The sequence below is a fragment of the Streptomyces sp. NPDC107454 genome, from assembly GCF_055582885.1.
Map to the genome: position 1 here is coordinate 68498 of NZ_JBVJPA010000023.1, position 57671 is coordinate 126168.

Sequence of the window (57671 nt, forward strand, 5' to 3'; positions counted from 1 at the left end):
GGCGGCCATGCCCTGCTCGGCCGCGTTGGTGCGGTGCTCGATCCGCATCGAGGTGCCGAACAGCGGGTTGTACCAACGGGCCACGTCCCCGGCCGCGTAGACGCCCGCGGCAGCCTCACAGTAGGCGTCGCACATCACGCCGTCGCCCACGGGCAGCCCGCTGCCCTCCAGCCACTCGGTGTTGGGCCGCGATCCGGCCGCGACCAGGATCTCCTCGCCCTCGACCACCTCGCCGTCGGCGAGGACCACCCCGTCCTCGGTCACCTCCGACACCGTCACCCCGGTACGCAGCCGCACGCCGTGTTCCCGATGGGCCCGGGAGAGGACCCGGCCGACCTCGGTGCCCACCACGTGCGCCAAAGGGACCGCCGCGGGTTCGAGGAGGGTGACGGCGGTACCGAGCGCGGAGGCCGTGGCCGCCACCTCCGCACCGAGGAACCCGGCGCCGACGACGATCAGACGGCGGCCCGGCCCGAGCCGCTCTCTCAAGGCCAGGGCGTCGTCCAGCGTGCGCAGCACATGAGCGCTCTCACCCGGCAGCCGACGCGGACGGACGCCCGTGGCGATGACCAGTCCGTCGTACGGCACCGTCGAGCCGTCCGCCAGGTACACCGTCCGCGTCACGGTGTTCAGCCCGGTCGCGGAGATGCCGAGGCGCGGATCGAGGCGCAGCGCGTCCAGATCGGCGGTGCCGCGCAGGGCCAGCCGCCCGGATTCCCACTCTCCGGTCAGGAACTGTTTGGACAGGGGAGGCCGGTCGTACGGCAGATGCGGTTCGTGCCCGATGAGGGTCAGCGTCCCGTCGTAGCCCTCCCGTCGTAAGGTCTCGGCTGCCGCCAGGCCTGCGGCCGAGGCGCCGACGACCACGATCCGCTTCACCGCTCGACCAGACGGATCGCGGCCGCGGGGCACAGGGCCGCGGCTTCCCGCACACCGTCGAGGAGTTCCGGAGCCGGCTGACCGTCGAGCACTACGGCGACGCCGTCCTCGTCGCGCTGGTCGAACACCTCGGGTGCGGCCAGCACGCACTGACCGGCGGCGACGCACTTGGGTTCGTCGAATTCCACGTCCACACGCATGATGTCGCCCCTTGTCGTTGCTAGGTTACAGTGACTTAAGTTACCGTAACCGCTATGTGGATCGACATCCTCCTTTTGGCCGAGCTGGCCCGCGGGCCCCGCCATGGATACGAGCTGCGCAGGGAGGTGGAGGCGGCGACGGGGCACACCTTGTCGAACAACTCCCTCTATCCCCGGCTGCGCCAGTTCGTCGACAGCGGGGCCGTGCTGCGCAGCTCGGAGGACCAGGAGGCCAAGCCGCCTCGGCACGTCTACTCGATGACCGATGTCGGCCGGGAGCTGCTGCACGACATGCTGGCCGACCTTCCGGAAGGAGGAACCGACCAGTCCCGTGAGTTCCACGCGCGCCTGGTGAACTTCGCCTGGCTGAGTCCGGAGGAGCAACTCCGTGTACTCGACGCCCGGGACCGGCTGCTCGCGCGCAACCGGGACCGTGTCGCGGCGCTGGCGTCCGCGCGGATCGAGCGGTGGAGCCGGATGGCGTTCGACTTCGGGATCACCAGGATCGAGGCGGAACGCGACTGGCTGGCCGGACTGCGGGCGGAGGTCCAGCGGAAGGCGGGCCCTTCGACGACGACCCAGGAGTAACGACCCAGGAGGATCGATGAGCACCGCGACCGAGACCGACCAGGCATCCGGGCTGCCCGAGTTTCCAGGCGAGCGTTCGCCTCGCTGTCCTTTCGACCCGCCCGCCGACTACGCGAAGTGGCGTCAGGCGGACGGCCTGCGCCAGGCCGTGTGGCAGGGGCACACCGTCTGGGTGGTGAGCCGGTTCGAGGACATCAAGGCCGCCATGACCGATCCGCGGATCAGCGCGGACATCATCGGCCGGCTGCAGGGAGAGCCGCAGCGGGAGGGCGCGCCCCCGGTCTTCCCGCGCATGGACGACCCGGAGCACGCCCGGCTGCGCCGCATGCTGACCAAGGACTTCACCGTCAAGCGGGTCCAGGCGATGCGCCCGCGGATCCAGGAAACGGTGGACGACTTCCTCGACCGGATGATCGCCAAGGGCCGGCCCGCGGACCTCGTCAGCGACTTCGCGCTGCCCGTACCGTCGCTCGTGGTCTCGCTGCTGCTCGGAGTGCCGTACGCCGACCACGAGTTCTTCCAGCGGCACACCTCGACCATGATGAGTCTGCACCGCCCCCAGGCGGAGCGGACCGCGGCGACCAGGGAACTCCTCGGCTACTTGGGCGAACTGGTGGCCCGCAAGGAACGGGAGCCGGGCGACGACCTGATCAGCCGCCTCCTGCGCGAGCACGTCACCACCGGGGACATCGACCGCGGCACGGTCGCCATGAACGGCTACCTCCTGCTGAACGCCGGTCATGAGACGACGGCCAACATGATCGCCCTGAGCACCGCCTTCCTGCTGCGGAACCCCGCTGACCTGGCGAGGATCCGCGACGCCGAGAACCCTGCGCTGATCGCGGGCGCGGTGGAGGAACTACTGCGCCACCTCACCATCGTGCACAGCCTCGTCGCCCGCATAGCGGTCGAGGACGTCGAGATCGGCGGGCAGCTGATCAAGGCAGGCGAAGGCATCGTCATGAATCTGCCCGCGGGCAACCGGGATCCCGGATTCCTCCCCGACCCCGACGACTTCGACATCGGCCGCAACGCGCGTGGACACCTCGCGTTCGGCCACGGCACCCACCAGTGCATCGGCCAGACCCTCGCCCGCGCCGAGCTGGAGATCGCCCTGCCCACCCTGCTGCGCAGGCTCCCGGGGCTGCAACTCGCCGCTCCTTTCGAGGAGTTGAGGTTCCGCAACGACATGAGCATCTACGGCATCCACAACCTCCCCGTCACGTGGTGAACCCGATCCCGACCGAGAGGCGGCCATGACCGTCACGCACCCCAGGTCCTATCCGTTCCTGTCCGAGAAGCTCGACGTCGATCCGCTGTACGCGGCCCTGCGTCGGGAAGAGCCCCTGTGCCGGGTCCGGTTACCGTACGGAGAACCGGCCTGGCTGGCCACCCGTTACGAGGACGTGAGGATCGTCCTCGGCGACCCGCGTTTCAGCCGCGCGGCTGCCGTCGGCCGGGATCAGCCCCGCTCACGTCCCTACGCCGCCGGTGCCGAAGCGATGATCAGCCTCGACCCGCCGGAACACAGCCGGCTGCGCAGACTGGTGGCGAAGGCGTTCACCATGCGGCGGATCGAGCGACTGCGCCCACGTGTCCAGCAGATCGCGGACGAACTCGTCGACACGATGACGGTCGAAGGAGCACCGGCCGATCTCATCCAGGGCTTCGGGCTGCCGCTGCCCATCGCGGTGATGTGCGAGCTGCTCGGCGTGCCGTACGAGGACCGGACCGACTTCCGGCAGTGGGCGGACGCCTACCTGTCCACCACCAAGTTCACCCCGGAACAGGTGGCCGACGCCCGCGCCCGGCTCCGGGACTATGTGTCCGCGCTCACCGCCCGGCGCCGCGAGGAACCACGGGACGACCTGCTCTCCGCCCTCGTCGCCGCCCGCGACGACGAGGACCGCCTGTCCGAGGAGGAGCTGCTGACGATGGCCGAGACGATCCTCGTCGCCGGCCACGAGACCACCGCCACGCAGATCCCCAACTTCGTCTACCTCCTGCTCACCAACCCCGGCCAGCTCGCGGCCCTGCGCGCCGACCTCTCCCTCGTACCGCAGGCGGTGGAGGAACTGCTGCGCTACATCCCCGCCGGAGCGGGCAGCTCACAACCCCGCTACGCGCTGGAGGACGTCGAACTCGGCGGAGTGACGGTGCGCGCCGGTGAACCCGTGGTGGTCGACCGGTCCTCCGCGAACCGGGACGAGGCGGTCTACACCGACCCCGACGAACTCGACCTGACCCGCCGCGAGGCCCCGCACATCGGTTTCGGCCACGGGGCCCATCACTGCCTGGGCGCCCCGCTCGCCCGCATGGAACTCCAGGTCACCCTGCACACCCTGCTGACCAGGTTGCCCGGACTGCGTTTCGCGGGTTCCGCGGACGACGTCGTGTGGAAGTCCGGTGTGTCCACCAGGGGGCCTGAGCGGATGCCGATCACCTGGGACCTCGTATGACAGACCTGGGCTATGACGGGCGGGCCGCGGTGGTCACCGGCGCCGGCGGGGGGCTGGGCAAGGAGTACGCCCTCCTGCTGGCCTCGCGCGGAGCACGCGTCGTGGTGAACGACACCGGTGGGTCGACGGCGGGGGAGGGGACCGACGACGGCCCGGCCGAGGCCCTCGCCCGTGAGATCCGCGACCAGGGCGGCGAGGCGCTGGCGGACACGCACAGCGTCGCGACACCCGAGGGCGGGCAGGGAGTCGTCCGCACCGCACTCGACGCCTACGGCAGGGTGGACGTCGTCGTCAACAACGCGGGCATCCTGCGGGACGCGCCGTTCCACGACACCGTGCCCGAGGTGCTCGATCCGGTCCTGGACGTGCACTTGAGGGGCGCGTTCTTCGTGACGCGGCCCGCCTGGGCCGCCATGCGGGTGCAGGGATACGGCCGTGTCGTCAACACCATCTCCGCGGCGGGACTCCTGGGCACCGCCGACAAGAGCAACTACGGGGCGGCCAAGACGGGGCTGATCGGTCTCACCCGCGTCCTGGCGGCGGAGGGAGCCGCACACGGCATCAAGGCCAACGCGGTCGCGCCGATCGCGCTCACTCGCATGCTCACCCAGTCCATGGCGAAACCCGGAGTACCCGAGGTGTCCGCCGAGCACCGGACCGAGCCCGCGGCGAGCGCGATGACCGTGGACCGGATGAGAGCCTTCGTGGACCGACTGGACCCGGCGCTGGTCGCCCCGGTCGTGGCCTATCTCGCCCACGAGGACTGTCCTGTCTCGGGTGAGATCTACACGGTGGGGGCCGGCCAGGTCTCACGCTTCTTCATCGGCAGGACGAAGGGCTACTTCAACCCGACGCTGTCGATGGAGGACGTGCGGGACCACTTCGCCGAGATCCGTGACGAGACGGACTACACGGTTCCCAAGGACCCGGGTGAGGAGATCGCCGAGCTGTTCAGGGCCCTCGGCGGCGGGTAGATCAGCGCATCGCCCTGTCCGACGCCGCCGTGCGCAAGCGGTCCAGCAAGCCGTCCAGCGTGGTCAGGTCGGCCTCGTCGAAGCCCGAGAGCACGCCCCGCAGGTTGCGCGCATGGGCTGTGGCCGCCCGGTCGAGGACCTCACGGCCGGTGTCGGTGATGCCCGCGTAGGAGACACGGCGGTCCGTGGGGCACGGTCGGCGCTCGACGTATCCGGCGGCCTGGATCCGGTCGATCAGCCGGGTGATGCCACTGGTCGTGAGCGCGACCTCGTCGGCCAGGGCGCTCATGGTCAGCTGCCCGCCCTCCGAGCGGGCGAGCCGGATCAGCACTTCGAACCAGACATGTGGCAGCCCGGTCTCCTCCTGCATGGCCGCACCGAGGCGCTGTTCGAGCCTGGTGGACGCCTCCAGGAGGCGTCCGAAGGTGGTGATCAGACGATCGTCGATCGGGTGCGAGGAAGAGGCCATGAGGAGATTGTAGACCGAAATAGTTGCACAGTCAGATACTGATTGTTACTTTGTCAATATCTGATTCGTCAACTATTAGAGGAGTGCTGCCGTGACTGTGTCCGCATGGGATGGTGCGCCGTGAACGCGTTCGGCGCTCCCGTGGTGATGACCCGGGGAGACGCCCGGGCGCCCCTGGTCGTGCTGCTGCACGGCCGGGGGTCGCGCGAGAGCGAGATCATGGGGCTGTCCGACGTCCTGCCGTCGGAGTTGTCCTACGCGGCCGTCCGCGCGCCCATCGCCGAGCACGGCGGGTTCGCCTGGTTCGCCAACCGGGGCATCGGCCGGCCGGTCCCCGAGTCGCTGCGCGCCTCGATGGACTGGTTCCGCGCCTGGCTCGACGAGGTGGCGCCGCCCGGCCGTCCGGTGTTCCTCGTCGGCTTCAGCGGCGGTGCGGCCTTCGCGGGCGGTCTGCTGCTCGACGACCCGGGCCGGTACGCGGGCGCGGCGATCCTCTACGGCACGCTGCCGTTCGACGCGGGTGTGCCCACCGACGCCGCGAGGCTGGCCGGTGTGCCCGTCTTCGTCGCGCAGGGCGAATACGACCGGGTCATTCCGCGTGAGCTCCTCGACAGGACCTGGCGGTACCTGACCGTCGAGTCGGGGGCGCCGTCGATCGCCCGGCGCGATCCGGTGGGCCACGGCATCGCCCCGCAGGCGCTGGGGGTCCTCGCGGGGTGGCTCTCCGAACGTGCCGGGTTCCTGGCCCGGCCGGACGCCTTCGCTCCGGAGCCGGTGCGGTGGGAGTCGCTGCCCGACGGTCTCCGCGACCGCACCGGCCCGCGACCCGAGGTCAGCACGACGATTCCGCAGCAACAGCTCAGTGACAACGCGCCGGCGGAGTTGCAGGAGAAGCTGTTCGCTCGGCTCAGCGCGCTTGCGGGAGTGCACAGCAGCCAGTCGGTTCTCTCCGTGCCGGGCGCCCGCGGGTTCATGCTCGCGGGCCCGCGGATCGGACCGGCCGAGGCGTTCCTCGTACCCCGGGCGGGGGAGTTCGCCCACCTGCACCCCGAAAGCGACGGTTCGCTGCACGTGGCGCTGCCGGTGCACCTGGCAGCCGAGGCGATCGGGCACGGCTGGGCCGTGGCCCACCCGCTCGCCGGAATCCGGCTCACCCCGGGCATGGTGCTCGTGTACGGCCCCCGTGACGAGGCCGAACTCGACGTCGTGACCGCCATCGTCACCACGAGCCATGCGTGGGCGACCGGGAACACCGGCCCGGCGACGGGATGAGCTGATCCCCCCCCGGAGGACCGGGGACCGCCCGGCCAGGTGTCGGCTCGGGCGACCCCCACCTCCCCCTCGGGGGTGGCTACTTGGGTTACTTGAGCACGCGGATGGCGTGTTCCTCGACGTACTCCTTCATGCCCGCCTCGCCGAACTCCCGGTCGATGCCGCTCTGCTTGACGCCTCCGACGGGCATGCGCAGGTCGAGCGACTGGAAGGAGCGCGTGTTGACGACGAGCGCCGTGTCCGGCGTGCTCAGCGTTCGGGATCGTCCTGCGTGAAGTCGTGGAGCGCATCGGCGATCGCCTGACGAGCGGACGTCTCGTCGTCCTGTCGGGCGGGTCGATCGGGCCGGACCAGGCCCGTCCGGTAGGCGACGACGACGAGCTGGGCGCGGTCACGCGCCCCCAGTTTCGCCATGGCGCGCTGGATGTGGGTGCGCACGGTGTGGCTGCTGAGGTGCAGCCGGGCGGCGATGTCGCCGTTGGGCCGTCCCTCGGCGGCCAGCGCCATCACCTCCTTCTCCCGCGAGGTGAGTTCCGCGAGTTCGGCGGGCGGCCCGGGCCGGTACTCCGGGTCGGGGGCGGCCAGGAAGCGGGCGATCAGCGCTCGGGTGGCCCGCGGCGACAACAGCGACTCGCCGGCCGCGACCGTGCGGATGCCGGCCAGCAGTTCGTCGGCGTCGGCGCTCTTGCCGAGGAAGCCACTGGCGCCCGCGCGCAGGGCACGGGCCACGTACTCGTCCGTCTCGAACGTGGTGAGGATCAGGATGCGGGTTTCGGCCAGGTCCGGGTCGGCGCAGATGGCCTCGGTGGCGGCCAGGCCGTCGGTGCCGGGCATGCGGATGTCCATCACCACCACGTCGGGGCGGGTGAGCCGGGCCAGTTCGGCGGCCTGGCTGCCGTCCGATGCCTCGCCGACGACCTCCATGCCGGGCGTGACGCCGATGAGGATGGCGAATGTCTGGCGCAGCAGCGCCTGATCATCGGCGAGCAGCACGCGGATGGTCATCGCTCACCCCTGCGGTCCGGGTCCACCGGAAGTTCGGCGACCACTTCGAAACCGCCCTGCGGGCGGGGGCCCGTGCGCAGCCGCCCGCCCGCCGCCAGCGCCCGCTCGCGCATCCCGACGAGCCCGTAGCCGGGGCGGTTGCCATGGCCGTCGACGGTGAGGGCGGGTCGTCGTCCCCCGTCGTCGGTGACCGTGATGTGCAGCAGATCGGCGGTGTGGGCGAGGTGCACCCGGGCCCGCCCGCCGGCAGCGTGCTTGGCCACGTTGGTGAGCGCCTCCTGGACGATGCGGAACGCCGCGAGGTCCGTCCCGCCCGGCAGCCGCAGGGCCTCGCCCTCGGACGTCACCGCGACGGTGATCCCGGCGGGCTCGAACGAGGCGACCAGCGCGGGCAGTCGGTCAAGACCGGGGGCCGGTTCCACCGGGGACTCCGGGTCGTCGGCCTGGCGGAGCAGCCCGACGGTGGTCTTCAGCTCCTCCAGCGCCGCGGCGATGGTCCGGTTGAGGGCGCCGGCCATGGCGCGCGCCTGCTCGGGCCGGCTGTCCATCAGATGGCGTACGGTGCCGGCCTGGGCGTTGGCCAGGGCCAGATGGTGGGCGGTGACATCGTGCAGGTCCCGGGCGATGCGCATCCGCTCGGCGGCGACCCTGCGCTGCGCCTCCTGCTCGCGGGTCCGCTCGGCGTACTCGGCGCGATCCTCGGCGGCGTCGAGGTAGGCCAGCCGGAGCCGGGCTGCGCCGCCCAGCACCGCAGCCAGCAGCAGCCAGGCGAAGGTACCGATCACTTCCATGCCCATCGGCTCCCGGTGGGGGGTGGCGAGCAGCACTGTGCCCGTCAGGACCGCGATGGCGGCGGCGGTGCAGGTATATGCGGTACGAGGGCCGTTGCGCAGCGCCGCGAAGAACAGCGAGATCATGACGGGCGTCAGCAGCAGCGGGCTGAGGATGTAGCCCTGCTCGGCCAGGGCGACCGAGCAGGCCGTGGTGACCGCCACCACACCGCGCGGGCGGGTGCGGACACCCGCCAGCGCGGCACAGGCGATGCAGATGATCACATAGCCGGACCAGCGGGAGGCCGGCATCGGACCGCTGTCCACGCTGATCGTGACACCGGGGACGGCGATGAACACCGGCCCCAGCACCAGGAGCACGTCCGTGGTCAGCGGGTGGGCGCGAAGGCATCGCTGCCAGCGCACGAGCATGCCGGTGTCTCCGTCTCCGGGAGTCGTGGATGCGGTGGCCATGAAGCGACGATAACCGGAGCCCTATCGGCGCGTGTCGACCGTCTCGACCGTCTCGGCCACCTCGGGGATCCCGGCCGGACTGCGGCGCAGGCCCTCGCCCTCGACGTCCAGGTGCGGCAGGGTCCGGTCGAGCCACCGCGGAAGCCACCAGGCGTGTCGGCCGAGCAGCGCCAGCACGGCGGGCACGATCGTCATCCGCACCACGAACGCGTCCAGCAGGACGGCGGCGGCGAGACCGAATCCGATCATCTTCACCATGATCTGGCTGCTGGTCACGAACCCGGCGAAGACCGCCATCATGATCAGCGCGGCGGCGACCACCACCCGGGCGCTGACGTTGAACCCGGAGACCACCGCGGTCCGCGGGTCCTCTCCCCGGTCGTAGGCCTCGCGGATGCGGGAGACCAGGAAGACCTCGTAGTCCATGGACAGCCCGAAGGCGATACCGGTGAGGAAGATCGGCATGAAGGACTGGATGGGTCCGGTCGCCGGGACGCCGAGCACCGAGCCGAGCCAGCCCCACTGGAACACGGCCACCAGCGCGCCGAGACCGGCCAGCAGGGACAGCACGAAGCCGGCGGTCGCCTTGAGCGGCACCAGCAGGGACCGGAAGACGAGCAGCATCAGCAGGATCGCCAGGCCGACCACCGCGGCGACATAGGGCAGCAGCGCGCCGCTGACCTTGGCGGCGATGTCGATGTTGGCGGCGGTGAGGCCGGTGACGAGGTAGGTCGTGCCGGTGCCGGAGACGATGGCGGCGCGCCGGCCGCGCATCTTCTGCACCAGGTCGGTGGTCTTCTGTGCGTCGGGCGCGGTGGTGGGGACGACGCTGAACACAGCGGCGTCGCCGGCCTGGTCGGCCTGGGCGGCGGAGACGGTGGCCACCCCGGGCAGTGCGCCGATCTTCTTGGCGATCTGCACTGCGGCGGTCTTCACGTCGGAGGAGCCCTTGGCGGTGACGACCACCGCCAACTGGCCGTTGTAGCCGGGGCCGAAAGCCTTGCTGACGTCGTCGTAGGCGCGCCGCTGGGTGCTGGAGGTGGGCAGGATGGCGTTACCGGCCTCGCCGAGCCGCAGCTGGGAGGCCGGCACGGCGAGCACACCGAGGGCGACGACGGAGAACACCAGCACCGACAGCGGTCGGCGCAGCACGAACGCGGCCCAGCGGGCACCCAGGTTGGGCCGCACCGTCTTCTCGTTCTTCTCGTTCTTTCCGGTCTTCCCGCGGCGTTCGGCGCGGCCCAGCACGGCGCGCGGGAAGAACCCGAGGAGCGCGGGGATGAGCGTCACCGCCACCAGCACCGCCACGGCGATCGCCGCGGCTCCGGCCAGCCCGGTCTTGGTCAGTGCGGGGATGCCGACCAGCGACAGGCCGCCCAGCGCGATGACGACGGTCGCCCCGGCGAACACCACCGCCGATCCCGCGGTGCCCGCGGCGAGCGCGGCAGCCTCGCTCGGTTCGGCTCCACCGGCCCGTTCCTCGCGGTAGCGGGAGACGATGAACAGCGCGTAGTCGATGCTGACCGCCAGGCCCAGCATCAGCGCCAGCGACTGGCTGGTGCCGGACAGGCCCAGCGGCTTGGCCAGCGTGATGATCCCGGTGAGGCCGATCCCCACGCCGATGCCCGCCGTCAGCAGCGGCAGCCCGGCGGCGGCCAGCGAGCCGAAGGTGAGCAGCAGGACGAACGCCGCGATGGAGATGCCGAAGATGACGCCGGTGTCCGAGGCGGGCGTGTTGAGCGCGTCGCCGCCGACTTCGACGGTGAGGCCGGCGGCCCGTGCGTGGGCGGCCGCGTCCCTCAGAGTGGTGGTGGTGGCCGAGGTGAGGTCGTCCGAGGACACCTTGTACTGGACCTCGGCGATGGCGGTGGAGCCGTCCCGGCTCACCTCGCCGCCCTGGAACGGCGAGGTCGCCGAGCCGACCTGCGGGGAGCGGCTCGCCTGGGCGACGGTCTCGCCGATGGCCGTCCGGAAGTCGGTGGCCGTCATCTTCTGCCCGTCCGGGGCGACGAAGACGATCTGGGCGCTCGCGCCGTTCGGGTTGGCCTGGAAGGCGCGCTCCAACAGCTCGTTGGCCTGCTGGAACTCGGCGCCGGGGATCGAGTTGTCGTCCGCGGGAGCCGCCGGGGCGGCGACCGCGGCGGCGACCAGGCCGCCCAGCACGACAGCCCACAGCAGGGCGACATACCACCGGAACCGAAACGCGAACCGGCCCACCCGGTACAGAACAGCTGCCACGGCAAGATCTCCATCGTCCGATTCAGGGATGCCCGGCCATGGTGTCCGCGCCGGACCGGCCGCGCCGTCACTCAGCCGCAGTCAGCGGCCTACGCAAATCCGCGTACCCGGGCCCGCGGCCTACGTAGATCCGCGTATCAGCGCGCCGGGCGGTCGGCGAATGAGATGGGACGGCCATGCCATGACGCGCACCGCTCGGGACGCGCTCCTCGGCGTGTGGCCGGGCGGGGCCTGCCCGTTCGGCGTGCGGGGGTCCAACCGGGGCGGTGGGACGGTGCTGTCCTGGGCTTCGACCGTCACACCGGACGCGGGAGGCTGGGGGGCCCGAATGCCGAGGTGCCGCTATTCGCGACCGAGTCCAGGTGGACTCGCGCTGAGTGATCGGGACGGCGGCTGCGAAAACTCGCCCGAGGTGGCGGCAGTGCGGAACCGGGCGGAGTTCCTTCGAGTACGGCTCATCGGCGACCGCGAACAGATCAGGGAGGGTCCAGCCCAGCGGCCCGGCCACCGCGCAGAGCTGCTGCCACCGGTGCGGACTCGGCTCCCAGCGCGACACCATTCCGTACAGCGTGCTGAGGGACAGTCCCATGAACGGCAGTTCCCGGATGCCGAAGCCACGATTGCGGATCAACCCGTTGAGCGCGGCGGCGAATCCGGTCTCGGCGGGGCTGTGGGACAGCGAGGTCGGCTGCACGAAGGGTCCTGGGGCGGCGACACGACTGCGCAGGACCCGAGGACGATTGCGCAAGCCCCGTTGCGCATCGCCCGCCCACGGATGCGCAATCGGGCGGTGCACTCATGCACGGGGCGGGATCGTGCGCTGCGTGGTCGGGCCCGGCCATGAGCCCGACCACGGCAGCCAGAGGGTCATACAGCCGGACAGTCACCGTGGGTCGGGGCCCGTGGCCGTCAGCCTGGTCAGGGGCGCCGGGTGAGCTGACGGCATGGAACATGCAGGCCCCCGGCTCCGGCCCCGGTGCTCACCTTGCAGCGGTGGGATTGGTGGCTGCCACGGCTGCTCCGCGCCGTCGGCCGGGGTAATGGGGGGCGTGATGAGTGGCTTCAGGGCTGGCGTCCTGCCGTGGATCAGTGCCCCCAGATCGCCAACGGCTTGTTCCACGACAGCCGGATCTGGCACAAGGCGAAGGGGCTCTTCGACCCCGTCAAAACTCACCGGGACGGCTGGCAGGTGACGGTTGCCGCGCTGGTCGCGCTGATCACCCACAGCATCCGGACGCTGAGCCAGAACTGCTGCTCGCGTACGCGTACGAAGCCCGAGCGGCTACAGGTGCCGGGACCAGCTGACGTGGCTGCCGGGGTCCTGGACGGGGTGCCAGACGGGCGCGGAGGGGCCGTGGTGGATCAGGTCGGCCAGTGGCGCAGTCAGGACGGGGACCTCGCGCAGGAAGCAGGACCGCGCCGGGTCGGCGGCGGCCGTACGTAGGGCCTTGATACGGGTTGCGACACCGGCGGGTCCGGTGCCGTCCAGGACGAACAGCAGCCGCGGGAACAGGGGGTAGCGCTTGCCTTGCGCCATTCCTCCCGGGGAGGTTCCTGGCCGACCAGCCGATGCCGGGCCATGGGCACGGGCACGTACCGGTGGAGGCGGGCGTAGCCGGGGAGCTTGGCGGCCAGGCGCTCCGGGCCCATGGTGGCCCGATCGACCTCCACGAACGCCCGCAGCATCGCACCGCCGTCGCCGCCTTCGCCACCGCGCCGGTAGAACATGAGGGCGTCGGGCATGACGGCCTCGCCGCTCCCGAGCGGGTGGTAGGTCTCCGGCATCCAGTCCAGCGGCCGGCACAGCTCGCCGCGGCGCCGTGCGTCCTCGAGGAAGGCGAGCGCGGTCTCGGTCACCGTCAGCGCGTGACCGACCCGCAGGCGCGCGGCGGTCGGCTCGGACGCCGTCTTCGACCGCCGCACACCCCGCAACTCCGGCCACTCCGACGCGATCCGCACGCCGTACTGGGTGGGGAACCACACCCGCAGCCGTCCCGCGCGGGGCAGTGTGATGCGCTCGACCAGGCCCTCATCGCGCAGCTTGGCCAGCCGGCGCCGGGTCTGCTCGATGCGCACCTGGGGAGCGATGACCCGGTGCATCTGCTCGGTGGTGGCCATCCGATACTGCACCAGCACCGCCAGCGCCGGCCGGTCGCCATTGCCTGCGTCCACGTGTCTCATCGCCATCCGCTCGCTTCCCGTCCGGCACGGCGCCGTCCTGGCCCCGCGCCTACCAGACAGGTCAGCAGCCGGCTCCCACCAGACCACCGACCACGAAGGCCCGACCGCGGTCACGATGCGACAACGCCCTTGCCGACATCCCCTCTACGCCCCCGACCACGCCGCCCACAGCAGGAAGAAGGTGGGTGGGGGTGGGGCAGGTCGGCCGGGTGGCGCGCGAGGGGATCGGGCGCCCGCTGGTCCCTCGCGCGCGACGGCGGGGCCGCGCGCGACGCCGAGCAGACCAAACTGCCCGGGCGGTGAAGCCAGGGATCGCAGCGGGTCTGTGCCGACTGCGTGCGGCACAGACCGCGCCGGGCCCTCCCCGTACCCCCGCTGCTCACGAGCGCATGTGGAGGGCTTTCGAGATCAGCGCAACGTTCCGCACGCTGCTTCGCGTCGGCACCAAAGGCTGTTGTCCACGAACGAAAGGCGTACCTGCTTTCGACTTCGCCATCACACCGGCCGACTAGCCGCTGCTGTCGAAGCTGATCTCGTCGGGTAGCGCGTCACCTTCGACGCATGGCCCGGCTGCCACGACCAGTTGCCGATTGGCAAGCCTGTTCAGGACATCAGCCCTTGATGGGGCCGCCGTTGATGGCGACGCGCTGGCCGTAGCGGGCGTAGGGGTAGTAGTCGTATGTCGCATGGTGCTGGACGCAGCGGTTGTCCCAGAAGACGAGCGTGCCCGGGGTCCAGCGGACGCGGCAGTGCAGGACCGGCCTGCGGGCGATGATGTCGAAGAGCGCGTCGAGCAGGGCCCGGCTCTCGTCGGCGGAGAGCTGCGGGATGCGGCTGGTGTAGGCCTTGTTGACGTACAGCAGTTTGCGGTCGGTCTCGGGGTGCCGGGCGATGAGCGGGTGTTCGCTCTTGGGGATGACGTAGTCCGCGGGCGGTGTGTATCCCGCCAGGGCCTGCGCGCCGTCGTGTATCGCGGTCAGCGGGTCCAGCAGGGCGCGCATGGCCGGTGAGAGCATGTCGTAGGCGAGGTGCATGTTGGCGAAGAGGGTGTCGCCGCCGCATCCCGGCTCGGGTATCTCGGTGATGTAGAGCATCGACCCCAGCGACGGTTCGGCGTCGGCGGTGCCGTCCGCGTGCCAGCCGTTGCCCGCCACGTCCGCCGCGGCCGACGTCGTGCGGATCTCCAGGATGTGGGGATCGCCCTCGGGCGGCGGCGGGTTGACGGGGCGCAGTTCGCCGAAGGCGGCGGCGAAGCGCTTGTGATGCTCGGCGGTGATCGTCTGATCGCGGAAGACGAGGACGTGGTGGTCGCGGAAGGCGGCCCGGATCTCTTCCAGTTGCTCCGCCGGGATCTCCTGCGACAGGTCGACGCCCGAGACTTCCGCTCCCAGAACGGGGGTGATCCGTTCGACGGTGAGCGTGCGGTAGGGGTACGCGGGGCGCGTGGTCACCGCTTCCAGTGCTTCGCGTTCGTATGACTCCATGTCAACCTCCGGAGGGGGATGGGGTTTACAGGTCGGCGGCCCCGCGGGCACCGGCACCCGGGGCCGCCAGCGTCGCCCTGATGGTCTCGGCCACCGTGTTCACATGGGGTGCCGCGACAATGCCGTAGTGGTCCGTGGGCAGATACCTGAGGACGGCGGACGGGGGCAGGCAGGTGTTCCACTGCCGGTCCGGCTCCTGAGGGTCTGCGGGGGTGGGCATGCCCGCCGTGGGGTGTTCGGCCAGCCACAGATACGTAGGGACAGAGACGAGCCGCCGTACGCGATGTTCCCCGAGGCTGCGCAGGTTCGCGCGGCAGCAGCGGGCCAGCCTCTCGGCGTACGCCTGTGCGTGCTCGGTCGGCAACGAGGGGGCTCCGGTGCCGAGTTCGGCGGCGAACACCCTTTCCAGGTGAGCCTCGTCGTAGGCGGTGACCAGCGCTTTTGCCTGGGGCGGTGGCGGATCCAGAAGGTAGAGCGCTTCCAGCGGCTGGCCGGCCGACTCGGCGAGGCCCGCCATCTCCATCGCCACACGGGCGCCGTAGGACCATCCGGCCAGGTGAAGCCGGTGGTCCGGTCCGCCGAAGCGCTCACGTAGTTCGGTGTCGTAGTGATGGGCCCGCTCGGTCAGTGACCATGCGGGCATCTCGGTGTCGCGGAGTGCCGGGTCGGCGATGAGGCACACCGTCGGCGCGGGTCCGAGCGCTGCCACCAGGGAGCGATAGGCCTGGATGTCTCCGCCCACGGGGTGCACCAGGCACAGGACGGCCGAACCGGTTCCCTCCTGCCAGATGTCGAGGACGACCCGGGAGGTGCCTCCGGCCGCCTCGGTGGTGGGCTCGGCGGAGGTGAGGGCCGCCTCGATGTGTTTCAGGATCTCCGTGAGGCTGACGCGGTGACTGAAGGAGGCCAGGTCGAACTCGACGCCGTAGTCGTCCTCGATCTGGGCGATCAGGCTGATCAGGGTCAGCGAGTCGGCGCCCAGGTCGTAGAGGGAGTCCTCGGGGTCCAGTTCGTCCACGCCCAGCAGATCCTGGATCACCCGGGCCATGGCGTCCGCTCGCTCTTCGGTACTGCCGGCGTTGGAGGCTTCCTCCTTTCCGCCTGTCGGGTGCACCGGTCCGGAGCGCGAGGACCGATCCGCGATCCCGGCAGGAGCGTAGAAGGCTCGGGAGACCTCGATGTCGGTGGTGGACACGAGGAGTTGAGGCAGTTGCAGGGCGAGGGCATGGGCGAAGACCGCTTTGCCTTCCTCGACGGTCAGGCCGACCGCGAGGTGGGCCTGATGGCGGCTGTCCGTGTTCAGGACCCGGGTCGCCATTCCGGTCTCGCGCCAGATGTCCCAGTCGATGCCGATCCGGACGGTCGTCTCCGTCTCGGTGGCCCGGTGGTGGGCGAAGCCGTCGAGGAGGCTCGCGCCGGCCGCGTAGTCGCTCTGGCCGACACCGCCGAGCAAGGCGGACATCGAGGAGCAGTAGACCGCGATCTCCGGGCGGAAGGCTCCGATCAGGTGCTCGACGACGAGTGCGCCCCTCTCGCGGACTGCGGCGGCGTCGCGCATCGCGGTGGCGTCACGTCGTACGAGCAGCCCGCCGTGTCCGAGACCGGCCGCGTGGATGACGCCGTCCAGCCGTGACGTGTGGTCGGCGACGGCCGCCGCCACTTCGTGAACGGGCATGGTCGCGAGATCCGCCGGGACGAGGCCGATGCGGTCGGCCCATCCATTCAACTCCTCGGGCAGCCGCGGGCTTCTCGACAGCAACAGGACGCGACCGCGGGTGTGTTCGAGAAGCCAGGCGGTGATGGCGCGGCCTATGCCGCCCGTGCCGCCGAGCACCAGGTGGACGGTGTCCGCTCCGGCCGGTACGAGGGACTGCGTACCCTCCGGCTCCGGTACGGGTATGGTGCCCGGCCGCCACCAGTAACCCTGCCGCAGCGCGAGCTGGCGCGGTAGGGCCGGTCCGTCGGGATGACCGGCCTCACGTGTTCCGGCGACGACCGAGGCCACGTGTCCGGCCCAGCGGGTGAGGTCGCCATCGGGGAGGTCGAGCCAGTGGCCGTTCAGGACGGACTCCTGATGGGCGACCTCGACCGGCCCGGCGAGGAGCGCCAGTTCAGGTCTGTCCACCGTTCCCGCCACGGGCCGGGCGCCGTACGACAGCCACCACACACGTGGGGAGCCGTTTCGCCCGGTCAGCGCCTGGGCCAGGGCCGCCGTGCTGTCCATGCAGGTGTGACGGGCGTGTTCCAGGGTGCCGGGACCGACTGGCCCTGTCACGTCGAGGGGCAGGGCGTGCACCCACTCCGTGTCGATGGAGGCCGGGGCGCCGTCCTCGGACAGCGCATCGAGCAACTGACGCAGCGACGCCGGATCGGCGGGGTCCGCGTCGTAGGCGTCCGGTCCTCTGCGGGCGAAGGCGCCGGCCGGGTGCACCCGTATCACTCGCGACGCCACCGCCTTGAAGGGCGCGAGCGCTGTCCGAGGAGTGCTCTCGGAGGCTACGACGACCACGGCGGACGAGCGGCCGGCCGGCACGGTGGTGTCCGCGACGGCGGCACGGCGCAGCCGGACCCAGTGCGGCTGGTGCAGCCAGTTCTCCCGGGGCAGTCGCCCGGGTGCGGCGGCCGGGGCCTCGCGCGGGTCCTCGGGCAGTCGGTCGAAGTCGTGTTCCGCGAGGGAGAAGGACGGGGGCGGGAAGTCCCAGGGGGCCGGAGCGGGGCCTGCCCCCCAGTCGACGGGGCTTCCGGCGGCCCAGTCCTCAGCGAGGTCATGGGCCGTGCGACCGTCCGCGGAGACCGTCACGGCGTCCGGGTCCGCGGTACCCAGCGGCACCGCTCCTGTGGCCACCGCGCGCAGCCAGCGTCCGGCCGCGGCGGCGTCCGTCACGGGTGCAGCGGTCCGCAGGCGGCGAGCGACCCGCCCGGCCTGGAGATGCCGCAGCACGAACCTGTGGCGCTCCGGGTGCAGTTGGAGGTAGTCGGCGATCCGAGCGGCGTCCGCGGCGAGAGCGTCCGCGCTGGAGGCCGACAGCACGAGGCAGTCGGGTACCTCGCGGGTCGCCACCGGTCCGGGCGGGACGTCCTGCTCCACGATGACGTGGGCGTTGGTGCCACCGATCCCGAAGCTGCTGACCGCGGCCACTCGTTCGCGTCCCTCGGGCCAGGGCGTGGCTTCGGCCGGGATGTAGAAGGGAGTGGGATCGGGGCCGATCTCCGGGTTGAAGGCACGGAAGTTGAGGTTGGGCGGGAGCACGCCGTGGTGCACGGCGAGGACCGCGCGTACGAGGCCCACCACACCGGCGGCCGCGCCCATGTGGCCGAGCTGGCTCTTGGCGGAGCTCAGAGCGCAACGTCCGGACTCACTCACGTCGAACGCCTGTCGTAGCGCCCCCACTTCGACCGGGTCGCCCAGCCGGGTGCCGGTGCCGTGGGCCTCCACATAGCCGAGGTCGGCGCCCGTGCGTCCGGCGCGGGACAGGGCGGTCCGGATCACCTCCCGTTGTCCGGCCAGCGACGGTGCGGTGTAACTCATCTTCGCCGCACCGTCGTTGTTGATCGCGGAGCCTGTGATGAGCGCGTAGACGGTGTCGCCGTCGCGCCGTGCCTGCCGCAGCGTTTTGAGGACCACGACGCCGACGCCGCTCGCGCCGACCGTGCCGGTGGCGTCGTCGCTGAAGGGCCGGCAGTCACCGTCCGCGGAGAAGATGTGCTGCGGGCGGTAGCGGTAGCCGCCGGTCAGCCCGGGGTCGATGAGTACTCCTCCGGCGAGCATCACGTCGGCTTCGCCCTGCCGGAGCAGACCGGCGGCGAGGTGCACGGCGACCAGAGAGCTGGAGCAGGCCGTCTGGGCGCTGAAGGCGGGGCCGGTCAGCCCGAGGTGGTACGCCACCTTGGTGGCCAGGAAGTCCTTCTCATGATGCAGGGCGAGCTGGAAACCGTCAGGCAGCCGGTCCGGATCCGCCTCGCGCAGCAGGGACTGGAAGTAGGTGTTCTCGCCGGCACCGGCCACCAGGCCCACCCGGGTGGCCGAGGTGTCCGCCACTCCGGCGTGCGCCAGGGCCTGCACGCCGGCCATCAGCAGGTGACGCTGCTGGGGGTCCATCAGACGTGCCTCTTGGGGGCTGATGCCGAAGTGGCCCGGGTCGAAGTCGAGCATGCCGTCGAGCGTGCTGTGCGCGCCGACGACTCCTTCCGGCGCGTCGATGCGGCGGATTCCGGTGCCGCCGGAGACCACCAGCTCCCAGAAGGCGGCCAGGTCCGGAGCGCCGGGCACCCGTACCGCCATGCCGACGACCGCGATCGGCTCGCCGGGTTCGGGGGTCCCGTCATTCTTCGCGGCCGACGGGGTGAGCGGCCGCGGGGCGGTGAGGTGGCGGGCCAGGGAGCGGACGGTGATGTGCTCGAACAGATCCGCGACGCTGAAGCGGAAACCGAGTGTCGTGGTGCAGCGCAGGTGGAAGCGCATCAGAGTGAGACTGGAGGCACCCGCCTCGAAAAAGGTCTGGTCCGGTGCGATCACCGACCCGGTGACCTCCTCGAAGGCGGTGCTGAGGCGCTCCTCCTCGGCCGACAGGCCCGTGCGGGCGATCGCGGAACGACGTATCTCTTCCCCCGGTGCCCGGACGACCGCCTGCCGGTCCAGCTTGCCGCTGGGTGTGCGGGGCAGTCTCTCCAGCCTGCGGAAGCGGTTCACACGTACGTAGGAGGGCAGAAGGGCGGACAGATGCGCGGTCAGGTCGTCGGCGGACGGTGCCTCGCCGCGGATCTCCAGGCCGGCCGTCAGCCGGTCGCCGTCACGTGTGACGACGGCGTTGACCACCGCCGGATGGCGCAGCAGGGCCGCCTCGACGGAGCCGAGTTCAAGCCGGTGTCCGCTCAGTTTGACCTGCTGGTCGTCGCGGCCCGCGTAGTGCAGCAGGCCCGCACGGTCGAAGAACGCCCGGTCACCGCTGCGGTAGAACAGTCCCGCGCCGGGGAGTTCGACGAATCGGGTGTCGTCGAGCGCGTGCTCGTCGAGGTAGCAGCGGGTGGTCATGGTCCCGCCGATCAGCAGCTCGCCGGTGCACCCGGTCGGGACCGGGTCGCCCTGGGCGTCCACCACACGCAGATCGGCGCCGGCCACCGGGCGTCCGACGGCGGGCCGCTCGGGCCACTGCCCAGGATCTCCCTCCAGGAACAGGGCGCTGACCACGTGCGTCTCGGTCGGCCCGTAGTGATTGAACAGCCGCGCGCCGGGGAGTCCGGCGAACCAGCGCCGAATGCTGTCGGTGCACACCAACTGCTCGCCCGCGGTGACCACTTCGCGCAGCCGGGAGGGATACCTGTTCAGGCGGACGGCGTACTCGGCGAGCAGTTGCAGGGCGACGTAGGGCATGAAGATCCGCTCGGCGCCCGCGGAGTCCAGCCGGTCCAGGAGCGCGGGCGCGTCCTGACGCCACTCGGGACGTATGAGCTGGAGGCTGCCACCTGTGCACAGTGTCCCGAAGATCTCCTGGAAGGACACGTCGAACGCCAGCATCGAGAACTGCTGGGTGACCGCGGGGGCGGTCAGGCCGCCGGGGCCGGACTGCCACCTGATCAGGTCGCACAGGGTGCGGTCGTGGATCTGCACGCCCTTGGGGACACCGGTGGAGCCGGAGGTGAACAGTGTGTACAGGGGGCGGGCGCCGTCGTGCGTCGGCGTGTCGACCGTGCGTCGGTCATACCTGTGCCCGTCGTACGACGCACTCGTGCCGTCGCCCGTCCGTGACGCCGGGTCCACCGGTGCGACGAGGTGGCGCATCACACCGTCGGGGAGCAGCGTGTCCAGCGTCGGTGAGCTGTCCTGCGTGGCCAGGACGCACAGCGGGTCGATCTGTTCCAGGACGCGGCGCAGCACGTCGGCCGGGTAGGAGGGGTCGAGGGGGACGGCGGTGACGTTCAGCCTTGCCAGTGCCAGCAGCGCCACCACGTGTTCGGCGGAGGGATCCAGGTACAGGGCCGCCCGGCAGGGGCTGCTGTCGGCAGGGATCGGGTAGCGGTCGGCCAGTTCCGTGGCCAGGGCCGCGGCACGGGCGTCGAGGACCGCGTAGTTCAAGGTGCCACCGTCGGCCGTGACGACGGCGGGGGCGTCCGGAGTGCGGGCGACCTGCCGGCCGAAGCCTTCGGCGATCGTGGTGAAGCCGGGTTCCGGGGCGGGTCCGCGCCCGTGCTCCGGAAGGGACCTTCGGTACGGCACGACGAGTTCACGGGCGGTGGAGCGGCCACCGGCCGCGAGCGCGTCCACGCCCCGCCGGAACAGCTCCGCCATCGCCTCGACGTCCTCGCCGGTGAACCGGTCCTCGGCGTACTCCCACAGCACGTCGAGTCCGTCCGCGTGCTCGACCACGGAGACCGTCATCGGGCACTTGGCCTCCGGCGCCGCCCACCACAGGGGGCGCTGGGCGCAGCCGGGCAGCCGCAGCGCCCCGAAGTCGGTGTTCTCCAGGACGAACAGGAAGTCGAACGGTGTGCTGTCGCCGACGTCCTCCCAGCCGGTCAGGACGTCTGCGAGCGCCACGTCCTGGCGTCCCAGTACCTGCCCTGTGTCGGTCCTGGTGCGGGCCAGGTGTGAGCGCAGGTCCGCACCGGGTGCGACGGTCAGGGGCAGCAGCACGGTGTTCGCCATCATGCCCGCGCTGTTCTCGAACTCACGCACCGGGCGGCCCGCGACAGGGGCGGCGATGCGCGGGCGGACCAGACCGGTCACGCCGTACAGGCACCAGGAGAACACGCTCAGCAAGACCTGGAACCGGGTCAGCTCGAACTCGGCGCTCAGCTGGTCCACTTGGGCCTGCCGAACGACGTCGAGCGACGTGTGCAGCAGGTGCGCCCGCGGTGCCGGACCCGTGTCCTGGGCGGGCAGCGGCTCCTGCGGCTCTTCCAAACCCTCGTAGAACGCGAGGAGTTCATCGCGCTGCACCTGGTAGGCCGTGCTCGCGAACCGGTCGCTCTGCCAGACGGCGAAGTCCAGCGGGGTCGGAGCGGGTGCCTCGCGGCGGTCGCTGCCGGCGTAGGCGGCCGACAGGTCGTGCAGCAGGATGCTCAACGACCAGCCGTCCACGGCGATGTGGTGCAGGTGCAGCAGGAACGTGCCGCCGCCGTCACGCGGCAGCCAGCAGGCACGGAGCATGCGGGGGACGGCGAGGTCGAAGGGCTCGGCGAAGAAGGTGTCGGCGAAGGCGTGCGCTTCTTCCTCGTCCCAGGCCTGCTGGGGGCCCGGCTCGTGCCAGGGGTCGTACGGCTCGCCGACGGTCTGCTCCAGGCCGTCCGGCCCGAGGCCGAAGCTCGTCCGCAGCGCCTCGTGGCGTGCCACCAGGCCGCGCAGCGCTTGCCGGAGGGCAGTGGTGTCGACGGGTCCGTCCACGCGGAAGGCCTGGTTGACGGAGTAGGCGCGGGAGTCCGGGGTGTGGCGCTGTACCAGCCACAGCCGCTGCTGTTCGCTGGTGGCGGGCGCCGAGCGGGCACCGGAGACCACCGGTGCCGGCAAGGCGCTCTCCTCGCCGGGACTGGCCGTGGTGAGGGTCCGGGCGACGGCGGCCAGGTCGCCGTGCAGGACGGCCGCCTGAGTCAGCTCGCGGCCCCATTGCTGTCGTACGGCGAAGCAGAACCGGAGCGCCTTCAGCGAGTCACCGCCGCTGGCGATCCACCGGTCGCCGAGCCCGAGGCCGGTGGCGCCGAGTATCTCCTCGGCCAGTTCGACGACCCGGCGCTCCGTCTCCGTCGCGGCCGGTCCGTCGGAGCCGGAGGCGGCGGGCCGCCAAGGCCGGTCGGCCTGCCGCAGCAGGGCGGCCTGGTCGACCTTGCCGTTGGCGTTGAGCGGCAGCTCGGCCACGAGATGGATCTGGTGGGGGCGCATGTAGACGGGCAGGCGGGTCGTCAGGTGGCTGTCGAACTCCTCGTAGGACAGCTCCTGATGCAGAACGACGAACGCCAGCAGTTCGTTGGGCCCCTCCTGGCCCGCGCGGCGCGTGCACACGTAGGCCCGCTGGACCGCCGGGTGGGTGAGAACGCGCCGTTCCACCTCGCCGGGCTCGATCCTGAAGCCACGGACCTTGACCTGGCGGTCGGTTCGTCCGACGTACTCCACCAGGCCCTCGTTGTCGGCCTGTACGAGATCACCGGTGCGGTAGTACCGCTCCTCGCCACCGTCGAGCCACGGCAGCCGCACGAAACGCCGCTCGGTCTCCTCGGGAAGGTTGCGGTATCCGACGGCGAGTCCGGCTCCGCTCAACAGGAGTTCGCCGACCTCACCGGGCGCGGCGACCCGCTCCTGGCCCGGTACGACCAGGACCGCACCGGTCTGCGGCAGGGGCCGGCCGATCGGCACCACGTCCCCGTCGAAATCCCGCGGGATCGGATGACACAGGGCGAAGGTGGTGGACTCCGTCGGCCCGTAAATGTTGAACAGACGGGTGTCGCTGTCGGCGTTGTCCCGGTACCAGCGGCGCATCACCCGGGGGTTGAGCTGCTCACCGCCCACAAGAACCTCGCCGGCCGCGGCGAAGCAGTCCGGCACGGCCGTGACCATCGCGTTGAACAGCGCCGTGGTGATGAAGACGGTGTCCACGCGCTCGTGCCGCAGCGCCGCGGCGAGCCGCTCGGGAGTCTGCACGTCCCCGTCGCGCAGGACCACGCAGCAGCCACCGGTCAGCAGGGGCGCCCAGACTTCGAAACTCAGTGCGTCGAACGCCGGATTGGCCAGGCAGGCGTAGCGCAGACCGGGCTCGGCGCGGATGTATCCGGGCTGTGCCAGTCGCTGGACTCCGGCGTCACGGACCTCGACTCCCTTGGGCTGCCCCGTGGTTCCGGAGGTGTAGAACAGGAAGGACACCTCGCCGGGGGCGGACGGTGCCTCTACGGCGGCAGCGGCGTCCGGAAGTCCGGGCAGAAGGGCGTCCGCGGCGAGCGCCTTCACGTCCTGCGGGCGCTCGGTGACGCTCTCGATCGTCTCGTACACCAGGGCCACCGCGGCGGAGTCCCGGAGGATGAAGTGACGGCGTTCGGCGGGGCTCTGCGTGTCGAGGGGCACGACCTGCGCTCCCAGCCGCAGGATGCCCAGCATCACGCAGACCAGCCGCCACGACCGCGGCAGCGCCACTGCCACGGCTTGCCCCGCGGTGACGCCCCGGCGCCTCAGCTCATGGGCGACGGTGGCGGCTGCCACGTTCAACGTCGCGTAGTCGAGGCTGACTTCGCCGTCGACGACCGCCTCGGCGTGTGGTGTGCGAAGGGCTCGGCGGTGAATCTCCAGGGCTGTCCCGGCCGGGACGCTCACGTCCTCGGCCACGTCGGTGGGGGACGTTTCGACGTGCGGTTTCATCGTGCCTCCGACGTGCCTGAAGGTGTGGTGCGCTCCGTCTCGCCCCGGCCGGGGGCGGATGTCAGCCGGTGCAGTTCGGCAGTGAGGACGGCGGCGACGCGGGGCAGTTCGTCGCTCTCCAACATGTCCCAGTGACCGCAGGCAACCGGCTCGACCACGAACTCACCGCTGACGCGATGCCGCCAGAACGCGCGTAGACGAGCGGCGGCATCCTCGACGTCCGCGTCTTCGTCCTCCACGGCCGTCGCCTGCATCAGCACGACACGGGCGGGCGATTCGGGTACGGCGTAGTCGCGCCCGGTCTCGCGATGGTGGTTGTAGACGTTCAGGTACCGGGCCACCTGGTCGTCGTCGATACCCGGGTACATGCCGTTGAAGCGCACCAGCTTCTCCCGGAACTCCGCCATGCCGACCGGCGCGATCGCGGCGCGCTGTTCGTCGCCCTGGGCACCGTGGGTGTCGAGGAGGACCACGCTCACCTTCTCGTGCCCGGCCGCCACCAGGCGGCGGCCCATCTCGTACGCGATCAGACCGCCGTAGGAGAGCCCGCACAGCACCAGTGCCTCGTCGGCGCGGGGACCGACGAGCCGCAGATACTCCTCGGCCATCGCCTCGACACCGGGCAGGGTGGACTCGCCGGGATTGATGCCGGGCGCCTGGAGCCCCACCACGCCGATGTCGTCGGCCAGTTCGGCGGACAGTGGCAGGTAGCAGAACGCGGTGCCGCCGGCGGGGTGCACACACACCACGCGCTGTCGGCCGCCGCCCGCACGGAATTCGACCAGGCTGCCGGGTTCCGCACGCTGTGCGGCATTGCCGCGTACTCGCTCGGCGAGCGCCTCGATGGTGGGGTGCAGCATGACGTCCCGTACGGGCAGGGCGACGCCGAGTTCCTCCTGGACGGCGGACGCCATCTTGATCGCCGATATCGAAGTGCCGCCCAGTTCGAAGAAGTTGTCACCGATTCCGATGTCCGGGTGCAGCAGCACCCCGCGCCAGACCCGGTACAGGGCCATCTCCACATGGTCGCGGGGTGCGGCCGTGTTGACCTGCCCCGCGCGGGTTCCCGCCGCGGCGCGCAGCACCTCCGCCCGGTCCACCTTGCCGCTGCGGTTCAACGGCAGTCGCGGGAACTCGGCCACCACGGCGGGGATCATGTAGTCCGGCAGACGGTCCTTGAGGGCCGCACGCCACTCGTACGGCATCCGCGTGGCCTCGGCGTCACATCCCACGCCGGCGACCAGCTGGGGGCCACCAGGTGTGTCGCGATCGGCCAGGACGACGGCCTCCCGCACCCCGGGGACCGCCAGCAGCGCCGCCTCGACCTCGCCGGGTTCGATACGGAAGCCGCGCAGCTTGAGCTGGTCGTCGCGGCGGCCCACGTACTCGGCGTTGCCGTCCGGCAGCCAGCGCGCCAGGTCGCCGGTGCGGTAGAGGCGTTCACCGGGGACGAACGGGTCGGGCACGAAGAGTTCGTCGGTGAGGTCGGGGCGGTTCAGATATCCACGGGCCAGACTCGCTCCGCCGAGGTAGACCTCTCCGGGAACTCCCACGGGTACCGGGCGCATCCGGTCGTCGAGCAGGTACAGGCGTGTGCCACGCAGCGGCCGCCCGATCGGACACGACCGCTCGTACGGCTGTGGGTCGGTGTAGGCGGTGGAGTAGAGCGTGGCCTCGGTCGGGCCGTAGCCGAAGCAGATGCGCAGGCCGGGCAGCAGCTCACGCATGCGGTGCAGGGTGCTCTCGGGCAGGGATTCCACTCCGGTGAGGAGCTGACGCAGGCTCGATCCGGCCAGGCGTGCGGCCGGGTCCTCGCCGATCCACAGGACGTAGGACGGGGGCAGAAAGGCCTGGGTGACCTTGCGTTCGCGCATCCAGTCCAGCAATGCCCCAGGATCTCCACGGAGTTCGTCGGGAACCAGGTGGAGCACGGCGCCGGTCGTCAACGGGACGAGGAGTTCGTGCACCGACGCGTCGAAGCCGACGCTCGACCAGGCCGAGGACGCCTCGCCGGGGGCATCCCCCATGAGCTCACGCCAGTGGTCGAGGAGATTGACGACGCTGCCGTGCGTCACCGCCACGCCCTTGGGGCGGCCGGTCGACCCCGAGGTGTAGATGACGTAGGCGAGCCGGGTCCGGTCCGTGTCGATGGCCGGCGGCTCGTCGTGCGTCCCCTCGGCCTCCACCTTCGCCAGGTGCTCCCACAGCTGTCCGTCGTCGTCCGCGGTGTCCCTCTGGTCGGTCAGCACGAGGACCGGTGCGGCGTCGCTCACCATGGCGGTGAGCCGCTCCGGGGGCTGGCCGGGGTCGAGGGGCAGGTAGGCGGCTCCGGACTTGAGGATCCCGAGCACGCCGATGACGAGTTCGGCCGTACGTCCGGCGTGCAGGCCCACCACACGATCGGGACCGGCACCGCGGGCGATCAGCGCATGGGCGAGACGGTTGGCCCGGCGGTCGAGTGTCGCGTAGTCCAGCTCCGCGTCATCGGCCACCACCGCACACTGCCCGGGTCGGTCGCGGACCTGCGCGGCGAAGCGCTCCAGCACGCCCTCCGACGCCGGGTCGGCCACGGTGGGCCCGGTGCTGAAGTCGGCGAGGAGCGCGCGCTGTTCGTCCTCGTCGAGCAGCGTCAGATCGGCGATCTCGGCATCGGGCCGCTCGGTCATCAGACGCAGCACGCGGAGGAATTGACGTATGTACCGTTCCATCGTCGCCCGGTCGAACAGCGCCACCGCGTAGTCGATCTCCCCGGTGAGGTGCCGGCCCTCGTCGGCCAGGGCCAGGACCATGTCGAACTTCGCGGGTACGTGAGCGGCGTCTACCCGCAACTCGACCTCCAGACCTGGAAGTTCGAGTTCCTTCCGCATGGAGGGGACCCAGGCGAACATGGTCTGGAACAGGGCTGTGCAGGCGGGGCTCCGCGGCGGGTTGACCAGTTCGACGACTCGCTCGAAGGGGAGGTCGACGTGCTTGAGGGCGTCACGGATCCGCTGGTTCACCCGCTGCAGGGCGTCCTTGACGGTGGGCGAGCCGGAGAGGTCCGCGCGCAGGGCGAGGGTGTTGACGAAGAAGCCGATCAGACCCTCGACGTCCCCGCGTCGGCGGTTCGACGTGGGGGCGCCGACCACGATGTCGTCCTGCCCGGAGAGCAGGGACAGCAGCACGGACCAGCCGGTGAGGACGGTCGCGTAGAGGGAGACATCGTTGTCGGAGGCCAGCGCGCGCAGGGCCCGCGTCAGGTCCTCGTCGACGGTCACGGGCAACCGGTCGCCGTGGAAGTCCTGTTCGGGCGGGCGGGGCCGGTCGGTGGGCAGGGAGATCACGGCCGGGGTGTCGGCCAGTGCGGTGGTCCAGTAGTCGGCGTGCGAGACCTGCTCGTCTCCCGACATCCACTCCCACTGCCAGCGCGTGTAATCGCTGTACTGCCAGGTCAGTTCGGGCAGCGAGACGTCCTGCCCCTGCTGAAGCGCGGAGTACACCAGGCCCAGCTCTCTCAGCAGCAGGGAGCGGGACCAGCCGTCGAAGACGATGTGATGTGCCATCAGGATCAGTACGTGATGGTCCGGTTGGAGCGCCATCAGGCAGCCGCGTGCCATGGGCTCCTCGCCCAGGCGGAACGGGGTGCCCTCCACCTCCAACCGTATGCGCGTGAATCGTTCGGCCCGGTCCGGCAGTTCCGTCAGATCCTCGAAGGTCACCGGGAACCCCGTGTCCGGCGGATCGACGACTTGAAGAGCCGAACCCTCGGAGGGGACCAGCCGGGTGCGCAGGGCCTCGTGCCGGGCCGCGAGCAGATGCAGCGCCTTGATGAGCAGGTCCCGGTCCAGCGGTCCTCGGATATCGAAGGGCATCGGCTCGTTGTAGGCGGCGCTGGCGTCTCCGTCCATGCGTGCCATGACCCACAGACGTTCCTGCGCCAGTGACAAAGGCGCGGATTTTGTCTCTTCGTCGGAATGATTACTGACTGCGATTCGGGGTAAAGGCACGGATCACCCTTCACGAGAAGAGAACGCGGCGGAAATCAGTTCCGGCGTCCCCGGAGTATCAGACTGACGTCCGGAATGTGTGCGTTGCAATCCAAGTGCGATCTGAAAACAATGCGTACGGGTCTAGGCTCTTCGGCGGGACCCCGGCTGGGGCGATCGGCTATCCGGCCAGGTCAATGCCATCGTCGCACTGTTGTGCGAACAGCATGGAGGGCCGGTCGTTCCAGATTTCGAACCGGACTTTCACGGACTCGGCGGCGCTTCGCGCAAGCTTCCGAAAGTCGCCATGTGCCTACCAAAACTCCATAAAGTTGCGCGAGATGCGTGCGGAGTAGTGATTGTGGACGCTTCTGTTTATTCGGCCGCCCGTGTGGTGGCTCATTTCCGTTGATGCTAAATGTGCTCCGATTAGGTGGTCAACCGTGACCAACGCCACACCCATTCGGCGACGGAACGCTGTTTGCGCTCGGCATGCGACATTAAGGGATTTGCCTGAAGATAGCGGACCACATGAGGTCAATGGTTCACTTCGGTCGTGCTGCGCTCTCCCCGTCGGGGACGGTGTATCCAGAGACGGAAGGCCATCGCAAGGTCATGACCACGGAGTCGTCCTCGGCGGACCAGGAGTGATCCACCCCCTGGCCCCAGACGACGTAGTCGCCCTGCCGCTCCAGCAGCACGCTGCGGCCGGGGAACTCCATACGGAAGCGTCCTGTGATGAGAACCAGCAGAGCTGTCCGCACCTCGCCCTTCACCCACTGCGCTCGTTGCTCACCGCGTGGATGGACACCCCATTTCACCTCGACGGCGTCAGTGTGGCGGGGATCGCCCTGCTCCTTGAAGTGCCCAAGCAGCCATCCCCGGTTCACTGTCGCGTCGATGCCCGCACTGCCTACGTATACGCCGTCATCCATGAACCCGAACGCTAGCAACCGAGGGTGCGGTGTCAGCCGCAGCGCGATCAACCGCGGGGCCATGGTCCCCACATGCCGAAGCCCCGGACGGGTTCACCCCGCCCGGGGCCCCTTCGCCCGGATCGGTCCGAGCACTACGAGCCGGCGTCGTTCACCGCGACTCGTCAACCAACCAGCGCGCGGCCACCTCCGCTCCGTCGGTGCGGAGCCGGCTTCCCAGGGACTTCGCACGCGCCCGGGTCTCGGATGACAGAGCAGTCTTGAGCGCGATGCCCAGAGATTCGACGGTCGTGGTCGCAGCGTCGAGGGCCGCACCGAGGTCCAATGCCGCCACCCGGCCGGCCCAGTAAGGGTTGTCCGACAGTTGGAGAGGTATCACCACTTGCGGCGCGCCCGCCCGGGCCGCCGTCAGCGTCGTACCCGCGCCACCGTGGTGGACCACAGCGGCCACCTTGCCGAACAGGTTCTGATGGCTGACCTCGCCGATGGCGAAGCAGTCGTCCCCGTCGTCGACGAGATCCAGGTCCGCCCAACCGCGGGACACGAGCACGCGGTTCCCCTGTGCGCGGATCGCCTCGACGGCCATGCCGCCGATGCCTTCGGCCGGGGGCATACTGCCGAAGCCCACATAGACCGGCGGGCTGCCCGCGTCCAGGAACCTCGCCAGGTCCGCCGGGAGGGGGCGTTCGTCCGCGAGGGTCCATGCGCCTGTCTGTACGACATCAAGGCCCGGGGCCGCCTGCCACGACCCCAGGACCGGGTCCGCCGCCAACCATGGACGGTCGGTGAGGATGTGATCGCGCACGTTGTTCACCAGCGGCAGACCGAGCGCTGCCCGGTGACTGTTGAGTGCCTCGCCGAACTGCGCGTTGACGTTCTGGGCGTCCGACTCCCACACTGTCCGGTTGTCGGCGACCGCAGGCTCCGGCCAGCCCGGCCGGGGCGGTGGCGCGTGGTGCGGCGATGGCAGGTGGACCGCCGCATAGCTCACGTACACGTAGGAGATACCCGCGGCCTCGGCCACGGATCGCGCGGCGACCTGCGCCAGACCTGCCGCCACCACCACGTCACATCCGTCGAACGCCGCCGGGAAGGTGTCGAATTGTGCCTCGACCAACTCGTTCCTGTAGCGGGCCAGGTCCGTTGCCGAGGGCAGGGTCTTTCCGCGCATCAATTCCTTGACGGGTAACCCGACCGGCACCAACTGCACTCCGATGCCGGCGAGCCGCTTGGCGAACTCCTCGTCCGGCGGGGCGCACATCCTCACCGCCGCGCCGAGCGCCCGCAGCCGCACCGCGAGTGCCACCAGCGGTTCGACGTCGCCACGTGTCCCGTATGTAGACAACAGCACCCGCATTCAGCGTCCTCTTTCGTCGGGTCGTCCATGCGTTTCTGCCGTTTCCGCCCCGGCTCGGGGTGTTGGCCGGCGGCGGCGATACGTCGGTCGTCAGGAATGATGGGCAGCAGTGCAGGTCGCGTGGTGGCCAGGGTAGGCGATGGTCGCCTCGCATCATCGCGCTTGGTTGCGTCGGTCAACTCGGCTATTTCGCACCAGACTTGTGCCTTCGGGAGTTACTGGGAACAGCCATCTCAGTGGCTACGGTGCGCGTGGGGCCGGAGGTTCATCGTCGGCCGGCTCTGGGCAGTCTGTGCTCGGCGAGGTGTGCAAGATCCCCCATCGTCCACACAATCGGAGTGCTACGCGATGCAGAGTTCGTCCACTCCCGTACCTGATGTTTCGGTCATCCTGCCCTGCGCCGGATACGGAACACGTTTCGGGGCGCCCTACCCCAAGGAGTTGCACTGCCTGGCTCCTGGGGTCACCGTGCTGGACCGCAGCCTGGAAGCCGTCGTCGAACTCGCCAAGAGCGGACTCAATGTGCGCCTGGTCGTCGTGTTCGCAACACACAAGCTGGACACGGTGAGTTATCTCGCTCGCTATGCCGACACCTTCCAGATGGTCTTCGTTTACCAGGACGAGTCGTTCGGACCTGGTCTCGACGGGGCGATCCGGTCCGCCCTGCCGATGACACAGGGGCCGGTCGCCCTCGTCCTGCCCGACATCGTTGTCGCAGGGTCGGATACGCCGGGCAAGCTCCTTGACGCCTTACGGCAGGTGGAGGTGGCGGGCTGGAGCGTAGTGGCCGCCGAGGAGCGGGATCACGACACGCTGCGGCAGATGGGCGCGTTGGCCGTGACCGAGGCGGAAGGCGTCCTGACCGTGGGGGCGGCCACCGACAAGCCGGCGGACCCCTCCGGCTTCAACGCGTTCTGGGGCATGGTGGCCGTCACCGAGAGCGAGGCGCACAAGCTGCCCGACGTCGTGGGCACGGGAACGGCCAACCCGTTGGCCGGTGCGGTCGCTCTCATGGTGGAGGGGATTGTCAACTACAACACCCCCGCGGGCTGACTTCTCGCGCGCCGACGAGTTCGTGCACGGTCGGCACTGCGCACGCGCGATGTCCTGAGCGTCTTCTCCATGAAGGGGTCTCCGCCAGAAAGATCGCCTTCATGCCTGTACGGCCGGTCGGCTCCCGCACCGTCCTCCCCGTCGACCCCGTTTGTTGACGGGTAGCCAGACCGGGGTGCCAATCAATAGGGAGGCTGCTGGGCTCTGATGCATCTCGTACGGCGAACCCGCACGACGCGGTGGCAACACCCGCACGGTTGTTCCGTCACTGCTGTCGGCGACGACGGAAGAGTGGATCAGGGGCGGCGCTTGAAGGCTGACCCGCGTGTGGCCAGGGCGGGCGTCAGCGGGCTCTGACAGTGATGGCGGGGAGCCGTCACGGAGGGTCAGTGCGACAAGATCATGTTGAGAGGTGAGCCGCTGGAGCGGCGGGCTCCAGCGTTCGGCGGCGAGGGACAAACCGTCGCTGTCCATGACCTTCAGGTACTTCGGGCAGGTCACGTCCATGCCGTGCTTACGGACGTTCGTAGGGGCGATGCCGCAGAGCTGACGCTGTGGACAGCGCGCGGTTGACGGTTTGCTGGGTCGGGGTGAGGCCGCGGCCCGGCGGGCGTCTGGAGGGGAGTCGTCACCCACGGGCCAGCTCCCATGCAGGCGCGGTCGGCGAGGAAGGGAACGTGCCGGCGTTCGCAGATCCGGATGATCCGGTAGGCGCGGGCCGCAGTGAGATCGTGCCCACGGCCGGGCAGCGTCGGCGAGATCCACAGCAGCCGCCCGACAGGGTCGGTCACCACCTGCACGTTCACCCCGTGTCGGCGGTGCTCGTGGGAGAAGTCGGCCCGGCTGTCGCCGACCCGATCGCACTGAGCCAGGGTGCCGTTGAGCAGGACGTAGTCCGGGTCCGCCTCGCGCAGGCCGCGCAGCAGGCCGGGTGCGCGGTCGGCGAGCAGGTCGATCACTGCTGTCGTGTAGGCGTGGGCGGTGCCGACGAAGATGCCGAACCCTGCAGCGAGTCGGGCGAGGGTGTCGTGCCGGCGCAGGCACACCAGGCCGACCAGGGCACGCTGGTGCGGTGGGAGCTTGCAGCGGCGGTCACCTTCACGGGCGACGATGAGCACTGAGAAGGGTGCCTGACGGGAGATTTCCCAGGTCAGGCACCATTTTGTGTGCCTCTGGGCGAGTTTCGGTGTCGTAGGCGGGCCAGGGTACTTCTTTGCCCTTGGTGAAGTCGGCCCACTTCTGGTGGGGTGTCTCGGCCAGGTCCTGCGGGGGGTTGGGGTCGGTGAACTCCTGACTGTCGGCCAGGTCCAGGGTGGTCCAGGCGAAGGCAGGTCCAGGCTGTGGCAGACGCCGACACCGACCTGCTTGTGGTTGGGCGCGACCTGCGAGCGCCAGCCGGAAGCTCCGCGGTACGGGCAGCTGCCGATACGGTCGAAGCTGCTTGCAGGACCTGCACATCCCATGCTCACCATGAGAGACGGTCTCTCAACAGCCAGTCCACCCGGTGTCCTTGATGCATCTCCCCGAACCGTGGGGTGCGACCTGTCGGAGGGCCCTGCGCCCCGCGGGGCGACGCGCGGGCGCCCCGCCGACGGACCGCCTCCAGAGGAGGACCGGGCCCACACTGCTCGTTCGCGCGTTGGTTCTCTCCACGTGGACCGTGCTCAACTGCTGTGCGCCATCAGGTAATTGACGTGGCGGTCGGGGGGCTGCTTCACTGGGGCAGTGGCTGAGCCACTAGACCAAGAAGTCGCTGAACCAGTGGGCCACTAGACCAGTGAGCCGCTGAACCATTGACCGAAGCCTGGGAGATCCTCCGTGGCCGTCGAAAGCATTCCGCGCCGAACCGTGGTCGACCTGCTTGAAGTACGGCTGCGTGACGACATCCTGCGCGGCACGCACGAACCCGGATCCCTGCTGCCCCCCGAGAGGGAGCTGGCCGCCGGGTACGGGGTCACCCGTACGACCTTGAAGCACGCGCTGACCCGGCTGGAGCAGGCGGGACTGCTGAGCACCCGGCACGGCATCGGCACGCGCATCCTGGATTACCTGCGGGTGGGCGGCGCCGACCTGCTTCCGATGCTGGCCGCACAGGATCCCACGTGGCTGCGGGAGGTCTTCGAGGTACGGCGGCAGATCGGCACCCTGATCGCCGGCCGCGCGGCCGACCGGCGCACGGAACGACAGGCCCGGCGGCTGGAACACCTGCTGCGTCAGGTCGCGGACGGCCCGGACGCCGACGCCGTCCAGCTCGCCGACGTGGAAGTGCATCGCGAACTGGCGCGGGCCACGGGGAACCGGGTCTATCTGCTCCTCACGAACACGCTGTTCAACGCCTACCTTCCGGTACGGGCCTCGCTGCGGGCGCCGTTCGAGGACGCGGCGCGGGCGACGGACCGGCTCGCGCCGGTGGTACGGGCCGTGGTCGACCGGGACGGCGAGGAGGCGCGGCGCGCGGCGGAGACGTATCTGGCCGGCACCGAGAAGATCATGCTCGGTTCGCTGAGCAGTTCTCGCGGGCGGCCGACCGCCGACGGTCCCCGGTAGCCGCGCTTCCCGGCGGAGACTCCGGGCCCGTCGGCTCCCGTCGAGGCGAGGCGAGGTGTGTGCGGCGAAGCGGCCCGGCCTCGGAGTGGCCCCGATCATGCACGGATGCCCGTTCATCTCACGTTTTCTCCATTGTCATGCATAGGTCAATGCAGACGCTCTGGTGAACGCCCGGCGGGGCGGGACCAGGTGCGCGGCTGCGACCCCTCAGGTGCCCGAGAGGTAGTCCGGGCCCATCACCCCCAGGACGGCCGCCCGTTCACCGTGGGCGCGGCGGCGACCAACAACACAAGGAGCATGGTGAGCAGATCAAGCAAGAGACGCGGCGTCCTCATCGGCGTGATGCTGTCCGCGGTCATCGGCGGCACCGTCCAGCCGGCGATCGCCGCGCCGGTGCGGGACGCGGGAGACCAGGCCACGCCGTTCCGGAAGTCTCCGGTGCGGTCGACCGAGCAGGAGATCGCGCGGGCGCTGTCCGCCTCGCTGCGCGACCCGCAGTGGCGCGAGCAGGTCCGTGCGGCCGCGCTCGGCACCGAGGACGTGGACCTTCAGGCGCTGGCGGGCAGGACCGCCGCTCCGGAGGGCAAGAACCTGTTCGCTTCCGTCTCTGCCGCGGACCGTCGCATCGCGGGCCTGAAGGGCCTGCCCGCGTCGACCGGGTCGCTGCTGCGCGTTCGGCTGGGCGCGCCGTCCATGCGGTCGCACCTGAACGCCGAAGTCACTCCCTGGATCGCCGTCGCCGCGGCCGCCGACGACGCCAAGACCCTCACGGCGTACGACAGTCAGGGCCACGCCCACTCCGTCGACACCGCGCGCGTCCCCGACCGTCCGCTGTACGTCCTGGACATCGACGTCACCAAGGCTCATCGGGCCGGCCTGAAGGTGCTGCAGAAGGCCTTCGCCGACAAGGGGCTGACCTCCCTCCCGTCGAAGGTGGCGAACAGCGCCGACGCCGCGAGCGCGGCGGGATGGTGGGCGACCAAGGTCACGGCCGTCGAGGTGAACGACGACCAGGAGCCCTGGTTCAAGGGTGCCGCCGAGATGTTCTCGCTGGTGACCGGCTTCGGCAAGGACGGCACGGCGCGCGTCGACTCGGTGGACATGCCCTACCTGGACTACGACGGCACCGTCTACTACCCGAACCAGATCCTGGTCAACTGGTCGAACTACAAGTACAACCTGGCCGACGTCGTCATGATGGAGGACGACGACGGCACCAACTACCGTGCGCTGGCACAGGCGATCACCACGGCGCTGCTCACCGTGACGGACCAGGGCACTTACATCCCGTTGGTGAACGCGGTCCTGAGCGCGATCCCCGACAGCTGGTTCACCGACGATCCCGACTACGTGGAGTCCTGGTACACGCTCGCCCAGAATTCCTCGGGCCGGCTGAACGGCGCCTCGGGCAACGGCTGGATGACCGTCGAGCCCTACTTCGTCGAGGAGTTCTAGACCTCGTACGCAAGCGCGGACCGGCCGCCGCACGTCGGTGAACGCGCCGGTCCGCGCCGAGGACATGGCTGTCGTGCCGGAGGCCGCATGTACTCGTCGTGCGGCTTCAGGACCGGACACGGAACGGGGCGGGCAGGGCGTAGGGCGACGTCACGGGGTATCTACTTCACGGCCGGTGTTCTGGTCGTGGGCCAGGGCGTGGGTGACCGCGGTGGTGCTCTCGTACAGGATCCGGTACTGGGTGAACCGGCGGTCGTAGACACCCGCGGGGGCGGGATCGGGCCGGACCACCGATTCCGCCGGATTCCAGGCCGCGATGTCCGGTCGGCCGATCAGCCCGGCGGCGAGGAAGGCGGCGCCGTAGCTGGCGCCGATGGTGGTGCGGGCGACGATCTGTTCGAGACCGGTGACGTCGCTGACGATCTGGGGCCACAGTCCGCCCCGGGTGCCGCCGCCGACCGCCACGATCCGCCGGATGTCGGCGCCGGCCGCGAGCATCGTCTCGACGTTGTGCCGGACACCGTAGGCGGTGGCCTCCAGCGCCGCCCGCATCAGATCGCCCCGGGTGTGACCCAGCGTCAGGCCCGCGATCACACCCCGGGCGTCGGGGTCCATGACGGGTGTCCGTTCCCCGGCGAAGTACGGCAGCATCACCAGGCCGTTCGCACCCGGGGGCGAGGCGGCCGCCTCGTCGAACAGCGTGCCGGAGCCGACATCGCCGAAGAGATGGCCCAGCCAGTCGGTGACGGCTCCGGAGGTGGCCATGCCGCCGGCCAGGCAACGGGTGCCGGGCAGGGCGCCGACCGTGGACCACATCGAGGGGCTGGTCACGAGCCGGTCGACGGTGTTCACCAGGAACATGGTGGTGCCGTACATCAGCATCAGGTCGCCGACGCCGTGGCCGCCGACGCTGATGGCCTCGCTCCAGGCGTCGATCGTCCCCACGATGACCGGCGTCCCGGCCGGGACGCCCGCGACGGGCGTGCTCACCCGGCCGGCCTCCTCGCCCGGCCAGTGCAGCGGGGGGAGTTCGATGCCGGGGGCGATGCGCCCGGCCCATTCGGGGATCCAGCGCTGCTCGTGGATGTCGAACAGCGGGGTGCACTGGCTGGCGGAATGCAGGTCCAGCACATAGGCGCCGGTCAGCCGCTGGGCGAGCCAGGAGGCGGGCATGAGGAGGCGGCGGGCGCGTGCCCACGCCTCGGGCTCCCGCTCGCGGATCCAGGCGAGTTTCGGCCCGACGGCCTGTGACGACAGGGCCGACCCGCACCTGCGGAAGATCGTCTCCGGCCCCAACTCCCGGTTCAGCCGCGCGATCTGCTCCTCGGCGCGGGTGTCCACCCCGTACAGCACCGCCGGACGCACCGGCTCTCCCGCGTCATCGACCAGAAGGGTGCACGGGCCCATGCCGCTGACTCCGACGGCGCGGACGGTGACGTCGTCGCGATCGAGCAACTCGGCCGCGAGCGAGACGAACTCGTCCCACCACACATGTGCGTCCATCTCGACGTGCCCCGGCCGGGGACGGTCGACCACGTGACTGCGTACGGCCTCACCCAGGATGCGGCCGGCAGTGTCGACCACCACGCCCTTGGTGCTGGAGGTGCCAACGTCAACTCCGAAGACGACGTCCATCATGTACTGCCTCCCTTGGCGCCGGATGCGCCACCGTAGGTTGTCGCTCGGTCCGGCGGGCGGCCGCGGTTCAGCCGGACGGCTGCCGGAGATGTCGTCACATCTGTACCTCGGACGAGCGCGGAGGCGTCTCCCCCCGGGTCTCCATGGCAGAACCCGAATACCGGATCCGCGCCCAGTGCACGGACTTCTTGGTGTGCTGGTGGCACAGAGGCAGCGCATCGCCGACCAGCGCTAGAAGCGCCGGTCGAGACTTTGGCAGGATCGCCGGCCCGGAAATGGTCCGGATCTTGACCGGCGCGGTCCCTCGGATCGGGTGGCCGCCCGCGGCGCCACGCAGCGGTCGGAGCCGGAAAAAAATGGGGGGTGCCACCTACTGCATCCGTTCGCGCTCTGGTGTGACATGGCCATCGGCCGACACCTGGCGTAACAGTGCCATGGCACAAGAGCGACATGTGTGACCCCTTGAAGGACGGCGGGGGAGGCCGGAGGATCCAGTGATCTTTCGCTCTTCGCCGCGTCTCAGGAGTCTTCCTTGCCCAAGGTTCCCATCCCCCGGCCCGGGCCGATCGCCCTCGCCGTGGCGGCCGCGCTCACACTCGGCGTCATACCGGCGACTGCCGCTGTGTCCGCGTACTCCGCCGGTGAGGTGTCGCACAACGACGCCGGACACCAAACCCCCGGCGCTGCCGGCACGCACACCGTCACCCTGATCACGGGTGACAAGGTCACTGTCGGGACCGCCGCCGACGGCACCGTCGTGCGCTCCTTCCAGGCCGCGAGCGGAGCCACCACCGGCTTCCACCGCGCTGTCCTGGACGGCGCGACCTACGTCTACCCCGACGCCGCGCTGCCGTACGTGAGCGCCGGCAAACTCGACAAGCAGCTCTTCAACGTGACGCGGCTGATCGCCGAGGGGTACGACGACGCGCACAGCTCCCGGCTGCCGCTGATCGTGCGCTATACCGACGCCGCCGCGAAGTCCCGCACCCGGGCGAAGGTAGCCGGATCGAGCGATGTCCGCCGCCTGGACAGCATCCAGGGCGCGGCCCTCGCGCAGAATCACCAGCAGGCACCGGAGTTCTGGTCCTCGCTCACCGGGGGTTCCGGCGCGGCGGCCCGGTCCGCGAAGCCGTCTTTCGCGGGCGGCGTCGCCAAGGTGTGGCTCGACGGCAAGGTGAAGGCCGACCTGGCCGACTCCACCGCGCAGATCGGCGCGGACAAGGTCTGGGCGGAGGGCGACACCGGCCAGGGCGTGAAGGTCGCGATGCTCGACAGCGGCGCGGACACCGAACACCCGGACCTGGTCGGACAGGTGTCCGACAGCGCCAGCTTCGTCCCCGGCGAGGACGACATCGCCGACTACAACGGCCACGGCACGCACGTCGCCTCGACCATCGTCGGCACGGGCAGTGCCTCCGACGGCAAGGAGCGGGGTGTCGCCTCCGGCGCCCGGCTGGCCGTCGGCAAGGTGCTCAACTCCGAGGGCAGCGGCCAGGAATCCTGGATCATCGCGGGCATGGAGTGGGCCGCCCGCGACCAGAAGGCCAGGATCATCAGCATGAGCCTGGGCGGCGGCGGTGACAAGACCGACCCGATGAGCCAGGCCGTCGACGAACTCAGCCACGAGACGGGCGCGTTGTTCGTGATCGCGGCGGGCAACGGCGGCCCGCACTCCATCAGCAGCCCCGGTGCCGCGGACGCCGCGCTGACCGTCGGAGCCGTCGACGCCAAGGACACGCTCGCCGACTTCTCCAGCCAGGGCCCGCGTGACGGCGACGGCGGCCTGAAGCCGGAGATCACCGCGCCCGGCGTCGACATCGTCGCGGCGCGCTCGCACTACAAGCGCGGCTCCGGCTACTACACCACGATGAGCGGCACGTCGATGGCGACGCCGCACGTCGCCGGTGCCGCCGCGCTCCTCGCCTCGGAGCACCCCGACTGGACGGGCACCCAGCTCAAGGAGGCGCTGGTCAGCAGCGCCAAGGCAACCCCGGCGTACACCCCGTACCAGGCGGGCGCCGGCCGGCTCGACGCGCTGGCGGCCGTGCACACCACGGTCTTCGCCACCACGAGCGCCTACTCCGGCTTCTACACGTGGCCGCCGAAGCCGGGGCAGACCGACGTCCAGACGGTGACGTACACCAACGTCGGCGACGCACCGGCCAACCTCGACCTGGCGGTCAACGGCACCGTCCCGGCGGGGTTGTTCAGCCTCTCCGCCGACCACGTCACCGTGCCCGCCCACGGCACCGCCACGGTCACCCTGACGGCGGATCTGGACAAGCTGGGCGGCGACCAGTCGGTCAGCGCCATGATCACCGGTACGGACGGCAGCGGAGCGGTCCGCGCCCGGACCCTGATCGGCGGGGCCCGTGAGGGCCAGCGGCAGAATCTGACCGTGGTCGCCAAGGACCGTTCGGGCAAGCCGCTGGAGGGCCGGGTCGTCCTGACCGCCGAGCACCTCTTCACGGTGATGGACCTCGACGCGTCCGGCACCGGCACGGCGCGGCTGCCCGTCGGCAGCTACAGCGGCTGGCTCACCGGTGACGTGCAGGGCGCCGAAGGCCCGCACTCGCGCGGCATGGTGCTGCTCGCCTTCAACGACGTGAAACTGGACCAGGACCGTACCGTCACCCTGGACGGCCGCAAGGCACGCCGGATCCTGGCGCGCGTGCCGCAGCAGACCACCGCCGTCGCACCGCGCCTGGACGCCCACAGGTCCTTCACCGACAGCCTGGTGGAGACGTCGATGCTGCCGGACCCGTCGTACGACAGCGTCTGGGCGCTCCCGACCGGCAAGAAGGTCACCGACGGCGAGTTCGAGACCGGCGCCCGCTTCCGCCTCGAGCAGCCCGCGCTGACCCTGAGCACGAAGTCGACGACCTTCAACGACCCGCTGGTCAAGCGCGCGGCCACGCCGCTGCCCGCCGGTACCCGGAACCTGACGGCGGTCTTCGCCGGTGACGGAACGGCCGAGGAGCTCGCGCGGCAGAACGTGCGCGGGAAGGCCGTCGTGGTGCGCGGCGCCGGCACGGAAGGGATCAAGGCCCAGGCGGAGGCCGCCGCGGCGGCCGGCGCCCGGCTGCTGCTGGTCGTCAACGACGGTGTCGGCCGCCTGCAGCCCTGGGACGAGAACCCCTGGAGCCCTCAGAGCCCGGCCCCGGTGACGGTGGCGACGCTCAACGCCGACCAGGGCGCCGACCTGCTCGGCCAACTCCGGCACGGCGCGGTCTCGCTGAAGGTCACCTCGCACCCCACGACCGACTACGTCTACGATGTCGTGCACCACTGGACGGGCGCCGTTCCGGCGGACCCGACCTGGCGTGAGGAGTCCAAGGACCTCGGCCGGGTGAACGTCTCCTTCCGGAACTACCGGCAGGGCAAGGCGATGGAGTTCCGTCCGGACGTCTGGCGCGGCTGGGCCGTCGGCAACCAGCTCACCGCGCCCGCCCAGGGCGAGCGCACCGACTGGGTCACCGCCGGCACCACGTGGCTTGACGACGCCTTCATCCAGGGCGAGACCGGGCAGCACTCGATCGACCCGCTGAGCTACCCGGCGCGCAAGACCGGCAAGGTCAGCTGGTTCGGCCCGATCCAGCGGCCCCGCATGGGCCCGATCAACTACCAGCCGGTGCGCTACCTCGACACGATGTACATCACCGCGCCCGGCTGGGGTGACTCGGGGTCCGGCCACGTCGGCGAGGCCGGCGCGAACTTCGACGTCAAGGACTGGATGTCGCTCTACCAGGGCGACCAGCAGCTCGACTGGGGCAACGCCGAGTACTTGCAGGTTCCCGGCCTCGGCGCCGAGCGCCTGCCCTACCGGCTGGTCCTCGACAACGACCGCGGCACCTGGGCCAACCCGTACTCGACGCACACGCTGACCGAGTGGGACTTCACCTCCGCGGTCACCGGGAGCGATGCGGCGGTGTCCCTGCCGCTCATCCAGCTCGACTACGGCGTGGACACCGACAAGTCCGGCCGTGCCGACCGGCACGCCGGCCTGACGGTGACCGCCTCGCACCTGCCGGGCACCACCGCCACCATCGGGAAGCCGACCGTCGAGGTGTCGTACGACGACGGTGCGACCTGGCAGCGGACCGACCTGAGCCGGTGCGACGACGGATGGCGGACGAACCTGCGCGCGCCGCGGTCCGCCGACTTCGTCACCCTCCGGGTCGGCGCCCGGGACAGCGCGGGCAACACCGTCTCGCAGACGATCACCCGGGCCTTCGGCCTGCGCTGACGTCACACCCCAGGAGGTCACCCTGGACGGCACCGCGTGGGTGGGACCGCAGCCGGCGGCCCTGCCCACGCGGCGTTCCCAGTTGTCAGAGGATCTATGAGGACACCTCGTCGCGGAACGGCAAGCGAGTGCTCGCCGCTTTGTGCGGGGTGAGTCCTGTCGAGCGTTCTTCGGGATGTCGGCATCTCCGTCGCCTCAACCGCGGTGGCGATCGTCGGGCCGATGCCGCGCTCCATCGCATCGTGTTCACTCGTCTGCGGATCGACTCGCGCACTCACGACTATTTAGAGCGCCGGATCAAGGAGGGTAAGACCCGTCGCGAAATCGTCCGTTGGCTCAAGTTCTGTGCGGGCCGGGAGGTCTTCCACCTGGTTGGACAGCTACAGTCAGGACCTCGCTCACAAGGGCTGTGTGATACGGGACATGGCCACTTCCGAGACCCGGTCGTCCGCCACGATCTCCGTCGCGTGAGCGGAGCGAGGCTGCTGAGGGGCAGCATCTCCAGGCGCAACTGCCGGCCCGCCCAGCGCTACGGCGCGGGGGGTTGTTGTGCGGAGCGGAGTACGAGCAGGGTGATCTCGCTCGGGGCGAAGACGCGGAACGGCGGGCCCCAGAAGCCGGTGCCGCGGCTGGTGTAGAGGAGGGTGCGGGTGCCGTGGCGGCTGAGGCCGGCGAGGGCGGGCTGGTCGATGCGGACCAGGTGGTGGAAGGGCCAGATCTGGCCGCCGTGGGTGTGGCCGGAGAGTTGGAGGTCGACGCCGCCGGCTGCCGCCCGGTCGACGAACTTGGGCTGGTGGGCCAGGAGCAGGACGGGGTGGTCGGGGTCGGCGCCGTGCAGGGCTCCGGCGAGGTGGGCGCGGTGGCCGGCGAGGCCGGAGGACTCGGCGGTGACGTCGTCCACGCCGGCGACCACGAGGGTGTCGCCACCGCGTTCGAGCAGCAGATGGCGGTTGCGCAGCGGCTCCCAGCCCAGCTCGTCCATGAGGTCGACCCAGCCCTGGGCCTCGCTGTAGTACTCGTGGTTGCCGGTGACGTAGACCCGGGCCCGGGTGGCCTGCACGGTGCCGAGTGGGGCGGCCTGGGCGCGGCGGCGTTCGGCCGTGCCGTCCGCGATGTCTCCGGTGTGGCAGACCAGGTCGGCCTGCAGCGTGTTGACCGTCTCGCAGACCCGCGCCGACCAGCGGGCGCGGTCGAGCGGGCCGTAGTGGGTGTCGGTGATGAGGACGACGCGCGTGCCGTCCAACCCGGCCCCCAGGCGCGGAAGTTGGACGTCGAGGCGGCGTACCCGTGGTACCCGGCGGGCCTCGGCGTACCCCCAGGCGAGCAGCACGGCGGCTGCGCCGAGGACCGCCCAGGTGACGATCCGGGCCCGGTCCTGGCCGTCGCCGACGCCACTCACGGTCAGGGCGAGCCGCAGCAGGACGCCGAGCAGAACGGACCAGGTGAACAGGACCCAGATGGTGCCCAGCAGGGTGTCCCCGACGATCGCCGCCCAGTCCTGCTGGCGTCGGCCGTGGCCGCGCACCATCGCGAGCGGCATCCCGATCAGGCCGAGGGCGAACAAGGCGGTGCCGGCCAGAGTGACAGGGAGCGGCCAGTGCTGGCCGGCGTGCAGCAGCAGCCAGCAGGGCACGGTCCACAGCAGGACGGGGGCGATCAGGGGGAGGTAGCGCATCAGGCGGTGCAGTCGGCTCGGCCGGGTCTCGTGCGCTGCACTGTCGGCGGATCGGGTTTCGCTGGTGTCGGTCACGCTTCCCCTCCTTGAGCAACCGGGCTGCCGTCGCGCGCACTGTATCCGGCGGTCCTCGGGCCCGTCGGACGGGGTGTTCATGGTGGGCAGCCCCACGCAGCGAAGGGGTCTTTGCCGGGCGGCAGGACTCCGTTGCGGCGGCCAGGGTGCCGACTATTGCGGCCCGGCCCCCGGGGGGGCTGATCTCGGTCCCCGCGAACACCCTGTCCGAGCGGGCGGTCGCCGGGAGGCGCATGTTCTGGCCGGGCAGGACGGGCGTGGAACCTGCCCTCTTCCAAGCCTCTGACCGGCCGACAGTACGCCGCCGCAGCGGCCCTCGACGGCCGCACGCGCGTGAGCGCAGTACCCAAGCTCGCCCTGCGGACCGCATGCCCGTTCGAGACCCAGGCGGGCGATGTGACGGAGATCTTTCGTTTGCGAGGGCCCGATCAGCTGACGTCGGGTACTGCCGTTTCAGTCCTGGTGGCGCAGCGCCACCATCGGGGGGGGACGGGGACGGGAGTCGTCCGGCCGGCGGGCGTCAACTCGCCCGTCTCGGGCCCGACGGCGAACTGGGCGACGCTGTCGGCTGTGCTGTTGTTGACGTAGAGCCATCGTCCACTGGGGTCGATGACGAGGTTGGTCGGACCGCTCACGCCCTGGCTGGTGTGGCCGATGACGGAGAGCATCCCGGTCGGGCGGTCGATCCGGCAGCCGGTGATCGTCCTCCGGCATCCCAGGTCCACGTGCTCTTGGCTCTCACCGTATTGAGAATGCGCGCAGCCTGGCCGGTCTCTACCTGCTCCCCGGCCCGTCCTCTCCCGTCCGCTCGCCGTCCGCCGGGCGCGCGGCCGCCCAGTGCAAGCGGATCACCGCGTACGTCTCGCCGTCCCGCGGAGGCCGCGTCCATGAACGGGTGGCAAACGTGTGCAGCCGCCCGTTCGTGATGGCATGACGCGGCAGATGGGCACCGAACTCCCCAGCCACCGCTTCCAGCAGCGACCGTTCCACCTCGGCCCCGTCCTCCAGGTCACCGAAGAACCGGCTCGGGGCCAGCGCCCGCGGTATCTCCCCGCTTGACCGGACCTCTCCGTCCGCGTAGGTGAACGCGTACTGCTCGGCACCGTTTCGCGCCACCGAAAGGTGGAAGAACGGTTCCCCGTGCCATGTCCTCAGGCCGCTCCACACCACCACCGCGCGGGTGCCCGCGCTGGCGGCGGCGGCCGGGGAGACGAACCGCCGCCGGTCGAACGGGGCGGGATCGCCGTCGAAGGCGAAGCTCCAACCGGTGCCGGCCCGGCCGACCGCCATGAGAGCTCTGTCGTCGTAGGACGAGAACTCCCTCTGGTTGTGCGGCGACCTGTGGCGCGCCTCCCAGCGGGTCGTGGGTTCGTTCAGCACGGTGCCGTCCCCGTCCGCGAGACGTCCGGGCAACTCCTCCGGCGCCACACCCTCCACCAGGACGAACCGGTAGGACGTGCGGCTGTTGCCAGGGTCCGGCTCCGCGAGCCACGCCAGGCCACCCGGGTCGAGCCCGGCCGTCGGCCTCGGCGCCTCATCCGCCTGCCCGCCCCTTGGAGTGGACAGCAGCTCGCGACCCCGCTCCGGGGTCAGCAGCGGCCCGAGCACGGGGTCGGCCACCCACCCCAGCGGCGCCAAGTGGTCAGGTCCCAACGGCTCCCACAGGGGCAGAGCATCTATCAGCGTCCGCCATGCCCCGTCGGTGTCTCCCCACCGCGCCAGCTCCCGCGCCCGCTCGACCCCCTCGCCGAACGGTCCGGCCGCCGTGTACCGGTACGAGCCATTCCTCACCTGATCCAGCGTCGCGTAAGCCAGCGACACCACGTCGTCGTCGGCGCCCCGCAGATGGAACGTCAACGTGGAGTCGTCCCGGTACGAGTGCGCCGCGTGCTCGGCGACCAGCGGTGGCAGCAGCTCGGGCGCGTACTGCGGGTCCGTCACCAGGCCCTCGAAGTACACCATGTAGGTGTGTCCGAGCAGGCGGCGTATCTGGTCGCTCAGCCCTGCGGCCCTCGGCCTGCCGTACTCCTTGGCCTCGTCCAGCGCCTTCCCGGCCCGTTCCCAGCCGCCGCGCAGCGCCTCCAGCCGGGCCTCCTCCACCAGAGCGTCCAGCTTTCGTGTCGTGTCGTTGGCGAACACCGGCTCCCCGTCGCTCCGGTGCGCCCGCAGGCTGTGGAACTCCCGGTACATGTCCCGCATGAACTCAAGGAAGTTCGCGTGCCGCTCGGGTGGCGCGGCCCGCCAGCTCGCCCACGTGTACACGGCCCACTCACCGGCCTCATCCAGGTCCTCGGGATCCATGAGGACGTGGGTGATGTCGGACTCCACGTCGAGCTGCAGCCCGCGCCGCCAGATGTCCGCCTCCCGCCGCTCCTCGGGCCCGGCGTCCTCGTCCAGGTACTCCTCGAACATGTCCGCGAGTCCTGACTCGTTGTTGTGCCAGTGCGCGTCCTCGGTCCCGGCCAGCAGCCACACGAACCCGCCCGCGTGCCGCCACCCGTCGCTGACCTTGAGGAACTCCCGGTACGACGGGGGTATCCGTCGGCCGAGGCGCTCCTCCATGGCTGCGATCCGCTCCTCCGACGCGGGCGGGAACCCCAGCCACCGCGCTTGCCGGGCGGTCGCGTCGTCCTCGCCCAGCGTCTCGCCGTCCGGCAGGGAATCTGCCCACTCCCCGCTCCACCTGAGCAGGAAGGACCTCCAGTTGAATGCCGTGGTGTCCGTCATGCGCCTGATGCTTCCACCCACCACTGACAGTGCTCCGTTGCTTGCTGCGGCCAGCGGGACCCTCTCGTACGCGACCGGCTCGGCAGGCTGTGCCGGCGTGCTTGCGCCCCGCTCGGTCGATGGAGAAGTCGGCGAACTCCTCGTCGGTGAAGGCGATCCCAAGGCCGTGGACCCGTCTACCTCCGTCCCGCACGCTGGCGTGCCCCAGTGCACGTGCGAGGCACCATCTGCTGCTCGCCCGTCCGGCGTCCCGGGCGGCGAACAGCTCTCGCGCGCCGGGCAGCGGCCGGTCAGGGTGTCTGCGGCAGAGCCCGCCCCGTCGCCTCGGCTTCCTTCGGCGCGGCGGGTCCCGTCCGCTCGGGGCCCTGGCCCCGCCCTCGGCTGAGCTGCGCCCCGACCGCCGAGGTCACCAGGCTCAGCGCCGCGGCCGTGTACCAGACGACCCGGAAGTCGTGGTGCGAGGTGGCGTCGACATGGGAGCCGACGACCGCGACCAGGACGGCGACACCGATCGTGGCCGAGATCTGGCGCACCGAGTTGACCAGCGCGGACCCGGTCGCCGCACGGTGTCCCGGTACCGCGTGCACGCCGGCGGCCACCAGGGTGCCCAGGGCCAGGCCCACTCCCGCACCGGTCAGCAGCTGGCTGGGCAGCAGCTCACTCACGTAGTCCGGTGCGACCGACGCGAAGATCGCGAACCAGACCATGCCACCGGCGAACAGCACGCCGCCCGCCGCGATCAGCGGTCCCTGCCCGAAGCGCTGCGCGGCACGGGTGGTCAGCACGGTGACGACGGGCACGAGCGCGGGGCCGGGGGCCAGGGCGAGACCGGTGCGCAGCGCGCTCCAGTGCCAGACCTCCTGACACCACAGCACGTTCGACAGCAGCATGATCGAGAAGGCCACGCCGAACAGGAGGCTGCCCGCGTTCGCCGCACCGAAGCGCGGCAGCCGCAGCAGGTCCAGCTCGAACAGCGGACGGGGGTGCCGCAGGGACCGGAGCACGAACGCGGCGCCGCCGATCACGGCGACGGCCAGCAGCAGTAGGGTCTCGCCGCTCGTCCAGCCCTGGTCGGGTGCCTGCACCAGCGCCCCGGACAGCGACGCGATCGAGACGATGACCAGCAGGGCGCCGAGGAAGTCGGGCAGCGGCCCGGTCTCCCGCGCGGCCGGCTTCGGCAGCGCGGACCGGCCGACGACGAGCGCCGCGATGCCGATGGGCAGGTTGACGGCGAAGACCCACCGCCAGTCCACCTCGGTCAGCAGGCCACCGGCGACGGGTCCGGCGGCCGCGGCGACTCCGCCGATCGCGGCCCAGCCGCGGGTGGCCTGGGTGCGGCGCTCGGCCGGTACGGCCGCCAGCAGCAGCGCCAGGGAGGTCGGGATCTGGGCCGACGCTCCTACGGCCTGCATCACCCGGGCCACGATGAGGGTTCCCAGGTTCGGGGCCAGGGCACAGCCCAGCGACGCGAGCGTGAAGACGGCGATCCCGGCGAGGAAGACCGGCCGCTGCCCTACACGGTCACCGGCACGCCCGGCCACCACCAGCAGCGCGGCGAAGGTGATCGCGTAGGCGTTGAGGACCCAGGACAGCGATCCGAGGTCCGCTCCGCCGCCGGCTCCGGAGAAGTCCTCTCCCACGGCGGGCAGCGCGACGTTGACGATCAGCAGATCCAGGTTGGTCATGAAGACGGCCACCAGGACGACTGCGGCGGCCGCCCGAGGGTGCTTTGAAAATTGAAGCAGCGTGGACATGGCGCCACCCAAGCACAGCATGATTTGGAAATCAAAGCTTGCTGGGTGACACTGGGACAATGACCACACGCATCGACCCCCGGGACATGGCGGGGCGCCCGTGCTCGCTCGCCGCGGCGCTCCAGATCATCGGTGACCGCTGGGCCCTGCCGGCGATCCGCGAGGTCATGCTCGGCAACCACCGCTTCCGGCAGATCGCCAGGAACACCGGCGCTCCCACGGACCGGCTCGCCGCACGCCTGAAGGCGCTGGTGGACAGCGGCGTCCTCGAACGGCGCCCGCTGCCCGACGACGCCCGCTACAGCGGCTACTACCTGACGGAGGCCGGGCGCGACCTGGGGGCCATCACCCGCGAGCTGATCGGCTGGGGCGACCGCTGGGCCGTCACCGCACCGCCCGGCCGGATCCGGCACCGGGATCACGAACTCGTCACCCACACGGTGTGCGAGACCTGCGGCGAGCGGGTCCACGGGGAAGATGTCCACCGGGAAGACCTCGTGCCCGGCTGGGACCAGTCGGGCCCGGTGACGACCCCGTAGACCGAACGGCCCCACCGCAGCGATACGAAGGTCAGGCATGATCAACGGCGCCCCTGTCGTCCTCTACAGCCAGGACGCGGAGGCCGACCGCGCCTTCATCCGTGACGTCTTCTCTCTGATGTGCGACGACCTCGACGCCCAGCTCGGAGAACTGCGTGCGCGGGGCGTCGAGATCACCCGCCCGGTCAGCGAACAGCGCTGGGGCAGGCTGACGGCGGTGCGTCTGCCCAGCGGCGCCGAACTGCCGCTGTGCGCACCTCTCCACCCCGTGGCCCGCAGTCTGTGACACTCGAGCGGCCCCGTCCGGGGGCCACCGGACGGGCTGAGGGCACCGCCCCGCCACGGTGAACCGGATCGCCGGTGCCAACCCCGTCGTGGTGCCTGGCCCCAGGGGCTGGTGGAATCATCCGCCGGGCCGACCGCGTTCCCCCCGCGGGAACCCGGGCGGCGGCGGCCCGCACGGTGAGAAAGGTGGCGACATGCTGGAGACGGTGGGCCTGACGGCCGACGAGAGCGAGGTGTACCGCCTTCTGGTCGCCACCGGGACGGCGTCCGCCCAGGACATCTCCGGCCGTTCGGCCCTCGACGTCGTGACCGCACGGCTGCTGCTGCGCGCGCTGGAGCACAAGGGCCTGGCGTCAGCGGTCGAGGAGAATCCCGAGTGGTTCACGGCCGTGCCGCCGCAGGTGGCCCTCATGCCCCGGCTCCAACGCCACTTCGACGCCCTGGAACAGACCCGGGCCGCCGTCTACGAACTGGCGGAGACACACCGCCGCAGCGCATGGGCCCGGAGTACGGGCGAGGCCGTCGAGATCATCACCGGCGCGGCGGCACTGCGCCAGCACCTGCGCCAGCTCCAGCACGGCGCCGACCGCGAGATGATGTGGTTCGTGAAGGCCCAGTACGTGGCCATGTCCCCGGAGAGCAACCAGGAGGAGTTCGACGCGCTGGACCGGGGCGTGCTCTACAGGGCCCTGTACGAGCAGGCGTACTTCGACGACCCCGACTCGGTGGACTACGTCGTCAAGGGCGTGTGCGCCGGAGAGGTCGCCCGGGCGGTGCCTCTGCTGCCGCTGCGGATGGCGATCTCCGACCGCTCGGTGGCCATCCTGCCGCTGGCCACCTCGGGCACGGCCCGCAACCCCCGGGAACTGCGGGCCGCGGTGGTGCGGGAGAGCAGCCTGCTGGACGCGCTCATCGCCCTGTTCGAACACCACTGGGAGATCGGAGCCCCGCTCCGGGTGACCGAGGAAGGCCAGATCGGCGGCGCCGGCACCACGGATGCCGCCTCGCCGGTCGGGGAGGACCGCCACCTGCTCTCCCTGATGGTCGCCGGCATGACGGACGAGGCGATAGCCGGACAGCTGCGGGTCAGCAAACGCACCGTCCAGCGGCGCATCCAGGGCCTGATGAGCCTCGCGGGCGTCGCGACCCGTATGCAGCTGGGCTGGCACGCGGCCCGACGCGACTGGCTCTGAGCACGGCGGACCCCGCAACGCACACGAACAGGGCCCACCGGACGTGTCCGGCGGGCCCTGTCCCCGTCCGCCCGGCCGCTGCGGCCGGGCTGCGCTGCCCGCGGAAGCAGTCACCCGAGGGCGCGGCTGCTCCGCGAAGGCGGCTACTTGAGCAGATAGCCCTTGATGACGGTCTCCTTGAAGGAGTTGCCCGCCGCGTCCTCGACGTAGACGCGCAGGCTGACCGAGCAGCCCGCGGCGCGGCGCGGGTGCTCGACGGTCACGGTGCGCTCCATGCCGGAGCCGTTGACCGGCACCGACTGCCAAGTCTTGCCCTCGTCGAAGGAGACCTCCGTGGTGAAGACGCGGACGGGCGACGCCGGGGCACCGGCCGTCCGCTGGATCAGGACCGGGATGTCGAGCCTGTGGCCGGCCTCGGCCCGGTTCCACTCGTCGAGCTTCGGCGCCATACGGACCGCGTACAGCGGGAGCGCCTGCCGGGTCGCCGTGGTCTGCGACCGGAACCGCCATTCCGCCCGCACACTCGTGGATACGGAGCTGGGGGCCATGTCACGGTTGTGCTCGACCGTCAGACGGTAGTCGGCGGGGGTGGCGTCGGCCGGGACGTCGCTCATGCTCCAGTCCTGGGAGACCAGCTCGCCGTTGCGCCACAGCTTCACCTCGGGCAGACCGGATGTGGTGTCGGCCACCAGGTCGAGGTTGCCGTTCGCGGCCGACTGGAAGGGCCGGTACATCGTGTCGCCCTCGCGGAAGGCGGCCATCTGGGACGAGAGGCCCACGGCCTGGACCCCGCCGTTCCAGCGCTCCTCGACCTGGGAGCCGGCCCTGTAGCCGTGCAGGTCGCTGAGGTAGCTCTGCCCGTGCGCGTTCGGGTCGAGGAAGCTGTTCTGGTCGAAGGCCGTCTGCCAGCGCAGGCCGTCGCCCGCCGAGAAGTAGTCGACGCGCCGGGCCGGGACCGGAATTCCCTCCATCGCCCGGCCGCTGAAGCGGATGTTGCCGACGTACGTCCAGACGATGCGCATGGCCGTGGTTCCCGGCGTGGTGGCGTCGAACGTGGTGTTCACCCTGGCCAGCTCCGACTTGCGGGGGTTGTAGCCGGGATCCGCCGGGATGGCGCCGTGCACCGGTCGCGTCAGGTAGTAGACCGACGTGGGATTCCCGTCCGCGCCGGCCGGCTCGCCCCAGACGCTGGTGACGAGGTACGTGAACTTCGCGTCCTTGTCCAGAGCCGTCGGCACCGCGTACACGCCGTCGATGTGATCGGTGCCGATCGCGTTGTACATGGTGACCGAGAGCAGCTGGTCGGCCATGCTGATCGTGCCGATCTCGGCCGACATGATGCGCGCGGAGCGGCTCGGTGCCGACACCGTGACGGGCTTCGCCTTGCGGGCGTCGATGGTCACCTGCCGGTCGGCGCTCATCACGACCCTCGGCACGCCGACGATGGTGCCCTCGGTGAAGGAGGCGTCGAAGTAGAAGCCGCTCACCGAGTAGGTGTCCTTCGGCAGCCGCACCACCGTGCTGCTCCTGCCGAGCGCCTCCACCTCGTACGCCTTGCCGTCGGCCGAGTTGACCAGCAGGTACGCGTTGTCGGGGGCGGCACCCGTGCGGCTCTTCATACCGATGCGCAGGTCGTACGACGGCTGCTCGACGTCCATGCCGAACGGGACACGCACCGACACCTGGTCGTCCGCGGTGCTCGCGGTCACCACACCGCTGTAGGCGGCGTACGCCGTGGCGGCTTCCGGGGTCGCGGTGAGGGTGACGTCCGCCGTTCCGTGTGCGGGCACGGTGACCGTGTCGGCGCTGAGCCGGAACAGCCCGGCGGGAGCGGGCGCGTCCTTCTTCCCGCTGCTCGGGTTGTCCTTCAGCTGCAGGGTGACCGGCGCGCCGCCCGGGTTGCGGTAGGTGATGGTCTTGGTCACCGGGGGACGCCTGCCGTCCGTCCAGCGGATCAGCCCGAAGTCCAGTGCGGTGGTGTCGGCGGTGACGTCCCGGTCGACCGCCCGCGCGACGTCGACGCGTCCGGCGCCCTGGAAGTAGGCGCCGTGCTCCTTGGCACCGGTCGCCGACTGCATCAGCTGGCGCTTGACCTGCTCCGCCGTCCAGTCCGGGTGCTCCTGGAACAGGATGGCGGCGGCTCCGGTCACATGGGGCGTGGCCATGGACGTGCCGCTCATCGCGACATAGCCGTCGTCGGCGGTGGTGCCGCCCGCCCGCGCGGCGACGACGTTGACGCCGGGGGCGATGAGGTCCGGCTTGAGGCCGGAGTCGCCCACCCGCGGGCCGAGCGAGCTGAAGACGGCGAGGTCGTCGTCGTCCTCGGCCGCGCCGACGGCCAGCGCCCGGTCGTCGGAGGCGGGCGAGGAGACCTTGCCGGGACCGCTGTTGCCGGCCGCGGCCACGACCAGCGTGCCATAGTCACGGGTCACGGTGTCGACCATGGCCTCGAGGGCGTCGGTCTCCGGTGTGTCCGTGTCGCCCAGGCTGAGGTTGATCACCTTGGCGCCGTGCTGGGCGGCCCAGGCCAGCCCCTCGACGATGTCGGAGTTGTCGCAGTTGCCGTCCGCGGTGCACACCTTGCCGGACAGGATCTGCACACCGGGTGCCACACCCTTGTACGTGCCGCCGGAGGCCGCGCCAGAACCGGCCACCGTGGAGGTCACATGGGTGCCGTGGCCGTTCAGGTCGTCGGTGTTCGGCTCGGTGGTGAAGTTCGCGGACTCGGTGACCAGGCCCTTGAGGTCCGGGTGGTTGGGGTCGTAACCGGTGTCGAGCACCGCGACCTTGACGCCGGTGCCGGTGTAGCCCCTCTCCCAGGCGTGCGGGGCGCCGATGCGCGGCACCGTGCTGTCGAGCTGGATCCTGGAGTGGCCGTCCAGCCAGACCCGGCGCACACCTGCTGCGAAGGACGTGGCGTTCGCCCGGCTGGGGGCGATGCCCTTCCAGAACCCGGCGGCGTCCGCGCGGTGTTCGCCGAGGGTCGCGAAGGGGGTCCCGCCGAGGGGGCGGACGGTGTCGGCACCGGCGGCGGTCAGCTGTCGCCGGGCGGTGCCCGCGTCCCCGGCGTACTCGACGATCAGCGGCAGGCTCGACCGCTGCGCGTACTTGCCCCGGACCAGGGCGGAGACGTTGAACAGCGCCTTGTCGAGGCGGCCCGTCGCGAGCAGTGGGAGCGTGTCGGCGGGTATGACCGTCCAGTCGCGACCGGACTGGCGCTTGATGAACGCGACGCGTTCGCGGCCCTCGGCGGGCTCGACCGACACACTCTGCTTGCCCGAGGTGTCCGTCTCCAGCGTGACGCGGTCGCCGGTGATCAGGGTGAGCTGATGCCGGGAGATGATCGGCGACCGGGCCGCTGCGGACTGCGCGGCGGCTTCCGTTCGCACGGTGTGCGGGCCGAGGTCCTGAGCGGCGCCGGGGGCGGCGGTCAGACCGGCCACGAGCGCCACGAGGGCGGCGGCCGCCGCCGTATGCCGAGGCCGGGGAGGGCGAATCCCGGGGCGCCACCTGTTGTTCATGTCTCTCATGGGAGGACAGCGTGGTGCCGTCAAGTGCCGAGGTCAGCAGTTTGCCCTGTCCACCAGGCGTCAAGTCACCTTTACGACAACCCCAACACTTCATAAAGAGGGCAAAAGTGGCCAGGCTGGCGGCTCATGGACGAACCGAGCGAGTCGCTCCCCGCGTGGCGTTGAGCAGGCCGTCGTCCTCGCAACTGGCCTACGCCCGTTCGATGTAGGACGCCGGCAAGTCGAAGCCCTCACCGATCCAGGAGGGCTGCGCGCCCGAGGGAGAGGTGCGGCCGTCCACGCTCTGCGCGGAATAGTTGATCGCCAGGCTCGGGGCCGGGCCCGCAGGCGTCGGCGGCGTCTGCAGCGGGTAGTTCCAGGTGGGGTCGCCGATGGACTCGCCGGCCTCCTGGCGGTACCACAGGCGCAGCGAGTCACGTGCGGCCCCGGGGTGCGCGAAGACGGTCGGAGAGTGGGCCGTGGTGGTGTCCTCCGGCTTCGACCGAGCCGCCGGGTTCACCCCAGCCGGCCAGGGTGCAGCTGCCCGACCGCAAGGTCCGTCGGTGCGCACAAGCGCGGCCACGTGCGAAGCTTTGCGTGTGCAGCGCGACCCGAACCTGGACGAACTCGGAGCCTTCCTCAAGACACGCCGCGCACAGCTCGGCCCCGGCGACGTCGGTCTGCCGGACAACGGTGAGACCCGGCGTGTCCCCGGGCTGCGCCGCGAGGAGGTCGCCTGGCTGGCCGCGATCAGCACCGACTACTACGCCCGGCTGGAACAGGGCCGCCTGCAGGCGTCCGGAGCCGTACTCGACGCCCTCGGGAAAGTCCTCCGGCTCGACGGCGATCAGCAGGAATACCTGCTGACTCTCGCCGGGAAGACCGCCTTGCCCCCGGCCGGCACGAGGACTCGGCAGCAGGTACAGCCGCAGATGCAGTACCTGCTGGACGACCTCACGCTGACGGCGGGTTTCGTCATCGGCTGTCGCACGGACCTGCTGGCGTGGAACGCCATGGCCGCCGCTCTGGTGATGGACTTCGGCAGCATCCCCGAGTTCGAGCGCAACTACGTGCGCCTCCTGTTCATCGAGCCCGCCATCCGCGAGCTGTACCGGGACTGGGAGGACATGGCGCGGCTGGCCCTGGCCCACCTGCGCATGGACAGCAGGCGCAACCCGCACGACCCGCGGCTGACGGCGCTGGTCGAGGAGCTTTCCGTGCTGGATCCGCAGTTCCGGCTCTGGTGGACCTCGCACGATGTCGCCGTGCGGGCCGGCGGCACCAGGCTGCTGCGGCACCCCGTGGTGGGTGACCTTACGCTGGAGCGGTCCACCTTCACCTGCGCCGAGGATCCCGAGCAGCAGCTCGTCGTCTGGACCGCCGAGCCCGGCAGCAGTACGTACGAGGCGTTGCGAGAGCTGGCCGCGAAGATCGAGGCACCGTGTGAGGGGCTGGACGGCGTCGCGTGAGGTGACCGCGCCCGGATGGGGGCGGCCGGTGGTCACCGTACTTTTCCTGGGAACAAGCGCTCCGCGTTCGCCGTCGTGAGGGAGCGCCACGTGGCCCCCTTCACCGGTGACTCGGCCGCGTCGATCGCCGCGATGTGGGCGTCGGCCAGCGGGGGAGGGGTCCAGCAGTAGTCGCTGCCGAACAGCACGCGGTCGGGTTCCACCAGTTTCAACAGCGCGGGGACCTGCCGGGGGAAGGCGGTGCCTGCCATGTCGTAGTAGAGGCCGCGGAGCTGCTGCACCCCATCGGGAACCGGTGGTTCCTGCGCCGGCCGGAAGAGCCGCATGAACTCGTCGATGCGGTCGGCGAGGACGGGAAGCGCGCCGCCGCAGTGCGGAACGATCACGCGCAGGTTCGGGTGACGTGCCAGGACGCCTGCTGTGAGCAGATCGGTGACGGTGCGGGCGGTGTCAAAAATGTATTCGATCATCGGGCGCGGTCTGCCGAGTGCGGACTGCTCCCAGCACACCGGTGAGGTGGGGTGCAGGAAGACCACCGCCTGTCGGCGGTCGAGCTCGGCGAAGACCGGTTCGAGGCGCCGGTCGCCCAGGTACACGCCGTGCGTGTGGGTCAGCAGGACAACGCCGTCGGCACCGAGTTCGTCAACGGCGAACCGGATCTCCTCCAGCGCGCCGTCCACGTCCGGCAGGGGCAGGGACGCGAAGGTGCCGAAGCGGCCCGCGTGGTCGCGGGTCAGCTCGGCGGTGTACTCGTTGACCTGGCGGGCGAGGAGGCGGGCCGCCTTGTCGTCGCCGAAGTGGACCCCGGGCGATGACATGGACAGCATCGCGGTCGCGATGCCGTTGCGGTCCATCAGGTCCAGGTGGGCTTCCACGGACCACGTCGGCCAGCTGCCCATCCCGTCGGGGCGGGTGTGGCCCGCCGCTGTCGCCTGCTCCACGTAGAAGCCGGGAAGGAGATGGGCGTGGACGTCGATCATGCCGGAGGACATGGCGGGGAATCCTCTCTCGTAGGTCACATGCCAAGGGGGTTGGCGCGGGCTCACTCCACCTGCTCACGACCGGCCAGCCGTATCTCTTCGTGGTCGAGGGCGGTCTGCAGGCGGCGCAGAACGGTGTCGTCGATCTGCTGCTCGTCCCGCAGCCGGACGACGGTCGCGCGTTTGTGGGCGATGAGGGCGAGGCGGAGCTCGGTGTAGTGGCGGTTGTGCAGCAGGGCGGGATCGCCGTCGGAGCCCGCGCCCCGCGCCTGTACGGCGGCCAGGTGGGCCTCGTACTCCTGGCGCAGCCACTCCGCGACCTTCGGGGTGGTGCCCAGGCCGGCGGCGAGCTGCGGTAGTGCCTTGACGGCTGCCTCGGTCGCCGTGGTCTCGGCGAGGACCTGTTCCTCCTCGACGGACGTGTCGCGCGGCAGCCGGGCCCAGCGCACCACACCCGGCAGCAGCAACCCCTGCACCACGAGCGTCACCACGATGACGCCGGAGGTGACGAAGACGATGAAGGGGCGACCAGGGAAGGGCGCGCCCGAGTCCAGGGTCTCCGGCACCGACAGCGCCACGGCGAGTGACACCGCGCCCCGGAAACCCGCGAACCCGCTGACGGCGCGCGCCCGGTTGCTGATTCTGCGCAGCCGCTGCTGCGGACGCCGGTCCATCGCGCGGATCAGGTAGGCGGAGGCGAACAGGAACGCGAACCGTACGGCGACCAGCACCACGCTGACCACACCGACCGCGATCAGGGCGTCTCGGAGGTCGAAGCGGCTCATCTGGCGCAGTGCGTACTGAAGTTCCACACCGACCAGCACGAACAGTGCCCCGTTGATGATGAAGGTCGTCAGCGGCCAGAAGGCCATCGCCTGGCGGCGGTGCTCGGCCCTGATGAGGGTCGGGGCGACCTGGGCCATGATCAGCCCGCTGACGACGACCGCGAGGACCCCGGAGGCGTGGATCAGCTCGGCGAGCAGGTACGCCGTGAACGGCGCCAGGATCATGACGAGGTTGCCCAGCAGCGGGTCCTCCAGGCGGCGCCGCAGGTTCATGTTGACCCAGGCGACCGCCACGCCGACCGCCGCCCCGCCGCCGTAGGCCAGCAGGAACAGGGCTCCGACGTGGGGGAGGGTGAGGTGTTCCTCGCCGACGGTGAGACCGACGGCCAGCCCGTAGATGACCAGCGCGGTGCCGTCGTTGACGAGGCTCTCCGCGCGCAGCACCGTGACCTGCCGGCGCGGGAGGGCGCCGGCCAGGGCGCCGACCGCCGTGGCGTCGGTGGGGGCCACCGCCGCGCCCAGCACCCACGCTGGTCCCCACGGCAGTCCGAGCGCGCGCCCGGCGACCGCCACGGCCCACGCGGTGAGAATCACCAAGACCGTGCTGAGCAGCACGATGCCGCGCAGGTTCGAACGGATCTCCCGACTCGACGTGGTCAGGCTCTCCCAGTACAGGAGCACGGGAAGGAAGAGCAACAGCACTACTTCCGGCGGAAGTTGCGTCTGGCGGACGGCGGGGACAAGCCCGAGGACAGCACCCACGACGAGCAGCACGACCGGCGGTGCGACACCGAAACGCTGCCCCAGGACGTTGCCCACCAGCACGGCCGCGCCGAGGAGCACGACGAGTTCGAGACCGAGCATGGCGTCTACTCCTGTGTCAGACCGGGCGGAGGTGGCGGTTCGACGGCCCGTTTTGGTGGCGTCGATACGGTCGTTGACGTCCTCGTCCGTCACCTCGACGAAGGCGACGTCCTTGTCGACGCCACCGGAGCGGATGTGTCCCTCGTGGGTCGCGCGTGCCGTGCGCCACCAGGCGCCGTCGGTGCCGCGGTAGGAGCGGACGTACAGGTCGTCACCGTTGCGGACGACCCAGATCGGCACCGGCTTGCGCAGGGTGCCTTCGCGCCGGAGCGGCGCCATTTCCAACTCGT

General features: G+C 70.7%; 35 protein-coding genes and 2 pseudogenes (2 of these 37 running past the window's edge). 15 read left to right on the forward strand and 22 right to left on the reverse strand.

All coding sequences use genetic code 11. From position 1 onward, the window contains the following. Positions 1-879: the 5' portion of an NAD(P)/FAD-dependent oxidoreductase gene (locus ACZ69M_RS43200; RefSeq protein ID WP_470058822.1), read on the reverse strand. It extends 330 nt beyond the left edge of the window; only the first 879 of its 1209 coding nucleotides appear in the window; its start codon is at positions 877-879; its stop codon lies off the left edge, out of view. Then, entirely contained in the window at positions 876-1073 is a 198-nt protein-coding gene (locus ACZ69M_RS43205) for a ferredoxin (RefSeq protein WP_470058972.1), read from the reverse strand. The genes ACZ69M_RS43200 and ACZ69M_RS43205 overlap by 4 nt, the downstream gene beginning before the upstream one ends. 60 nt (positions 1074-1133) lie before the next feature. Here ACZ69M_RS43205 and ACZ69M_RS43210 point away from each other — a divergent pair, with 60 nt between their 5' ends. From ACZ69M_RS43210 to ACZ69M_RS43225, 4 genes are read left to right on the forward strand one after another with little or no spacing between them, the layout of a single operon-like run. Then, entirely contained in the window at positions 1134-1667 is a 534-nt protein-coding gene (locus tag ACZ69M_RS43210; RefSeq protein WP_470058824.1) for a PadR family transcriptional regulator, read from the forward strand. A 16-nt stretch (positions 1668-1683) separates the two neighbouring features. Beyond that, a complete protein-coding gene (locus ACZ69M_RS43215) occupies positions 1684-2898 on the forward strand; it encodes a cytochrome P450 (RefSeq protein WP_470058826.1) in 1215 nt (404 codons plus the stop codon). Between the two features lie 25 nt (positions 2899-2923). Beyond that, the gene (locus ACZ69M_RS43220; RefSeq protein WP_470058828.1) at positions 2924-4126 is read left to right on the forward strand and encodes a cytochrome P450; all 1203 of its coding nucleotides are present in this window, start codon (positions 2924-2926) and stop codon (positions 4124-4126) included. After that, a complete protein-coding gene (locus tag ACZ69M_RS43225; RefSeq protein ID WP_470058830.1) occupies positions 4123-5100 on the forward strand; it encodes an SDR family NAD(P)-dependent oxidoreductase in 978 nt (325 codons plus the stop codon). Before ACZ69M_RS43220 ends, ACZ69M_RS43225 begins: the two co-directional genes overlap by 4 nt. A 1-nt stretch (position 5101) precedes the next feature. On the opposite strand, the gene ACZ69M_RS43230 is transcribed toward ACZ69M_RS43225, so the two are convergent. Further along, on the reverse strand, positions 5102-5569 hold the full coding sequence (locus ACZ69M_RS43230) for a MarR family winged helix-turn-helix transcriptional regulator (RefSeq protein WP_470058832.1): 468 nt from the start codon (positions 5567-5569) through the stop codon (positions 5102-5104). 105 nt (positions 5570-5674) lie between these two features. Between ACZ69M_RS43230 and ACZ69M_RS43235 the strand changes: the two genes are divergently transcribed. Then, entirely contained in the window at positions 5675-6841 is a 1167-nt protein-coding gene (locus ACZ69M_RS43235; RefSeq protein WP_470058834.1) for a luciferase domain-containing protein, read from the forward strand. Between the two features lie 249 nt (positions 6842-7090). Here the strand turns inward: ACZ69M_RS43235 and ACZ69M_RS43240 are convergent, their stop codons facing one another. Genes ACZ69M_RS43240 through ACZ69M_RS43250 form a run of 3 tightly spaced genes read right to left on the reverse strand, consistent with a single transcriptional unit; the run spans position 7091 to position 11328 of the window. After that, on the reverse strand, positions 7091-7846 hold the full coding sequence (locus ACZ69M_RS43240) for a response regulator transcription factor (RefSeq protein ID WP_470058836.1): 756 nt from the start codon (positions 7844-7846) through the stop codon (positions 7091-7093). Further along, a complete protein-coding gene (locus ACZ69M_RS43245; RefSeq protein ID WP_470058838.1) occupies positions 7843-9090 on the reverse strand; it encodes a sensor histidine kinase in 1248 nt (415 codons plus the stop codon). Before ACZ69M_RS43245 ends, ACZ69M_RS43240 begins: the two co-directional genes overlap by 4 nt. 21 nt (positions 9091-9111) lie before the next feature. Continuing rightward, complete coding sequence (locus ACZ69M_RS43250) at positions 9112-11328, reverse strand: MMPL family transporter (RefSeq protein ID WP_470058840.1); 2217 nt, start codon at positions 11326-11328, stop codon at positions 9112-9114. 1081 nt (positions 11329-12409) lie between these two features. Between ACZ69M_RS43250 and ACZ69M_RS43255 the strand changes: the two genes are divergently transcribed. Continuing rightward, positions 12410-12772 (forward strand): hypothetical protein, encoded by a 363-nt coding sequence (locus ACZ69M_RS43255; RefSeq protein WP_470058842.1) that lies wholly within the window; start codon positions 12410-12412, stop codon positions 12770-12772. Here ACZ69M_RS43255 and ACZ69M_RS43260 read toward each other — a convergent pair. The 6 genes from ACZ69M_RS43260 to ACZ69M_RS43285 all read right to left on the reverse strand — a co-directional run bounded on the left by ACZ69M_RS43260 (position 12712) and on the right by ACZ69M_RS43285 (position 30587). Continuing rightward, positions 12712-13500, reverse strand: a complete 789-nt coding sequence (locus tag ACZ69M_RS43260) for a replication-relaxation family protein (RefSeq protein WP_470058844.1) — start codon at positions 13498-13500, stop codon at positions 12712-12714. The two genes, ACZ69M_RS43255 and ACZ69M_RS43260, sit on opposite strands and share 61 nt — an antisense overlap. Positions 13501-14120: 620 nt before the next feature. After that, positions 14121-14993, reverse strand: a complete 873-nt coding sequence (locus ACZ69M_RS43265; RefSeq protein ID WP_470058846.1) for a TauD/TfdA dioxygenase family protein — start codon at positions 14991-14993, stop codon at positions 14121-14123. Positions 14994-15018: 25 nt separating this feature from the next. Continuing rightward, positions 15019-24330 (reverse strand): amino acid adenylation domain-containing protein, encoded by a 9312-nt coding sequence (locus ACZ69M_RS43270; RefSeq protein WP_470058848.1) that lies wholly within the window; start codon positions 24328-24330, stop codon positions 15019-15021. Further along, positions 24327-28316, reverse strand: a complete 3990-nt coding sequence (locus ACZ69M_RS43275) for a non-ribosomal peptide synthetase (protein ID WP_470058850.1) — start codon at positions 28314-28316, stop codon at positions 24327-24329. The genes ACZ69M_RS43270 and ACZ69M_RS43275 overlap by 4 nt, the downstream gene beginning before the upstream one ends. 524 nt (positions 28317-28840) lie before the next feature. Next, positions 28841-29230, reverse strand: a complete 390-nt coding sequence (locus ACZ69M_RS43280) for a signal peptidase I (RefSeq protein ID WP_470058852.1) — start codon at positions 29228-29230, stop codon at positions 28841-28843. A 151-nt stretch (positions 29231-29381) separates the two neighbouring features. Beyond that, positions 29382-30587, reverse strand: coding sequence for a glycosyltransferase (locus tag ACZ69M_RS43285; RefSeq protein ID WP_470058854.1), 1206 nt, complete (start codon positions 30585-30587; stop codon positions 29382-29384). 348 nt (positions 30588-30935) lie between these two features. Here ACZ69M_RS43285 and ACZ69M_RS43290 point away from each other — a divergent pair, with 348 nt between their 5' ends. Beyond that, positions 30936-31640 carry an NTP transferase domain-containing protein gene (locus tag ACZ69M_RS43290; protein WP_470058856.1) on the forward strand — a complete coding sequence of 235 codons (705 nt, stop codon included), beginning with the start codon at positions 30936-30938 and terminating at the stop codon, positions 31638-31640. A 520-nt stretch (positions 31641-32160) separates the two neighbouring features. Here ACZ69M_RS43290 and ACZ69M_RS43295 read toward each other — a convergent pair. Further along, positions 32161-32794, reverse strand: a pseudogene (locus tag ACZ69M_RS43295) (transposase); the annotation flags it as partial. 664 nt (positions 32795-33458) lie between these two features. On the opposite strand from ACZ69M_RS43295, the gene ACZ69M_RS43300 reads away from it, so the two are divergent. Beyond that, positions 33459-34187, forward strand: coding sequence for a FadR/GntR family transcriptional regulator (locus ACZ69M_RS43300; RefSeq protein WP_470058858.1), 729 nt, complete (start codon positions 33459-33461; stop codon positions 34185-34187). 297 nt (positions 34188-34484) lie between these two features. After that, positions 34485-35642, forward strand: coding sequence for a DUF3103 family protein (locus ACZ69M_RS43305; RefSeq protein ID WP_470058860.1), 1158 nt, complete (start codon positions 34485-34487; stop codon positions 35640-35642). 150 nt (positions 35643-35792) lie between these two features. Here the strand turns inward: ACZ69M_RS43305 and ACZ69M_RS43310 are convergent, their stop codons facing one another. Further along, positions 35793-37277: an FGGY-family carbohydrate kinase gene (locus ACZ69M_RS43310; RefSeq protein ID WP_470058974.1), complete on the reverse strand. Its 1485-nt coding sequence runs from the start codon at positions 37275-37277 to the stop codon at positions 35793-35795. A gap of 535 nt (positions 37278-37812) precedes the next feature. Here ACZ69M_RS43310 and ACZ69M_RS43315 point away from each other — a divergent pair. Further along, positions 37813-41526, forward strand: a complete 3714-nt coding sequence (locus ACZ69M_RS43315) for a S8 family peptidase (RefSeq protein ID WP_470058862.1) — start codon at positions 37813-37815, stop codon at positions 41524-41526. 101 nt (positions 41527-41627) lie between these two features. Then, positions 41628-41915, forward strand: a pseudogene (locus ACZ69M_RS43320) (transposase); the annotation flags it as partial. Positions 41916-42055: 140 nt separating this feature from the next. Here ACZ69M_RS43320 and ACZ69M_RS43325 read toward each other — a convergent pair. The 4 genes from ACZ69M_RS43325 to ACZ69M_RS43340 all read right to left on the reverse strand — a co-directional run bounded on the left by ACZ69M_RS43325 (position 42056) and on the right by ACZ69M_RS43340 (position 47757). After that, entirely contained in the window at positions 42056-43276 is a 1221-nt protein-coding gene (locus tag ACZ69M_RS43325; protein WP_470058864.1) for a metallophosphoesterase, read from the reverse strand. A 428-nt stretch (positions 43277-43704) separates the two neighbouring features. Further along, entirely contained in the window at positions 43705-44001 is a 297-nt protein-coding gene (locus tag ACZ69M_RS43330) for a beta-propeller fold lactonase family protein (protein WP_470058866.1), read from the reverse strand. Between the two features lie 49 nt (positions 44002-44050). Further along, on the reverse strand, positions 44051-46003 hold the full coding sequence (locus ACZ69M_RS43335) for an SMI1/KNR4 family protein (protein WP_470058868.1): 1953 nt from the start codon (positions 46001-46003) through the stop codon (positions 44051-44053). A gap of 290 nt (positions 46004-46293) precedes the next feature. Further along, positions 46294-47757, reverse strand: a complete 1464-nt coding sequence (locus ACZ69M_RS43340) for a DHA2 family efflux MFS transporter permease subunit (protein WP_470058870.1) — start codon at positions 47755-47757, stop codon at positions 46294-46296. A gap of 59 nt (positions 47758-47816) precedes the next feature. Here ACZ69M_RS43340 and ACZ69M_RS43345 point away from each other — a divergent pair, with 59 nt between their 5' ends. The 3 genes from ACZ69M_RS43345 (at position 47817) to ACZ69M_RS43355 (ending at position 49774) form a co-directional block, all read left to right on the forward strand. Next, positions 47817-48296, forward strand: a complete 480-nt coding sequence (locus ACZ69M_RS43345) for a winged helix-turn-helix transcriptional regulator (RefSeq protein WP_470058872.1) — start codon at positions 47817-47819, stop codon at positions 48294-48296. A 37-nt stretch (positions 48297-48333) separates the two neighbouring features. Further along, a complete protein-coding gene (locus tag ACZ69M_RS43350; protein WP_470058874.1) occupies positions 48334-48582 on the forward strand; it encodes a VOC family protein in 249 nt (82 codons plus the stop codon). Positions 48583-48775: 193 nt separating this feature from the next. Beyond that, entirely contained in the window at positions 48776-49774 is a 999-nt protein-coding gene (locus ACZ69M_RS43355) for a helix-turn-helix domain-containing protein (protein WP_470058876.1), read from the forward strand. A 143-nt stretch (positions 49775-49917) separates the two neighbouring features. Here the strand turns inward: ACZ69M_RS43355 and ACZ69M_RS43360 are convergent, their stop codons facing one another. Further along, positions 49918-53295, reverse strand: a complete 3378-nt coding sequence (locus tag ACZ69M_RS43360) for a S8 family peptidase (RefSeq protein ID WP_470058878.1) — start codon at positions 53293-53295, stop codon at positions 49918-49920. A gap of 199 nt (positions 53296-53494) precedes the next feature. Continuing rightward, the gene (locus tag ACZ69M_RS43365; protein ID WP_470058880.1) at positions 53495-53803 is read right to left on the reverse strand and encodes a hypothetical protein; all 309 of its coding nucleotides are present in this window, start codon (positions 53801-53803) and stop codon (positions 53495-53497) included. 79 nt (positions 53804-53882) lie between these two features. Here ACZ69M_RS43365 and ACZ69M_RS43370 point away from each other — a divergent pair, with 79 nt between their 5' ends. Next, positions 53883-54752, forward strand: a complete 870-nt coding sequence (locus ACZ69M_RS43370) for a helix-turn-helix transcriptional regulator (RefSeq protein ID WP_470058882.1) — start codon at positions 53883-53885, stop codon at positions 54750-54752. A gap of 32 nt (positions 54753-54784) precedes the next feature. On the opposite strand, the gene ACZ69M_RS43375 is transcribed toward ACZ69M_RS43370, so the two are convergent. Then, positions 54785-55744 (reverse strand): amidohydrolase family protein, encoded by a 960-nt coding sequence (locus ACZ69M_RS43375; protein WP_470058884.1) that lies wholly within the window; start codon positions 55742-55744, stop codon positions 54785-54787. Between the two features lie 50 nt (positions 55745-55794). Continuing rightward, positions 55795-57671, reverse strand: partial view of a Na+/H+ antiporter gene (locus tag ACZ69M_RS43380; RefSeq protein ID WP_470058886.1) — the 3' portion only. The gene runs 46 nt beyond the window's last position; the window shows 1877 of its 1923 coding nt (coding positions 47-1923); the start codon falls outside the window, past its right edge — the gene reads right to left on this strand; it ends in the stop codon at positions 55795-55797.

Excerpts from the sequence above, each read along its gene's own strand:
- ACZ69M_RS43290 (WP_470058856.1), top strand. The coding sequence starts at position 30,936 with ATGCAGAGTTCGTCCACTCCCGTACCTGATGTTTCGGTCATCCTGCCC.
- ACZ69M_RS43235 (WP_470058834.1), top strand. The coding sequence starts at position 5,675 with ATGGGATGGTGCGCCGTGAACGCGTTCGGCGCTCCCGTGGTGATGACC.
- ACZ69M_RS43240 (WP_470058836.1), bottom strand. The coding sequence starts at position 7,846 with ATGACCATCCGCGTGCTGCTCGCCGATGATCAGGCGCTGCTGCGCCAG.
- ACZ69M_RS43375 (WP_470058884.1), bottom strand. The coding sequence starts at position 55,744 with ATGTCCTCCGGCATGATCGACGTCCACGCCCATCTCCTTCCCGGCTTC.
- ACZ69M_RS43285 (WP_470058854.1), bottom strand. The coding sequence starts at position 30,587 with ATGCGGGTGCTGTTGTCTACATACGGGACACGTGGCGACGTCGAACCG.
- ACZ69M_RS43355 (WP_470058876.1), top strand. The coding sequence starts at position 48,776 with ATGCTGGAGACGGTGGGCCTGACGGCCGACGAGAGCGAGGTGTACCGC.
- ACZ69M_RS43360 (WP_470058878.1), bottom strand. The coding sequence starts at position 53,295 with ATGAACAACAGGTGGCGCCCCGGGATTCGCCCTCCCCGGCCTCGGCAT.
- ACZ69M_RS43335 (WP_470058868.1), bottom strand. The coding sequence starts at position 46,003 with ATGACGGACACCACGGCATTCAACTGGAGGTCCTTCCTGCTCAGGTGG.
- ACZ69M_RS43280 (WP_470058852.1), bottom strand. The coding sequence starts at position 29,230 with ATGGATGACGGCGTATACGTAGGCAGTGCGGGCATCGACGCGACAGTG.
- ACZ69M_RS43220 (WP_470058828.1), top strand. The coding sequence starts at position 2,924 with ATGACCGTCACGCACCCCAGGTCCTATCCGTTCCTGTCCGAGAAGCTC.
- ACZ69M_RS43230 (WP_470058832.1), bottom strand. The coding sequence starts at position 5,569 with ATGGCCTCTTCCTCGCACCCGATCGACGATCGTCTGATCACCACCTTC.
- ACZ69M_RS43215 (WP_470058826.1), top strand. The coding sequence starts at position 1,684 with ATGAGCACCGCGACCGAGACCGACCAGGCATCCGGGCTGCCCGAGTTT.
- ACZ69M_RS43270 (WP_470058848.1), bottom strand. The coding sequence starts at position 24,330 with ATGAAACCGCACGTCGAAACGTCCCCCACCGACGTGGCCGAGGACGTG.
- ACZ69M_RS43345 (WP_470058872.1), top strand. The coding sequence starts at position 47,817 with ATGACCACACGCATCGACCCCCGGGACATGGCGGGGCGCCCGTGCTCG.
- ACZ69M_RS43305 (WP_470058860.1), top strand. The coding sequence starts at position 34,485 with ATGGTGAGCAGATCAAGCAAGAGACGCGGCGTCCTCATCGGCGTGATG.
- ACZ69M_RS43265 (WP_470058846.1), bottom strand. The coding sequence starts at position 14,993 with ATGGAGTCATACGAACGCGAAGCACTGGAAGCGGTGACCACGCGCCCC.
- ACZ69M_RS43310 (WP_470058974.1), bottom strand. The coding sequence starts at position 37,277 with ATGGACGTCGTCTTCGGAGTTGACGTTGGCACCTCCAGCACCAAGGGC.
- ACZ69M_RS43350 (WP_470058874.1), top strand. The coding sequence starts at position 48,334 with ATGATCAACGGCGCCCCTGTCGTCCTCTACAGCCAGGACGCGGAGGCC.
- ACZ69M_RS43210 (WP_470058824.1), top strand. The coding sequence starts at position 1,134 with ATGTGGATCGACATCCTCCTTTTGGCCGAGCTGGCCCGCGGGCCCCGC.
- ACZ69M_RS43245 (WP_470058838.1), bottom strand. The coding sequence starts at position 9,090 with ATGGCCACCGCATCCACGACTCCCGGAGACGGAGACACCGGCATGCTC.
- ACZ69M_RS43340 (WP_470058870.1), bottom strand. The coding sequence starts at position 47,757 with ATGTCCACGCTGCTTCAATTTTCAAAGCACCCTCGGGCGGCCGCCGCA.
- ACZ69M_RS43225 (WP_470058830.1), top strand. The coding sequence starts at position 4,123 with ATGACAGACCTGGGCTATGACGGGCGGGCCGCGGTGGTCACCGGCGCC.